48 protein-coding genes (1 of these 48 only partly in view) are annotated in these 57,671 nt (G+C 57.7%); 16 read left to right on the forward strand and 32 right to left on the reverse strand.

What is annotated here, in order from left to right; genetic code table 11:
- The first annotated feature begins 98 nt into the window (after window positions 1–98).
- Window positions 99–1,307 carry a CaiB/BaiF CoA transferase family protein gene (locus B8783_RS09190; RefSeq protein WP_084419873.1) on the forward strand — a complete coding sequence of 403 codons (1,209 nt, stop codon included), beginning with the start codon at window positions 99–101 and terminating at the stop codon, window positions 1,305–1,307.
- A gap of 494 nt (window positions 1,308–1,801) precedes the next feature.
- A complete protein-coding gene (locus B8783_RS09195) occupies window positions 1,802–1,990 on the forward strand; it encodes a hypothetical protein (protein ID WP_084419874.1) in 189 nt (62 codons plus the stop codon).
- A gap of 58 nt (window positions 1,991–2,048) precedes the next feature.
- On the opposite strand, the gene B8783_RS09200 is transcribed toward B8783_RS09195, so the two are convergent.
- From B8783_RS09200 to B8783_RS09215, 4 genes are all read right to left on the reverse strand, one after another.
- Window positions 2,049–3,371, reverse strand: a complete 1,323-nt coding sequence (locus B8783_RS09200) for an MFS transporter (RefSeq protein ID WP_169711760.1) — start codon at window positions 3,369–3,371, stop codon at window positions 2,049–2,051.
- Window positions 3,372–3,817: 446 nt separating this feature from the next.
- Entirely contained in the window at window positions 3,818–4,576 is a 759-nt protein-coding gene (locus B8783_RS09205) for an enoyl-CoA hydratase-related protein (RefSeq protein WP_084419876.1), read from the reverse strand.
- Window positions 4,577–4,631: 55 nt separating this feature from the next.
- The gene (locus tag B8783_RS09210; RefSeq protein WP_084419877.1) at window positions 4,632–5,774 is read right to left on the reverse strand and encodes an acyl-CoA dehydrogenase family protein; all 1,143 of its coding nucleotides are present in this window, start codon (window positions 5,772–5,774) and stop codon (window positions 4,632–4,634) included.
- A 215-nt stretch (window positions 5,775–5,989) separates the two neighbouring features.
- Entirely contained in the window at window positions 5,990–6,895 is a 906-nt protein-coding gene (locus B8783_RS09215) for a VOC family protein (protein WP_084419878.1), read from the reverse strand.
- Window positions 6,896–7,341: 446 nt separating this feature from the next.
- On the opposite strand from B8783_RS09215, the gene B8783_RS09220 reads away from it, so the two are divergent.
- Window positions 7,342–8,082 carry a TetR/AcrR family transcriptional regulator gene (locus tag B8783_RS09220; protein ID WP_169711761.1) on the forward strand — a complete coding sequence of 247 codons (741 nt, stop codon included), beginning with the start codon at window positions 7,342–7,344 and terminating at the stop codon, window positions 8,080–8,082.
- A gap of 21 nt (window positions 8,083–8,103) precedes the next feature.
- Here B8783_RS09220 and dmpG read toward each other — a convergent pair whose 3' ends face one another.
- The 3 genes from dmpG to B8783_RS09235 are packed head-to-tail and all read right to left on the reverse strand — an operon-like array spanning window position 8,104 to window position 10,867.
- Window positions 8,104–9,132, reverse strand: coding sequence for a 4-hydroxy-2-oxovalerate aldolase (gene dmpG, locus B8783_RS09225; protein ID WP_084419880.1), 1,029 nt, complete (start codon window positions 9,130–9,132; stop codon window positions 8,104–8,106).
- Window positions 9,132–10,073 (reverse strand): acetaldehyde dehydrogenase (acetylating), encoded by a 942-nt coding sequence (locus tag B8783_RS09230; RefSeq protein WP_084419881.1) that lies wholly within the window; start codon window positions 10,071–10,073, stop codon window positions 9,132–9,134. Before B8783_RS09230 ends, dmpG begins: the two co-directional genes overlap by 1 nt.
- 2 nt (window positions 10,074–10,075) lie before the next feature.
- Window positions 10,076–10,867 carry a 2-keto-4-pentenoate hydratase gene (locus B8783_RS09235; protein ID WP_084419882.1) on the reverse strand — a complete coding sequence of 264 codons (792 nt, stop codon included), beginning with the start codon at window positions 10,865–10,867 and terminating at the stop codon, window positions 10,076–10,078.
- A 127-nt stretch (window positions 10,868–10,994) separates the two neighbouring features.
- Here B8783_RS09235 and B8783_RS09240 point away from each other — a divergent pair, with 127 nt between their 5' ends.
- Window positions 10,995–11,789 (forward strand): IclR family transcriptional regulator, encoded by a 795-nt coding sequence (locus B8783_RS09240; protein WP_139792316.1) that lies wholly within the window; start codon window positions 10,995–10,997, stop codon window positions 11,787–11,789.
- A 5-nt stretch (window positions 11,790–11,794) separates the two neighbouring features.
- Here B8783_RS09240 and B8783_RS09245 read toward each other — a convergent pair whose 3' ends face one another.
- The 3 genes from B8783_RS09245 to B8783_RS09255 are packed head-to-tail and all read right to left on the reverse strand — an operon-like array spanning window position 11,795 to window position 14,669.
- Window positions 11,795–12,802, reverse strand: a complete 1,008-nt coding sequence (locus tag B8783_RS09245; protein ID WP_084419884.1) for an amidohydrolase family protein — start codon at window positions 12,800–12,802, stop codon at window positions 11,795–11,797.
- Between the two features lie 59 nt (window positions 12,803–12,861).
- On the reverse strand, window positions 12,862–13,380 hold the full coding sequence (locus tag B8783_RS09250) for an aromatic-ring-hydroxylating dioxygenase subunit beta (RefSeq protein ID WP_084419885.1): 519 nt from the start codon (window positions 13,378–13,380) through the stop codon (window positions 12,862–12,864).
- Complete coding sequence (locus tag B8783_RS09255; RefSeq protein ID WP_233355729.1) at window positions 13,380–14,669, reverse strand: aromatic ring-hydroxylating dioxygenase subunit alpha; 1,290 nt, start codon at window positions 14,667–14,669, stop codon at window positions 13,380–13,382. The genes B8783_RS09250 and B8783_RS09255 overlap by 1 nt, the downstream gene beginning before the upstream one ends.
- A gap of 313 nt (window positions 14,670–14,982) precedes the next feature.
- On the opposite strand from B8783_RS09255, the gene B8783_RS09260 reads away from it, so the two are divergent.
- Window positions 14,983–15,708 carry a FadR/GntR family transcriptional regulator gene (locus tag B8783_RS09260; RefSeq protein ID WP_084419886.1) on the forward strand — a complete coding sequence of 242 codons (726 nt, stop codon included), beginning with the start codon at window positions 14,983–14,985 and terminating at the stop codon, window positions 15,706–15,708.
- A 77-nt stretch (window positions 15,709–15,785) separates the two neighbouring features.
- Here the strand turns inward: B8783_RS09260 and B8783_RS09265 are convergent, their stop codons facing one another.
- From B8783_RS09265 to B8783_RS09295, 7 genes are all read right to left on the reverse strand, one after another.
- Window positions 15,786–16,898, reverse strand: a complete 1,113-nt coding sequence (locus B8783_RS09265) for an acyl-CoA dehydrogenase family protein (RefSeq protein ID WP_084419887.1) — start codon at window positions 16,896–16,898, stop codon at window positions 15,786–15,788.
- Window positions 16,899–16,907: 9 nt separating this feature from the next.
- Window positions 16,908–18,110, reverse strand: a complete 1,203-nt coding sequence (locus B8783_RS09270; protein WP_084419888.1) for an acyl-CoA dehydrogenase family protein — start codon at window positions 18,108–18,110, stop codon at window positions 16,908–16,910.
- A gap of 247 nt (window positions 18,111–18,357) precedes the next feature.
- Entirely contained in the window at window positions 18,358–19,701 is a 1,344-nt protein-coding gene (locus B8783_RS09275; protein ID WP_084419889.1) for a vWA domain-containing protein, read from the reverse strand.
- Window positions 19,698–20,639, reverse strand: a complete 942-nt coding sequence (locus B8783_RS09280; protein WP_233355730.1) for an AAA family ATPase — start codon at window positions 20,637–20,639, stop codon at window positions 19,698–19,700. Before B8783_RS09280 ends, B8783_RS09275 begins: the two co-directional genes overlap by 4 nt.
- A 55-nt stretch (window positions 20,640–20,694) precedes the next feature.
- Window positions 20,695–21,837 (reverse strand): acyl-CoA dehydrogenase family protein, encoded by a 1,143-nt coding sequence (locus B8783_RS09285; RefSeq protein ID WP_084419891.1) that lies wholly within the window; start codon window positions 21,835–21,837, stop codon window positions 20,695–20,697.
- 173 nt (window positions 21,838–22,010) lie between these two features.
- The gene (locus B8783_RS09290; RefSeq protein WP_084419892.1) at window positions 22,011–22,853 is read right to left on the reverse strand and encodes an alpha/beta fold hydrolase; all 843 of its coding nucleotides are present in this window, start codon (window positions 22,851–22,853) and stop codon (window positions 22,011–22,013) included.
- Window positions 22,854–23,026: 173 nt separating this feature from the next.
- The gene (locus B8783_RS09295) at window positions 23,027–23,935 is read right to left on the reverse strand and encodes a VOC family protein (protein WP_084419893.1); all 909 of its coding nucleotides are present in this window, start codon (window positions 23,933–23,935) and stop codon (window positions 23,027–23,029) included.
- Between the two features lie 376 nt (window positions 23,936–24,311).
- On the opposite strand from B8783_RS09295, the gene B8783_RS09300 reads away from it, so the two are divergent.
- From B8783_RS09300 to B8783_RS09310, 3 genes are read left to right on the forward strand one after another with little or no spacing between them, the layout of a single operon-like run.
- Window positions 24,312–25,079, forward strand: a complete 768-nt coding sequence (locus B8783_RS09300) for an enoyl-CoA hydratase-related protein (protein ID WP_169711762.1) — start codon at window positions 24,312–24,314, stop codon at window positions 25,077–25,079.
- Window positions 25,080–25,139: 60 nt separating this feature from the next.
- Window positions 25,140–25,898 (forward strand): short-chain dehydrogenase/reductase, encoded by a 759-nt coding sequence (locus B8783_RS09305; protein ID WP_084419895.1) that lies wholly within the window; start codon window positions 25,140–25,142, stop codon window positions 25,896–25,898.
- Window positions 25,898–26,791, forward strand: a complete 894-nt coding sequence (locus tag B8783_RS09310; protein WP_084419896.1) for an NAD(P)-dependent oxidoreductase — start codon at window positions 25,898–25,900, stop codon at window positions 26,789–26,791. Before B8783_RS09305 ends, B8783_RS09310 begins: the two co-directional genes overlap by 1 nt.
- Here B8783_RS09310 and B8783_RS09315 read toward each other — a convergent pair whose 3' ends face one another.
- Complete coding sequence (locus B8783_RS09315; RefSeq protein ID WP_084419897.1) at window positions 26,792–28,192, reverse strand: FAD-dependent oxidoreductase; 1,401 nt, start codon at window positions 28,190–28,192, stop codon at window positions 26,792–26,794.
- Between the two features lie 195 nt (window positions 28,193–28,387).
- Here B8783_RS09315 and B8783_RS09320 point away from each other — a divergent pair, with 195 nt between their 5' ends.
- Window positions 28,388–30,007: an FAD-dependent monooxygenase gene (locus tag B8783_RS09320; protein WP_084419898.1), complete on the forward strand. Its 1,620-nt coding sequence runs from the start codon at window positions 28,388–28,390 to the stop codon at window positions 30,005–30,007.
- Between the two features lie 39 nt (window positions 30,008–30,046).
- Here the strand turns inward: B8783_RS09320 and B8783_RS09325 are convergent, their stop codons facing one another.
- The 3 genes from B8783_RS09325 to B8783_RS09335 are packed head-to-tail and all read right to left on the reverse strand — an operon-like array spanning window position 30,047 to window position 32,254.
- Entirely contained in the window at window positions 30,047–30,961 is a 915-nt protein-coding gene (locus B8783_RS09325; RefSeq protein WP_084419899.1) for an SDR family NAD(P)-dependent oxidoreductase, read from the reverse strand.
- On the reverse strand, window positions 30,954–31,421 hold the full coding sequence (locus B8783_RS09330) for a nuclear transport factor 2 family protein (protein ID WP_084419900.1): 468 nt from the start codon (window positions 31,419–31,421) through the stop codon (window positions 30,954–30,956). Before B8783_RS09330 ends, B8783_RS09325 begins: the two co-directional genes overlap by 8 nt.
- Window positions 31,422–31,447: 26 nt before the next feature.
- Complete coding sequence (locus B8783_RS09335; RefSeq protein WP_084419901.1) at window positions 31,448–32,254, reverse strand: SDR family NAD(P)-dependent oxidoreductase; 807 nt, start codon at window positions 32,252–32,254, stop codon at window positions 31,448–31,450.
- Between the two features lie 104 nt (window positions 32,255–32,358).
- Here B8783_RS09335 and B8783_RS09340 point away from each other — a divergent pair, with 104 nt between their 5' ends.
- From B8783_RS09340 to B8783_RS09355, 4 genes are all read left to right on the forward strand, one after another.
- Window positions 32,359–33,309 carry a LysR substrate-binding domain-containing protein gene (locus B8783_RS09340; protein WP_084419902.1) on the forward strand — a complete coding sequence of 317 codons (951 nt, stop codon included), beginning with the start codon at window positions 32,359–32,361 and terminating at the stop codon, window positions 33,307–33,309.
- Between the two features lie 139 nt (window positions 33,310–33,448).
- Entirely contained in the window at window positions 33,449–34,468 is a 1,020-nt protein-coding gene (locus tag B8783_RS09345; RefSeq protein WP_084422023.1) for a zinc-dependent alcohol dehydrogenase family protein, read from the forward strand.
- A complete protein-coding gene (locus B8783_RS09350; protein WP_084419903.1) occupies window positions 34,465–35,124 on the forward strand; it encodes an alpha/beta hydrolase in 660 nt (219 codons plus the stop codon). The genes B8783_RS09345 and B8783_RS09350 overlap by 4 nt, the downstream gene beginning before the upstream one ends.
- A 165-nt stretch (window positions 35,125–35,289) precedes the next feature.
- Entirely contained in the window at window positions 35,290–36,828 is a 1,539-nt protein-coding gene (locus B8783_RS09355; RefSeq protein ID WP_084419904.1) for an acyl-CoA synthetase, read from the forward strand.
- A gap of 27 nt (window positions 36,829–36,855) precedes the next feature.
- Here the strand turns inward: B8783_RS09355 and B8783_RS09360 are convergent, their stop codons facing one another.
- The 3 genes from B8783_RS09360 to B8783_RS09370 form a co-directional block, all read right to left on the reverse strand.
- Window positions 36,856–37,878 (reverse strand): zinc-binding dehydrogenase, encoded by a 1,023-nt coding sequence (locus B8783_RS09360; RefSeq protein ID WP_233355731.1) that lies wholly within the window; start codon window positions 37,876–37,878, stop codon window positions 36,856–36,858.
- 92 nt (window positions 37,879–37,970) lie between these two features.
- Window positions 37,971–40,316, reverse strand: a complete 2,346-nt coding sequence (locus tag B8783_RS09365; protein ID WP_169711763.1) for a TonB-dependent receptor — start codon at window positions 40,314–40,316, stop codon at window positions 37,971–37,973.
- 193 nt (window positions 40,317–40,509) lie between these two features.
- A complete protein-coding gene (locus B8783_RS09370) occupies window positions 40,510–41,322 on the reverse strand; it encodes an SDR family NAD(P)-dependent oxidoreductase (RefSeq protein ID WP_084419906.1) in 813 nt (270 codons plus the stop codon).
- A 666-nt stretch (window positions 41,323–41,988) separates the two neighbouring features.
- On the opposite strand from B8783_RS09370, the gene B8783_RS09375 reads away from it, so the two are divergent.
- A complete protein-coding gene (locus tag B8783_RS09375) occupies window positions 41,989–42,867 on the forward strand; it encodes a MaoC/PaaZ C-terminal domain-containing protein (RefSeq protein WP_233355732.1) in 879 nt (292 codons plus the stop codon).
- Between the two features lie 101 nt (window positions 42,868–42,968).
- On the opposite strand, the gene B8783_RS09380 is transcribed toward B8783_RS09375, so the two are convergent.
- Window positions 42,969–43,577 (reverse strand): 2-hydroxychromene-2-carboxylate isomerase, encoded by a 609-nt coding sequence (locus B8783_RS09380; RefSeq protein ID WP_084419907.1) that lies wholly within the window; start codon window positions 43,575–43,577, stop codon window positions 42,969–42,971.
- Window positions 43,578–43,967: 390 nt separating this feature from the next.
- On the opposite strand from B8783_RS09380, the gene B8783_RS09385 reads away from it, so the two are divergent.
- Window positions 43,968–47,045 carry a hypothetical protein gene (locus B8783_RS09385; protein ID WP_139792317.1) on the forward strand — a complete coding sequence of 1,026 codons (3,078 nt, stop codon included), beginning with the start codon at window positions 43,968–43,970 and terminating at the stop codon, window positions 47,043–47,045.
- A gap of 40 nt (window positions 47,046–47,085) precedes the next feature.
- Here the strand turns inward: B8783_RS09385 and B8783_RS09390 are convergent, their stop codons facing one another.
- Window positions 47,086–47,664 (reverse strand): TetR/AcrR family transcriptional regulator, encoded by a 579-nt coding sequence (locus B8783_RS09390; RefSeq protein WP_084419909.1) that lies wholly within the window; start codon window positions 47,662–47,664, stop codon window positions 47,086–47,088.
- 396 nt (window positions 47,665–48,060) lie between these two features.
- Window positions 48,061–51,078 (reverse strand): TonB-dependent receptor domain-containing protein, encoded by a 3,018-nt coding sequence (locus B8783_RS09395; protein ID WP_084419910.1) that lies wholly within the window; start codon window positions 51,076–51,078, stop codon window positions 48,061–48,063.
- A gap of 616 nt (window positions 51,079–51,694) precedes the next feature.
- On the opposite strand from B8783_RS09395, the gene B8783_RS09400 reads away from it, so the two are divergent.
- A complete protein-coding gene (locus B8783_RS09400) occupies window positions 51,695–52,363 on the forward strand; it encodes a cytochrome b/b6 domain-containing protein (protein WP_169711764.1) in 669 nt (222 codons plus the stop codon).
- A gap of 16 nt (window positions 52,364–52,379) precedes the next feature.
- On the opposite strand, the gene B8783_RS09405 is transcribed toward B8783_RS09400, so the two are convergent.
- The 5 genes in view from B8783_RS09405 to B8783_RS09425 are tightly spaced (at most 37 nt apart) and all read right to left on the reverse strand, a layout consistent with a single transcriptional unit that may run on beyond the window.
- Window positions 52,380–52,892: a VOC family protein gene (locus B8783_RS09405; protein WP_084419912.1), complete on the reverse strand. Its 513-nt coding sequence runs from the start codon at window positions 52,890–52,892 to the stop codon at window positions 52,380–52,382.
- Window positions 52,867–53,361, reverse strand: a complete 495-nt coding sequence (locus B8783_RS09410; RefSeq protein ID WP_169711765.1) for a c-type cytochrome — start codon at window positions 53,359–53,361, stop codon at window positions 52,867–52,869. Before B8783_RS09410 ends, B8783_RS09405 begins: the two co-directional genes overlap by 26 nt.
- Window positions 53,362–53,398: 37 nt before the next feature.
- The gene (locus B8783_RS09415; protein ID WP_084419914.1) at window positions 53,399–54,754 is read right to left on the reverse strand and encodes a DUF1552 domain-containing protein; all 1,356 of its coding nucleotides are present in this window, start codon (window positions 54,752–54,754) and stop codon (window positions 53,399–53,401) included.
- Window positions 54,751–56,445, reverse strand: a complete 1,695-nt coding sequence (locus tag B8783_RS09420; protein WP_084419915.1) for a DUF1592 domain-containing protein — start codon at window positions 56,443–56,445, stop codon at window positions 54,751–54,753. Before B8783_RS09420 ends, B8783_RS09415 begins: the two co-directional genes overlap by 4 nt.
- 2 nt (window positions 56,446–56,447) lie before the next feature.
- Window positions 56,448–57,671, reverse strand: partial view of a hypothetical protein gene (locus tag B8783_RS09425; protein WP_084419916.1) — the 3' portion only. The gene runs 126 nt beyond the window's last position; only the last 1,224 of its 1,350 coding nucleotides appear in the window; its start codon lies off the right edge, out of view — the gene reads right to left on this strand; the stop codon is at window positions 56,448–56,450.

The following is a 57,671-nucleotide window of genomic DNA, read 5'->3' on the forward strand; positions in this document are numbered from 1 at the left end:
AACGATCGTACTACATATGACCCTAACCGTGTACTCTTCGATTGAGCTGGGGCGGGCAACAAATAGACGCCCTCGCGGCGGAAAGAGGGAGAACGACGATGGATACTCACAACGATACCGACCAGCAGGCAGAAAACGGCCCGTGCACCGGCCTCCGTGTCATCGAGATATCGACCATGGTATCAGGACCATTCGCTGGCCAATTGCTGGGTGATCTCGGCGCAGAGGTGATCAAGATCGAGACTACGGCCGGCGACCCCATGCGGGCCAACCAACCGTCATATGACGGGATGTCCGCCTATTTCTCCCTCTTTAATCGTAACAAGCAGAGCATCTGCCTCGACCTCAAATCAGAAGAAGGTCGATCCATCGCGGCAGACCTGATCGCGAGCGCTGATGTGGTGCTCGAAAACTTCAGGCCCGGCACGATGGAGCGGCTCGGCCTCGGCTACGAGACCCTTCGCAAAGACAATCCGGGCCTCATCTATGCAGGCCTGTCAGGCTTCGGAACAGACGGCCCCTATAAGGACAAGCCTGCCTACGACCACGTCATTCAGGCAATGAGCGGCGCTATGACAGTCATGGGTTCGCCAGAGAATCCGGAACCCATCCACCACATCATCGCCGACAAGGTTGCGTCGATCATGACCTGCAACGCCGTCCTTGCGGCGCTTCTTCATCGCGAGCGCTCCGGCGGCGCTGGCCAAAAAGTCTCCACCTCGCTCATGAAGACGTATGCCGCTTTCCTGATGCCTGACCTGCTGAACAATTTCATGTTCCAGACCAAGGACATACAAAAGATTCCCAACATCAAGATCCATCATCCACTGCGGGTGAAAGATGGAAGCGTGATGGGGCATGTGCAGCTTAACCGCCAGTTCGAGGCGCTCTGCAAGATCCTGGGGCGTGAGGACCTGATAGAGGACAAACGCTACAACACGCCATGGGCGCGTATCTTCAACTATGCGGACTTCTGGAAGGAGCTCGAAGAGCCAGCCTCCAAGATGACGAAAGCCGAACTGATCGCACTGGCAGATGAGCATGGCATTCCTCTGGCACCCGTGAACACGGTCGAAGAATTCATGGAAGACCCGCAGGCCGTCTATTCTGAGTGCTTCATCGACACCGAAGACCCCGAATTCGGCCGGATGCGCACGTCCGGCTTCTTTGCCGACTTCGAGACCTCACCGCCTTCCATTCGGATGCGCGCGCCGAAACTCGGCGAACACACCGAGGAAGTGCTCAAGGCGCTCGGCAAGACTGAAGCGGAAATTGAAGCTGCGCGGAAGGCCGGGTCCATCGGCTGATTTCACGGCTCCTTCAGTTCACGCCTACCGCGATTCAACTTCTAAAATTTAGGAGAGGCGTTCAGGAAAATGTCCCTAATCCAGCTACCGCACACCTTCGAAGACTTCACGACCGACTGGTTCACTGATGCCCTATCAGCGAAGTTCCCAGGCGTGAACGTCAGCAATTTTACTCGCAGCGGTGAGCGGATTGGAACGTCCGCATCGTGTACGTTTTCGCTGGCATGCTCGGACCGAGGTCGGTCGGCATTCCGCCCGGGTCCGTATACATACACAGGGCGGCTTCACTGAAAAGCAGCTGAATCGGCACTGGGTCGTCTTACAGCAGGGACTTACAATGCTGGAAGATATCGTCTTCACGCATATCCCGAGATTCGGCAATTGGGGCGCGCTCCGTGACAGGCGCTGCAAGGAATTGAAGACACGCCAGTTCGGGCCTCGCCTCGGTCGACTATTTCCAGACCCCCAACTGCTACGCGGCGCGCGCTGCAGGCATGGATGTCTATTCGTTTGATCAGGCCTGGCTAATCTACCGTCAGCAGATGGCCCATGCGGTGCCTAGCGGTGCATGCAATCCAATCGAGGCAGGTCCAATCGATATGATCAATGCTGCGGGCGAAGTTGTGACCGTTGCTGCTGAAGATCATGACGTCCTTGAGGCGCTGGGAATTTCCCGGCGCTAAACCGTTATCGGGCCAACCACCCAGTGCGAGCTCCGTGCGCGCACAGGGCCGACCTGCCCTAGTCCTGATCTTCACCCAGTGAAGCCCGGCTAACCGCGAGAAGCGAGAGCGCAATCAGGAGCGGCGTGGTGAGCAAGCAAATCCAGGCCAGTCCGGCCCCAAGCGAGTGCTCGCCCCCAACAATCAATGCGCCAAGCTCAACGGCCACCAGCGGACCAAGCCCGTACCCCAGCAAAGCGATGACGAGGAGATTGACGGCCGCCAGCCGCGCTCTCATCCGGATCGGCCCGAATTGCTGATAGGCGATCGGCGGAATGACAGGAAAAGCAGAGCCAAAGAGGATCCCGATCCCGAGGCAGACATACAGCACCGTCCCGCCAGAAAATATGCCCATCGCAAAGGCAGGCCCAGAAACACAGGCTGCGATTAACAGAACTGTTGCGGCCCCTCGGTTCTTCCACCTCCGGTCTATGGCCATCGACAGCTGCGGCCAGAAGAAATTTCCAATCAGACCTGTCGGCACACCAATCCAACCGAGCATGTACCCCGCCTGTGACAGGCTGAGCCCTTCTTCCCGCACAAGGAATGTCGGCAGCCAGGTGATGACGGCCAGGCTGAAGAAACAATAAACGCCTGCGGCCGAAAGCAAGGGAACGAAAAATAGAGCGCGCTTGCGGATGTAGCCAAAAAAGGAGCCCCAGGATGAATAGTCCTGGCCGATCTTGAGAGATTCCCCCCTCGGCGGATTGGCCGCCGTAAACATGAATACGATTGCGAGGATGACACCGGGCAGACCGACAAGGATGAATGTCAGCTGCCAGGGCGCAAGACCTGTCGCCGCGCTTAAGCTCGCGGCGAAGTCATAGGCCATGGCGCCTGCCATGTACGACCCGATGGACATGAAACTGCCCACTGACAGGTAAACCGACATGGGCAGGCTGCGCTTTTCCTTGAGGAAGAGGTCGGCGATCAGCGAAACAGCGGCCGGGGTAAGCACAGCCTCACCAAGCGCAACGCCGCACCGCAGGATTAGCAGGCTCCAGAAGCCGCCCGCGAAAGCGGATAGCACGGTCGCCACGCTCCAGACGCCAACGCCAACCGCGACCACCGTCCGCCTGTCACGTGTATCCACCAATTGCGCCAGTGGCAGGCCGCCAAATGAATAGACAAGCGCAAATCCAAGACCGAGAAGAAGCGCAAGCTGCCTGTCCGCCAGCCCAAGCGACTGGCCGACGGGTTCTGCCATTAGCGCCAGAATGCTCCGGTCGATAAAGGACAAGATGAAGAGAACGGTGAGAAGCCCGACCGTGTACCAGGCGTGCCGCCTTGATGGTCTCAATGCGGCAATCGGTTTGCCAGCGGTCAGATTTTCACTTGCCATCTTTTTCCTCAACCTTTTTGTCGGCATGGGGCGCTTCAAACACCCTCTGTTCTCAAGCCACCACCACAACCGAACGCACCCGTTGACTGCAGTAGAGCCGGACTATTCACATCGTCCGGCTCGGCGCTTTCGCCTCATAAATTTGTTTTGAAAACGCTATTGGTATCGCCAATCCTGGTCAAGCAAACGTTTTAATTTGCTGCACGACGACCAACAAAGCCGCAACCTCTTTGTCGCCCCGAAAACGACGCACACGACTTCCGGTCAGCTTCTGCAAATTCACTATATTTATATTTTGTTTCAGTGGGTTGAAGACACTCAAACTAAGAACAGAAGCGCAGATTTCTGCCTCTGCAAAGGAGGACCCATTACTTCGAGCCAATAGCAGCAAGCTAAAACAAAATCGTTTGTTTTACTTTCGAGAGCCGTCAATTGGGATCGACCTCTCAGTTTTTCGGTTTGCTGCCGCCCACATGGCCAAATTTCAACTCACCTGGCGACAGCCCGGTATTGGCCTTTTCCGCAGTGTGCCTTTCAAATTCGAGCGCCCCTTCAAGGGTACGCAGACTGTTGCCATCGATAAGCGCCTTGGTCGGAGCCGCCATCTGTGGCGCCCCTGCCAGTATCATGCGGGCCATACTGCGCGCAGACTCAAGCAGATCCCGGTCCGGCACAACTTTGTTGACGAGTCCCCAGTCGGATGCTTCGCGCGCATGAAGCGGTCGCCCGGTAAGCTCGAGCTCCTTGGCCCTGTAGATGCCTATGGCGCGATGAAGACGCGCGCTAAGGCCCCAGCCCGGCAACAGCCCCACGCGCGAATGCGTGTCCACAAACCGGGCCGACTCTGCTGCAATGATGATGTCGCACGCCACCGTGATCTCGAAGCCACCGGTCGCAACGGCCCCCTGTACGGCTGCAATGACTGGCCCGGGCCAATCGGCAATCGTCCGGGACGGATTGAAGCCAGATATCGCCTCAGCGCCGTGCTGCTTGAGCATCTCGACATCCAGCCCGGCACAGAAGTTCCGCCCTCTTCCGGTCAGGATGACCACCTCTACAGAAGGGTCGGCTGCAAAGTCCGCCATGCAGTCCTCGAACTCTCGGAGCATATGCGGAATGATGGAGTTCATGCTGTCCGGGCGGTTGAGCGCGACGATGGCAAAGCCTTCCTCGCGTTCGACGTCGATTGCCTCGAATGTCTTCATGTCCGAACTCGCTTTTTCGATCGGCTAAGATGTTCTTCGGCTTGCCGCGCTTCGCCTAGCCCTTCAGAGACCGGCCGATCACCAGTTTGAGAATTTCGGAGGTTCCGCCGTAAATGCGTTGCACGCGTGCGTCGCGCCACATGCGAGCGATGGGATACTCCTCCATATAGCCGGCGCCGCCATGCAGCTGCAGGCACTTGTCGAGGGAAGCCCACTGGGTTTCGGTGTGCCAGAGCTTTGCCGCCGATGCCTCCACCGCAGTCAGCTTGCCAGCGACATGACGATTGATGGCCCAGTCCAGATGCGACCAGCCGACCTGGAGCGATGTCGCGATATCCGCGAGAACGAATTGCGAATTCTGGAAGTCGAATACGGATTGCCCGAACGCCTGACGATCCTGGGTAAATGTGATGGTGTCGTCCATCGCGCGCTGCATGCTCGCCTGGCCCATAATTGCCTGCGAGAGGCGCTCTTGCGGCATCAGCGTCATGATGGCTGCAAACCCGCGACCTTCCCCGCCAATCATCGCGTCAGCTGGCACGCGGACTTCATCAAAGAAGAGCTCGGATGTGTCGGCTGAATGCTGCCCGATCTTGTCCAGCTTGCGTCCGCGGGAGAAGCCCGCACTATCTGCATCGACAATCAGGAGGCTAACGCCGCGCGCCCCGGCATCCGGATCGGTCTTCGCGGCGACGATAACGAAATCGCAAAGCTGTCCGCTCGAAATGTAAGTCTTCGCGCCGCTGATGACATACTCATTGCCGTCGCGAACCGCCCTGGTTCGGATCGATTGAAGATCGGAGCCAGCCGCAGGTTCTGTCATGGCGATCGCAGAGATCAGCGATCCGTCGACCATTCCGGGCAGATATTTCTGCTTCTGCTCTTCTGTCCCCAGATGGACAAAATAGTCAGCGATAATGTCAGACTGAAGCGGCAGGCTTGATGTGGACCCCGCATAAGTGAGTTCCTCGGTGACAATCGCATTGTAGGAGAAATCCAGCCCGGGTCCGCCATAGGCTTCCGGCACGGTCGGGCAGAGTAGGCCCGCTTCGCCAGCCGCTTTCCAGAAACTGCGCGGAGTCAGGCGTTCTTTCTCCCACGCATCGAGGTCCAGCTCCGACGCAAAAAAGCGCCGAACGGAATCGCGAAAAATGGTGTGGGTGTCGGTCTGACCGAGGCGCTCAATTGGAATTGGCATCTGGAATATCTGCTTTCATTTCAATCTTCTGAGAGATTGACGGTTGTTCGGATGTTGAGAGAGCCACACCGGCAAATCGCATACAGATCGCCGGGCAGACTCACCCATCTTTCAAATATACGAGGCCTGGCCCCGAAATCTGCTTTGGCGCCGATTTGCCCGTCGGATCAGCTGAGGACTGGCAGGCGACTGAAAAGTCGCCGCCATGAGGCCTCTTATTTGAGCGGTTCGACCACCCCAACTTTCGCCATTCTGGAGTCGGGCGTACCTTCCCAGTAATCGATGGACTCCAGTGAGGCCGGCAGGTCGCGCGGATCGCGTGGAGAATTCTCGGGAAACTCTTCCATGCCGAAGCTATATTCCACAGTCATGCCGTCGGGATCGAGGAAGTAGATGAAAACCGATTCCGAAGGTGGGTGCTTGCCAATGCCAAATACGATCGGCACATCCGCCTTTTTCATGCGGTTGTTCGCCTTGCCGATGTCGGCCATCTCCGTGACCATGAAATTGATGTGGTTGAGCCCCGCATTTTTGGACGCTCCAACACCGAAGGAATGGTGATACGGATTGGGGAAACACCGCATGAACGTGACCATGCCTTTAATCCGGTCCGATACGCGGAAATTCATCTCATCGAGAAGGAATTTTTCCGTGGCGTTTCGGTCCGGACTGCTGAGGACGATGTGTCCGAGCCGCGCGATCTTTGTGTGCGTGGTTTCGTACGCAGAAGGCGCCTCAGCCATATCGCTGTAAAATTCGAACGTGACGCCAGTCGTCGGTTCGGACATCCGGAAAGCTTCGCCGATGCCAAGGTCCGCCTGCTCTTCGGGGCTAACGGCGACGCACTCGATGCCGAGTTCGACGAAGTGCTTCCTGACTGCTTCAAGCGCCTTGTCGCTTTCCATCTGCCAGGCAACGCGTTTGAGAGCTGGTTCAGATCCACGGTAGATCACAAGGTCATGATGCCGGTCACTGCATCTCAGGTAGGCACGCTCGCCATCCGGCTCTTCGTCCATTTTCAGCCCGACCAGCGTTTCGTAGAAATGCCTGGACTTTTCCAGATCGGTCACCGTCAGCGCGATATAGCCCAAACGTCTGTATCTTATTTCTTCGATGCTCACAGTCAGTCTCCTCGACGTCTTCGCCAGTTTCACGCCAGCTGATCGTGGCAAGCTTGAAACGGCAACAAACAAGATTAGAACGCTTGTATAAATTATTTAAGCCGAAAGGTGAAGGAACAAATTGCCTCGAATGAAAACAATAAACCCATTTTTCGGCTCATGCAGCGCCCCATCCCAATCCTCCGATTTCGCTCGAAAATGTCCGGAAAGGCACGCTAGACGGCCGATCAGGCTGATCCATGGGGCGCATTGAAAGCATGAGGACCAGCAAATACCCTGCTTGCAAGTGGCCGTTTTGCGAGCACATTGTCGCCAGCTCGCCGCGCCTTCGAGCAATGAAACCAGATTGAACTAGGTCAAACGGTTGAACTTGTGCGGCGCAGCATAAGATGCCAGAAAGTATTTTGCGGCTAAATGCCGATTCAGAAGCGACGAGGATCCATTGGATGACTGCAGGACTAAGCGACTTGGACACAAAGGTACGGATCAAGATTTGCGCTCGCAAACTCTTCGCTGAGCGCGGCGTTGAAGCCGTTACGGTTCGCGAGATCGTAGCCGCGTCCGGCGCCAAGAATGGCGGATCCCTGAACTACTACTTCAAGTCGAAGGAAGGCCTGATTACCGAACTACTCGCAGACGTGTTCCGTGACAGTAGCGACGGATGGCTTGACGCCCTGTCAGAGCTACAACGCACGGGCGGCCCCAGAAGCGTTCGAGACATCGTGACCATACTCGTTCGCTGGCCTGAAGATACCTCTAAGCAGGAAGATCCCTCGCCGACCGCAAACCGGTTCCTCAACAGCCTCCTCAGCACACGCCGCAAGATGGTTCGAGACTTCCTTGAAAAGGGAAACTTTTCGGTATTTGCGCAATTGCTGCGCTATATTCGTGAGCTCAAGCCCGACCTGCCGCAGGCCGTCATGGAGCAGAGGCTCATCTACTTTTCCTGGTACATCATATCGGCGCGCGCCGCCCACGAAAGCTACGTAGCTTCCGGAAAGCGCAATCCGATCTGGGAAGGCTATGACCCGCTGGAAAACCTGATTGATTGTGGTGTCGGACTTCTGGAAGCGCCCTGCACGGTGGCAGAAAAGCAAAGCTCTGCCGCCACCAAGCGCACGTCTAGCAACAACAAGAATCAAGCTCGCTCGCGCGCCCTGGATGCCGCTTTTCCTTCGTCTGGATAACAAGCGGGCGCTTCGCTTCCACTAGTTATCCTCGCCCGCAAGGTCGAGCGCGACATCAACAATCATGTCTTCCTGCCCGCCAACCATGCGGCGGCGACCCAGCTCGACCAGAATCTGGCGTGTATCAAGCCCATATTGAGCCGCAGCTTTCTCCGAATGCCGGAGGAAGGAAGAATACACCCCTGCATAGCCAAGCGACAGCGTTTCGCGGTCCACTCGGACAGGCCGATCCTGCAAAGGACGCACAAGCTCTTCGGCCGCGTCCATCAGCTTGAAAAGATCACATCCGTGCTTCCAGCCTTTTCGGTCGGCAGCCGCGATGAACACCTCGAGAGGCGCATTGCCTGCCCCCGCGCCCATACCGGCGAGTGAAGCATCAATCCGGACGGCGCCGTTTTGAGCGGCGACGATCGAGTTTGCCACACCAAGTGAGAGATTGTGGTGCGCATGCACGCCGCGCTCGGTCTCTGGCTTAAGCACCCTGTCATAGGCCTGCAGACGCGCAATAAATCCGTCCATGTCCAGCGCACCGCCACTGTCGGTCACATAGACACACTGGGCGCCATAGCTTTCCATCAGCTTTGCCTGCTCAGCCAGCTGCTCAGGTTCGGTCATATGGCTCATCATCAGAAAGCCAGCCGTATCCATGCCAAGCTCGCGCGCGGTTTCGATGTGCTGCCTTGAGACATCGGCCTCCGTGCAATGCGTCGCAATGCGGACCGAACGAACGCCAAGCTTGTAGGCGTGTTTAAGCTCCTCAATCGTGCCAATTCCAGGCAGCAGCAGAGTCGTCAGCTTGGCATTCTGGACGGCATCCGCGACCGCTTCGATCCACTCCCAGTCTGTGTGAGCGCCAAAACCATAATTGAAGCTCGATCCATTCAGGCCGTCGCCATGGGCGATCTCAATGGCATCGACTCCGGCTTCATCGAGCGCGGTTGCAATCTTTCTGACGTGGTCGAGACCATATTGATGCCGGATCGCATGCATGCCGTCGCGAAGCGTCACATCCTGAATGTAAAGTCTGTCGGTCTTCGGGTCGAATGACATCAGACGGCCTCCCTTTCCTGCCGGCGCACGGCGATCTTCTCAGCAGTCGCAAGGCCTGCAGAGGTCATGATATCGAGATTGCCTGCATAGGCAGGCAGGTAGTGGGCGGCGCCCTCGACCTCGAGGAAGACGCTGGTCTTGATACCTTCGAATTCTCCGAGGCCCGGTATCCGCACCCGGTTATTGGAGCCGAAGCGCTCGAACTGGACCTTCTGCTTCAAGCGATAGCCCGGAACATAAGCGTTCACCTTCTCCACCATTTTCGTAATGGCGGCTTCGATCTCGGCCTCGTCGGCCCCGCTCGAAAGAGTGAAAACCGTATCCCGCATAATCATTGGCGGCTCGGCCGGGTTCAGGATGATGATGGCCTTGCCTTTGTCCGCACCGCCAACCTGCTCGATGCCCGCCGACGTCGTCTCTGTGAACTCGTCAATATTCGCGCGGGTGCCAGGGCCGGCGGAGCGTGAAGAGATCGACGCAACAATCTCCGCGTAATGGACATTCGCAACAGACGAGACCGCCGCCACGATCGGTATCGTGGCCTGGCCGCCGCACGTCACCATGTTCACGTTCGACGCATCGAGATGGTCATCTCCATTTACGACGGGAATGACATATGGACCGATCGCTGCGGGGGTAAGGTCGACCATCACTTTGCCGGCTTTCGTGACCACGTCATTGTGGCGCTTGTGAGCGCCAGCCGACGTTGCATCAAACACGATCCCAATCTCAGGCCACACGTCGAGCTTGATGAGACCATCAATGCCCTCATGGGTCGTCGCGACCTTCAAGCGCTGAGCGCGTGCCAGGCCATCCGACTCCGGGTCGATACCAACCATCGCCGCCATTTCTAGGACGCTCGATTTGCGCATGATCTTGATCATCAGGTCGGTGCCAATATTCCCCGAGCCAATGATTGCGACTTTCGTCTTGCTGGACATGTCTACCCTTTCCCGTACTCGAACTTGCAGGTTCCAAGCCCGCCGATTTTCGCCTCAACCATATCGCCCGGTGCGAGGGCCACCATCGGCCCCAGAGCACCCGTGAGCACGATATCGCCTGCTTTCAGATATTCGCCTTGCGCCGTGAGGGTTGACGCAAGCCAGGCCGCGGCCTCAAGCGGGTGCCCAAGGCAAGCCGCACCCGCACCGAGCGAGGCAATCTCACCATTGATTTCCATCACCATGCCGCATGTGTAGAGGTCGAGCGCTTCAACGGCGTCTGACATGTCTCCCAGCACGAAGAAGGCGGAGGAGCCGTTGTCAGCCACAGTGTCGGCGAAAGTGATTTTCCAGTCCGATATACGGCTGTCGACGATCTCGATGGCCGCGACCACCTGCCCTGTCGCAGCCAGCACATCAGCTCGCGACACGGCGTCACCCCGCAGATCGGACTTCAGGATAATGGCAATCTCGGCTTCTGCTTTGGGTTGAATGCATGAGGCAGACGAAAGCGTTCCACCATTCGGCACCTGCATATCGTCAAAGAGCACGCCAAAATCAGGTTGATCCACGCCGAGCTGTTGCTGCACGGCTTTTGCCGTCAGCCCTACTTTTCTGCCGACAATCCGACGACCCGAAGCGCTCCAGGCCCGCGTGTTGAGCGCCTGGATTGCATAAGCGCCCTTCACATCAGTCGGGGAAAGCACGTCGCGCATTGGCGGCAAGGTCTCACCGCCATAGGCATCCCGCAATCGCGTTGCAGCTGCTTCATACACTTCCTGATCGGACGCCATACTGCAAAATCCCTTACAACTTTAAGGGCTCTTATATGCCCGACTTTAGAATGTTGTTTTAATTTTCACCGCTTGTATTTTCAATCGACACCGATCGTGTAATTCTCACCATACGGGAGAAACAATATTGGCTCGATCAAACGCAACATCACTCGAAAAAGCCCTCATGCTGCTGAATGGCATCATCGTTGACGGAGGTCAGACGACATTCAACGAGATCGCTGCGTCGCTGGACCTGGCACCATCGACATCATACCGCATGGTCTCACAACTGGTCGACGCAGGCTTCGTAAATCGTTACGGCCCCAATCACTATGGGCCTGGGCTGGCAGCCGCCCTGCTCTACCGCCGTTGCGACATTGCTACCCTCATGGCGCGCATCGGAAAGCCTCTTCTGAAGACCCTCTCCTCTGAGACCGGCCTCACCTCGCATCTTGGTGTGCTTGAAGATGGCATGGTGACCTACAAGGTGCGGATTCCCGGCCGGGCGCCTCGGGCGGCAAAATTCACGCGTGAAGGCATGCAGCTTGAAGCTTATTGCTCCGGAGTTGGAAAAGTTCTGCTTGCCGGGCTAAGCGACCAGGACCTCGACGATTATCTTGGCGAAGGCGATTTCGTGGCGCTGACACCTCGCACTCTGACCGATCCTTCAGACCTGAAGCAGGAGGTCCTGAATATTCGCCAGACCGGCATCGCACTTGATGATAGGGAAGTCAGCGAGGACATGATCTGTGTGGCAGTGCCGATCATTGGCCCGATGGGTGAAACAGTCGCCGCGGTTTCGGTCTCCATGCCCTTCAGTCCTGGCGCAGCAAACCACGACCCGATGTCATTTCAGCCATATCTGGAAAAATGCTCAAAAGCCCTCGGCGACTTTCTAAGAACCTCGCAGGGGCCGGCCGAAAGCCAAGACAACGCGTGATCGCTCTAGGACTGGGCAATACGCTCGTTCAGGAAGGTTTCGGCCGCATGCCAATTCAAGCTCTGAATTTCGGTCTTTGAAAGCGGCAGGTTCGAAATGAAGCGCGCCGGATCTTGCTGCATAATGGGATATGGATAGTCCGTCCCCGCAAAGATACGGCCGGGAGCAACACTGCGAACCAGATAGCAGAGATAGTCAGGGTCCAGCACATTGCTGTCGAAGAACATCTTGCGGAGCGTCGCGCTTGGCGCCTCTGCCATCCGCCCACCATATCCATTCGTCGCATTCCAGCCCGTGTCCATGCGACCCGCGATCGACCCAATCGCACCCCCGCCATGGCTGAACGCGATACGAAGACCAGGAAACCGGTCGAGAACGCCGTTCATGGCAATGGAGGCCGCAGCCATAGCGACATCGATCGGAAAGTAGACAAATGCCGTATCAACTGGCGGCATAGCAGCGGCCTTCGCCGCAACGGGATGTAGCGCATGAACAAAGATCGAAAGCCCAAGCGCCTCAGCCTCAGCGTAGAACGCCTCGAAAGACGGGTCGCCTAGCATTTTTCCGTTGATGTTGCTGCCCAGCTCGACGCCGGACAGGCCAAATTCATCTTTGATGCGCTTCAGATAGCGTGTTGCCGCAGCCGGATCCTGCAGCGGCACGGCCCCCAGGCCTCGAAAACGGCCGGGATGTGCAGCGATCATCTCCGCGATCTGGGCGTTGACAGCATCGCAAAGGATCACCGCATCCGCCGGGCTGTGCCAATAGGACAGAAGCTCCGGCATTGGCGACAGGACCTGAACGGCAACGTCGTCACGGTCCATGTCCTCAAGCCGCCTCTCCGCGTCCCAGGACCGGTTGTCCAGCGGGCGGAACGGCTTGTCGCCGAGCATCAATGTCCCTGATGCTCGGCTCTCGCAAGCCATACATGGCCAACGCCCTGCCACGTCGTCGCTCGGAGCGGGAGGATACTCGAAGGGCGAGACGTGGCAGTGAACATCAATGATCGGCAAGGATTTGCTCCATAACGGCTAGGGCCTCTATGACTGCTGGATTCTACATCCGGCGAGACTCAGAGAATGATGGTGACCTTGCCTTGATCCCGGAGACTATCAGACGCCAGAAATGTGCGCTTGGACATGATTTTCAGCTTACCGTCGATCGTCTTCAAAATGTAGTTGTGGTGACCGGCATAAGTGTCCGTGACATCATTCTTCGCACGTTTGGTGATGAAACGGCACGTCACATGAACGCCCTGTTCGTCACTTCCCGTGATACGAACATTGGAGATCAGATGAGACTGAACGGACCGCGGCCATTCGGCGTGAGCTGCCTTGTCCAGCATGCGTTTCACCCGGTGGCCGAGACGGAAGTAATTGTCAGAAATGTAGAACAGGTCCTCAGCCGAATCTGCATTGTCCGGTGCGCCCGCACGCGGCACTTCATAGACCGACTCTTCGGTGAAGAGGGCAAGCCAATCGTCCAGCCGCCACTCATCCAGCATAGCCGTTTCCTCGAAGAAGAAATCCTCATATGCCGAACGTGCCAGTGGCTGCTCGGCCGCATTCGTTGCTTTGTTTTGCTCGGCCATCACTCGCCTCCCATCCTGCGGTTCCACTCGCGCCAGAAACAGCGCATCTGTTCTTCGTCATCAGCCTTGAACGGCTCACCTTCAGCTCGCGACATACCACGCGAGATGTCGTTCCACGGCGCAAGCTTGTAAGCGGCATATCCCCGGTAAGCAGACTCCAGCGCCTCGACATCGTCCGGCGTCGCAAAACCACCTGGCCCGAGGAATTCGAGAAAGTTGTCGAGCCGGCGTTTGCGGAATTCACGCGTTTCGCCTTTGACGCCAAGCGCCCAGGCCGTGACGTTCATCTCGCCAGCTTCAACCGGGTAGAAGGTACGAATGGTGATCGCCATGATGTCATTGATGACGAGGTTCGGGAAAATGCCCGTATTGCGGCCGAGCTGACAGATCCGGTTGGCCTGTTCGGCGCCCACCCGGCTGACGACTTCGCGCTTGATTTCCTCGACTTCGGTTTTGGCTTTGTCTCCCCAGGCGGGGATCCACTTTGCGACCGGACGGCCCCAAGGCGCGTCACCTTCAATGGATGCGTGGCCGTTGCCCAAATCCATGACGTTCGTGATTTTCGGCATCTCGGCCGGTCCGCCGATCGCGTCGGTCAGATACTTGAAGTAGGTCTCGTGCGTATCAAGCGCGTGATAGCCGTCATAACTGTTCTCCATGAGAAGCTTCCAATTCGAACGGATGCTGTACTTCTGAGCGCCGCCGACGACCTCCATCCCATTCGGGCCATGCTGATCGATAAGATCGAGGATCATTTTCGAATCCCCGAGATAGGAATCGAGCGAGTTCGCGCCGTCATCATAATTGACGAAGAAGAAATCGCGGTACTGCTCGAGCTTCACTGAAACCAGGTTGGCGCAGCCATCATGATTGAAGTTTTCAGGATAGGTGCCCTTCTGATGGCGGGTCGCGTAGTTGCCATTATTGTTGAAGGCCCAGCCGTGGTAGAAACACTTGAAAGCGATCGAGTTGCCCGACTCCTGCCGCTCAACCATGGCGCCCCGGTGCGGACACGTGTTGAGGAAGGCATGAAACTCGCCTTTGCGGTCGCGGTTGAAGATCAGCTCCTTGCCGCCGACATTGCGCGTGAGGAAGTCATTTGGGTTAGGCAGTTCGGAGGCGTGACCCAGAAACAACCAGCAGCGGTTGAAGATCTTTTCTCGCTCCATGTGCAGGATTTCGTCATCGAGGAACGTTTTCCTGTGCACCTTGAACAATCCGTTTTGGCGGTCATCAACCACCATGGGCGAATCGCCCGTTTTATTTTGAGTGACCATTGTATCCGGCATGCCGATCCTCCTGCATTGTGCCTGGTTCATTCACGTCCAAGCACTGGTTTTATCCACTGGGCCCGCAGCTATTAGCTTTTCACGCGCCTAAGCGGAAACTAAATGGTATTACCAATGAATATTGCCCGCAGGCTTTGCTGTCAAACTAAAATATATGTTTTATATAACGGCGAAAGCGCGTCAATTGCTCCGATGGGCAGAAACCGGGCCATAGCCCCCTCTGCAGCTGACCGGCTTCCCGGCTTGCGATAGCGAATGTTTCGAGGAAGAGTGCCCACGCTGCATCAGGGGCAAGACTCTATCAGGATGAATTATGGCACTGCGTCTCTTTGAAGAAGTCTATAATGCCATTCGCCGCGATTTGATGCGGGGCAAGCTCAAGCCGGGCGACAAGCTTCCCTCGGAGCGTGACCTCGCCGAGAAGCTCAACGTCGGGCGTCCCGTGGTTCGCGAAGCGCTACGCGCACTTGAAAACTCGGGCGTGCTGGAGTTCCGCAAGGGCGCCAGCGGTGGCGCATTTATACGAGAAGGCGATGGCAGGGCCGTATCGCGTACGGTCAATGACCTCGTCTTTCTCGGGAAGCTATCACTGGATCAACTCGCGGAAACCCGGGGCTGCCTGCTTGACCAGGCCGTTCGACTGGCCTGCAAGAGGGGCACAAGCCAAGATTTTGAGGCGCTTGAAGCCAATATCGAACGAATGCGCGATGCGATCGCGGCCGAAGACGTCGAGACGTCGATCTTCGAGATCATGGACTTCTATTCGTTACTGGGGACCGCCGCCAAGAACGACGTTCTGACGGTCATGATCGGCTCACTGTCAGAGATCATCGCCCAGATTCTCCTGGCGCTCAGGCCGGAGCACCTCACCGACCTCGTGACGATGCGCCTGGAAGTGCTCAACATGATCAAGAGCGGCGATGAGGAAGCGGCGTCGACTGCGATGGCGGCTCATATGGACGTGCTCCACAACTACATCGTGGAGAAATCCGAAGTTCTGCACGCGCTGGACCTCGAACCGTTCGACAGGAGAGCCTGAGGCAAGGGCTTTAAGCGCCCAATAAAAAAGGCGGGCCGCCCGTAAGCCGCCCGCCCCTAAAATTACATATTGATGGCTTACGCAGCTTTCTGCTCGAGAAAGCGCACGACCTGCTCGCGCTGCGAGGCTGGCGAGCCAAGCAACTCGGCATTGCACCGCGCCCGCTTGTAATAGAGATGGTTTTTCATCTCCCAGGTGAAGCCAATGGCGCCGAAAACCTGAATGTTCCGGTGCGTCGCTTCCTTGTAGTGCTCGCTCGTATAGCTTTGCGCCATCGCCGCAGCGAGACTGCCTTGGCCGGCATCCTCTGAAAGCGCCCATGCCGCATATTGGACGATGGCGTTTGCACCTTCAGCGGAACCGGCAATGTTTGCCAGCTGGTGCTTGATGGCCTGAAACGCGCCGATTGGCCGACCAAAGGCGATGCGCTCTTTGGCGTATGTCACCGCATCGTCGAGTACCATGCGAATGCCCGCTGAACTTTCGGCGGCAAGGACGAGGTACATACGATCGCGGACCCACGGCCACACGTCGTCGCTGCTTTGTTCAAGCCGCTCAGCCTCAACATCGCTAAGGACCACTTTGCACACCTGACGCGTAATATCGCGCCACTGCAGCACTTCGATGTCGACACCAGCCGCGTTGCGATCAATGACGAAGAAATCCTTGCGACCCTCATTAAGGGCGGAGACGACAATCTTGTCAGCTGATGCAGCATCGACGACGAACGACTTTGTGCCGGAGAGCTTGTAGGCATCGCCCGAAGACTTCGCTGTCACATCGCTGTCCATATTGTCGTAGGAGCCGGCCTCATCCGCCACGGCGAGTGCCAATTTCATGCCTTCCGCAAGCTTTGGCAGAAGCTCAGATTTCTGCGCTTCGGAACCGGCCTTCTCGACGGCCCATGCACCGGCCAGTGTGCCGAACAGGGGCGATGGCGCCAATGTGCGTCCAGTTTCACCGATGATCATGATCAGATCGACATAATCCATGCCAAGGCCGCCATAGGCCTCCGGCACAGTAATGGCGCTCCAGCCAAGCTCGACAATCTTGTCCCAGAGCTGGTCGTAGCCCGCATCGGATACGTCGGCGCCCGGCCGAAGCAGGGGCGACAGATCAACCTGCTCGTCGACAAACTTTGCGGCAGAATCCCTCAGGAATTCGTGGTCTTCACTCAATGCGAAATTCATCTCGAGATCCTATTCAGCTGCTTTGGCCAGACCGCCGGAAAGCTCCGAGAACGGCACTTTTGCGGTTGGGTCGGAATCGCGCGGAAGTCCCAGGACACGTTCAGCGACCACGTTGAGGAGCACTTCCTGCGTACCGACACCGAGCGTGTTTGCTGGACTGAACCAGTAGGCGTAGTCCCAGTTAGAGAACATGCCCCACTTCTTGTTCGGCAGTGGCAACACATCCGGGTCGCGGATCATACCGCTGGCGCCCTGCGAGCGCTTGGCGATATCAGCCATTCTCTGACCATGCGGCGATGACATCATCTTGCCGGCGCTACCTTCAAAGCCAGCGGGCGTACCATTGATACGATTGGTCATGTTCCGGAAGGTCAGCAAGCGAAGGATCTCGCCCTCGATGTAGACCTTAGCGGCGTCATCACGCAGGAGCGGATCACTGATGCGTCCAGTCTTGATGAGACCATCCATGAGGTCTCTCGCGGTCGGGCCCATGCCCCATACCACACCAGGCTTCGTCATGCCGACGCGCTCGGTCTGGAGCTGCTCCATTACGATCCGCCAACCATCACCTTCGCGCCCAAGAAGCGCGTCAGCAGGAATTTTGACGTTGTCCAGGAAGACCTCGTTGTACTCATTCTTGTTGCCGCTCATGTCGATGATCGGATTTACCGTCACACCGGGAGAGTGCATGTCGATCAGGAACACGCTGAGGCCCATATGCTTGGGCTTGCTCGCGTCCGTCCGCGCAACCAGCACGCCAACCGAGGCTTCATCAGCGACAGAGGTCCAGATCTTGTGACCGTTCACGATGTAATGGTCACCATCGCGCTTCGCCGTCGTGCGCAAACCGCCGAGGTCAGATCCACCTGATGGCTCGGAGAACAGCATGCACCAGATGTCCTCGCAGGCGAGTGCGCCCGGCAGGAACTTTTGCCGCTGTTCTTCAGTGCCATGGGTCAGCAGAGACTGGCCGCACTGATTGAGCGCGATTGCATTGATCGTATAAGGCAGTTCAAGCCCTGCCCGCACGATTTCATCATCGATGATAAACTGCGTCTCAGCATCAGCCGAAACGCCCCAAGGCTCAGGCCAGTTCGACGCCGTCCAGCCCTGTTCGGCCAGCTGCGCATAGGTCGGGTTCGGGTTCTTTTCGAACCATGCCCGCACCTTTACGCGCCGCGGGTCATCTTCTCCCGGCAAATTGAAGTCCACAGTTTAGCCCTCCGCTTTACCTCAGTGTCAGCACCATCTCGATGATGGCCGCTACAACAATAAATTCAAAATTCACCTCAATCACTCCCGCAGTTTAATAGCCATAACGGTTGATCTAGGCGCTAGGACATTCGTCAGGCCGAGGAGTCATGTCGGCAGCGAACATCTCACATATTAGTGCAATTGTTTTAGTATGCGCGTCAAGAGGCCAGCGATGCTTACGCTGCGTCATTTGCGGTGCATATCTTCATGGTGGTGCGCGCAGCATATCGCCAATGACGGCCTGCAACTCGTTAAGTGACCCGCAAGTCCGCGCCATCGAACTGAAGCGCTGATAAGCTGGCATTTCGGAGTCGCCCGTTCCCCAGCTGCGTTCCGCTTCCGGATTCAGCCAGACAACCCGGCGCGACTTCCGCCTGATCCGGTCGAGAATATCAAGCTGAGGGTCACCATAATTGTTGCGCCCATCGCCAAGAATGATCACCGACGTATGGCGATCGACCAGATGCATGTATTTCTCATCAAACTGGGCAAAAGCATCGCCATAGCTGGTCGAACCAAAACCAACTTTCCGTAAAACCTGCTCAATCGCGACATCAATGTCGTCGCCGTCCAACAAACGGCCGACATCTTCGAGGCGATCCGAAAAGGCGAAAGCGTGAAGCTGATCAACGACTTCGTTGAGACTGTACATCAACACCAGGAGAAACTGGGCAGCGTTCACCACCGAGCGGGAGACGTCGCAGAGAACGATGAATTTCGGACGGTCCACGCTCTTTTGCTTCCAATAGAGCTGAAACGGAATGCCCTCATGGGGCATCGCCTGGCGGATGGTCTTGCGCATGTCGAGCTGGCCACGACGTGCCCGCTTCCGGCGGCGTGAATGCTGGGACGCCAGCGCCTTGGCCATCTTTCGGACGAGCTTGATAGCGGTCTGCCTGTCTTCCGGACGAATGGCGGCAATATCCATGTCCGCCAGCCGCTCCTCCCTGATCTGCTGGGCCGCGTTGGAGGCATAGAGGTCAATCTGGCGGTCCACGACCGCCTTGACCTTGCTGATGACCGCATTGCGCGTAGCCTGCCATTCAGCGAGATCTTCATCGTCGCCGGTATCTACAAGCTGCGCCACGTCCCGGTCCCAGTCAGGCATGCCAAGCTCACGCAGAATGCGGCCAACAAGGATATTTCGCTGAAACCCGTATTGGACCTGACGAACACCGACCGTTCGAGCGGCCTTCGCAATCTGGGCATCCACCATCACGGAATCGCCAGTCAACATGAGCTGAGCAAAGCCGCCACCGGACGTGGGCGCGGTCTCTCGCGGTTTAGCCGCGCGGTCGCTTGTCTCCACATGATGGCTAAAGAACCGGTCAAAGCACTGCTCCAACCTCACCTCATCGATCTGTGATTTGGCAAGCGTGACACAAAGCGCGTCCCTGAGCGTCTCCCGGTCTCTATATCCAACGGCCGCAACGGCTTCGTAGGCATCGATACTTGAAGCAGGAGAGATCGTAAGTCCGGCATGCCTGAGCGCTGCCAGAAATCCGGCCAGCGGACCTTCCGCCAGCGGGACGGACTTACCTTCGATCACCGCGTCGCCTTCGCACGCCGCACCAGGTCACCAGCCTGCGCCTCGACCGCATCAATATCGCTCTCGAACTTCAGAAGCACATTGAGCGTTTCGCGCACGACGTCGACACCCAGTTCTTCGACATGCAGGATCAGAAGCGACTGCGCCCATTCGACCGTTTCCGATATGGACGGCGGCTTGCGCAGCTTCATGTGGCGAAGCTCCTGAACAAAAGCCACGAGCTCTCCTCGTAGCTGACTGGCAATGTCGGGCAGTCGCTTCTCAACGATCCGGCTCTCCAGTTCTGCAGACGGCAACGGGATGCTCAGATGAATGCAACGCCGCTTCAACGCGTCGCCAAGCTCGCGAATATTATTCGATGTCAGGAAAACGATCGGAGGTGTGCTGGCTTTGATCACGCCGATTTCAGGAAGAGAGACCTGATAGGCAGACAGTGTTTCCAGCAGGAGCGCCTCGAAAGCCTCGTCCGTCTTGTCGACTTCATCGATCAAGAGGACACACCCATCGTCTGACATCAATGATTGAAGCAAAGGACGTGGCTGGAGAAAGTCTTCGGAGAAGAACATGTCGCCCACGCCCCGCAACCGCGCCATCGCGTCGTCCATGCTCGGCGCATCCTCAAGCAGATCGCCGACACGCTCCTTCAGCAGCTGGGTGTAAAGCAGCTGCTTGGCATATTTCCATTCATAAAGGACGCGGGATTCATCCAGCCCTTCATAGCACTGCATGCGAATGAGCGGCAGACCCAGCAATTGCGAAGTCGATAGGGCAAGTTCGGTCTTTCCGACGCCGGCAGCCCCTTCAACGAGGATCGGCTTTTTTAGCCGGAGACTGAGGTAAAGCGCAGTCGCGATCCGGCGGGAGGCAACATAGCCGAAGCCTTCTAGGCCGGACACAAGCGCGTCCACCGGCGCGTCCGAGGCCTCCAGGTCGGCCATATTCATAATTGATCCGGGCTTCACCGGCACCTCCCGAAAGCTGGGGCTGTTCGACCTAGATCGAGCGGCTCATCAGCTCCTTCATGATTTCCGACGAGCCGCCAAAGATACGCATAACACGCGCGTCGCGCCAGATACGGGCGATCAGATACTCATTCATATATCCTGCGCCGCCATGCAGCTGAAGCGACGCGTCACAGACTTCCCATAGCAATTCCGTGTGGAAGAGCTTGGCCGCTGCGGCCTCGTCGGCTGTCAGTTCTTTTTTGATGTGCCGCGCCAGCGCCCAGTCGAGATGCGCCCAGCCTACCTGCAGGCGCGACTTGAGATCGGCAAGCGTGAACCGCGTATTCTGGAACTCGAAGACCTTCTTACCGAAGGCCGACCGCTCCTTGGTGAAACGCACGGCTTCATCAAAGGCCCGTTGCGCCATGGCCTGGGAGGAAATGGCGATACTCAGCCGCTCCTGGGGAAGCTGGCTCACCAGATAGATGAAGCCCCTATTCTCTTCGCCAAGCATGTTCGTGGCGGGCACCCGGACATTGTCAAAGAACAGCTCCGACGTGTCGGCCGCGTGCTGCCCGATCTTGTCGAGGTTGCGCCCCCGCTTGAAACCGGGACGGTCGGACTCAACAAGAAAGAGCGAGATGCCCTTGGCCCCCTTGCTGGGGTCCGTCTTCGCGACCACGACGGCCAGAGTACATGTCTGGCCAGCCGAGATGTAGGTCTTGGCACCATTGATGATGTAGTCGTCGCCATCGCGAACTGCCGTCGTCCTGATGCTCTGGAGATCAGAACCGGCCCCCGGTTCCGTCATGGCGATGGCCAGGATCGTTTCGCCGCTGACGCAGCGGGGCAACCATGTCTGTTTCTGCTCTTCAGACCCGTAATGGACCAGATACTCGACGACGACGTCCGACTGGAGCGTCACCATCACCATCGAGTCGGCATACGAGTTCTCTTCCGCGACCACGGCGTTGTAGCGAAAGTCGAGCCCAAGGCCGCCATAGGCTTCCGGCACGGTCGGGCAGAGGAAACCGGCATCGCCAAGCTTCTTCATGACCGACGGTTCGACAACCCCGGCCTCCTCCCACCGCTCAAGGTTCGGTACGATTTCCTTTGCGTAGAATTTCCGCACGGCATCGCGGAACATCTCGTGTTCTTCATCAAATATCGTGCGTTTGCCGGTATCGAGCATGGCGGGCTTCTCCTTATTCAGACCGCTAGAGTTTCATCCTGGTAGATGCGCATGTCCGAAGCGGGCCGGTCGACCACACTTCGGCTGCTGGCGCTGTCAGCCGCAGGAGCCGCTCACGCGATACTATGCTCCTGTCGGCCGGTCCCGGCACAAAGCGCCGGGCTGAGCGACGATCAGTAAGGACGATCGAGGAACGACCCAATAATGTGGTTGAACTCGTCCGCGCGCTCCCACTGGCACCAGTGACCGCACTTGGAGAAGACGTGCAGGTCTGCGTTCGGGATCGTTTTCAGAAGGATGAAAGCGGCGTCCAGCGGCAGAACGCGGTCTTCGCGGCCCCATAGGATCAGCGTCGGGTGAGGCAGCTCATCGAGGCGCTCACGCCACAAATCATTGCGCGGATTGGCAGCCTGGCCGCGCAGTGGCGGATCCTGCATCGTCTGAGGGGCCATCGCGGTCTTGAGGCGCTCTTCCAGCAGATCATCTGAAATCTCGGACGGATCGTAGACGAGCAGCTCCACGACCTTGCGCAGCTTCTCTATGGTCGGGCCTTCACCGTCGTAGAAGGTCAGCATACGGCTGAGCCCTTCCGTCGGGAATGTCGACGTCATCGGAATGCTGCCACCTGGGCCCATGAGCATCAGCTTGTGGGTACGATCCGGGTTATCGAGCGCAAACCGCAGGGACGTCCCGCCGCCAAGAGAGTTGCCAACGAAACTCGCTTTCTCGATCCCTTCATGATCCATGATGTCGAGAACCGCCTCGGCCATCGGATCAAACAGGCCCTCATAGCCCCTGCGCTTGTCCGACTTGCCAAAGCCCGGCAAGTCCATCGTGATGATGCGCCGCCCCTGATCAGCAAGCGGGCCGATATTACGGCGATAATTGCTGTAGCCATACGCACCGGGGCCACCGCCCTGGATCAGGAAGACAACTTCGCCCTCCCCCGTATCGAGATAGTGAACCTTGCCTTTTGGATCGTCGACAAACTTGCTTTCGTATGGTGCGTCAAACATGACTTTTTCTTCCCTTGAATTTTTGATGCTTCACTGTTTGAAACATCTGTTCTATTAGCGCGACGATCAACCTATTTTTAGCGGCATGGTCGCCATTTTTTTCACGATATGAGACAGACCAAGAAGTTCGCGCGCGTCAGCAGCCGCCATACCTTCCACAGATGCCAGCAGAGTCAGCCGACAGGCTCAAGGCGTTCGATAACGCCGACTTTGGCGAAATCGGGCTCGGGAATACCGCCCCAATGGTCCGCCGATTCAACCGTCATCGGGAACATTCGCGGCGGGCGCGCATCGGTTTCGGGGAACTCTTCCATTCCGAAACTGTATTCCAGCGTCATCCCGTCCGGATCGAGAAAGTAGAAGAACATTGATTCCGACTGCGGGTGCCGTCCCGGTCCGTACACGATCGGCACGCCTTCGCGTTTCATTCGAACGTTGGCGCGGCCGATATCGTCGATGTCCGTCACCATGAAATTGATGTGGTGGAGCTGCGGTGCAGCTGCCCTTCCGACGCCGAAGGAATGGTGGAGCGGGTTTGGAAAGCAGCGCATGTGCACGACCGCGCCCTCGATCCGGTCGGATGCGCGGAAGTTCATCTCGCCCATGAAGAAATCTTCTGCAGCTTTGAGGTCAGGCCCCGCCAGAACGACATGACCGAGGCGCGCAATCTTCGTGTGCGTCGGCTTATAGTCGTCTGCAGCAGTGTCCATCGACGCAAAAAACTCCATGGTCGCGCCAAACACCGGGTCGGATATGCGGAAAGCCTCGTGAATTCCGAGCTCCGCAGCCTCGGCATTCGAAACCGGCTTGGGATTGAGGCCGAGCGTGCTGAAGTGTTCACGCAGAGCGACGAGCGCCTTGGGACTCTCCATCTCCCATCCAATCCGCTTGATGCCTGGTTCGCCGCCCTCCACGAGGGCGATGTCGTGATGCTTGTCACTGCACCGAAAAAAGCGCTGCCCGTCGCTACCACCGGCCGGCTCAAGTCCAACGACGTTTTCATAAAAGGCACTGGAGCGAGCCAGGTCGCTCACATTCAGGGCCAGATATCCCAGCCTGCGGAATCTCAAATCTTCGGACATTTCATTCCCTCCTCAAGGCCATCTGCATATGAAGCGAGCGACCTATGACGCATTGAAAACCGCCAGCTCCGGCCGACGATCACCTATTCAAGCCCAAATGGTATTACCAATTAAAAATGTCGTCAAGCGGCCAGAGAAAGTCCGAGAAAACCGCATATTACCATTGATTTAATTATTTTTTTAATCTTTTCCCGGCCTCGGCGCCAAATGGGATTTTGCTTCTGACGATAGAAATAACCGCCACGCCTGACCCTTGTCCTCACTCACCCACCCACGCTTGTCAATTTAAAACAATTGAACTACTCGTGTCTGAAGATAAAAAATGGGACGTTCGCGAACGTGCGCCGTTCACGAATTTCATACAGGGGAGTTTAGGATGGCAGAGCTTATCAGCACAGAGGTCACAGACGGCATCCTGACCATAACGCTGAACAGGCCTAATGCCCTCAACAGCTTGAATGCTGCGGCCTGTTTCGAACTCTCAGACATCTTTGATCGCTTTGATCAGGACGACAGCCAACGGGTTGCCATCATTACGGGGGCTGGAGACAAAGCATTCTGCGCCGGTCATGACTTGATTGAAGACTTTGACGAGCCGATGCCCGAAACCGGCTGGGCCGGGCTGTCTCATCGGTCTGGCCTGAACAAGCCACTCATTGCCGCGGTCAACGGCTTTGCACTCGGCGGCGGATGGGAGCTTGCGATGCTATGTGACGTGGTCGTCGCGGACCCGCGTGCAAGCTTCGGCCTGCCAGAGCCGAAGGTCGGCTTTGCAGCCCTCGGCGGCGGCGCAAGACTGCTTCCACACCGCGTTCCCTATCATATCGCAATGGGCCTCTTGCTGACCGGCCGAAGCATGCCAGCTGAAGATGCTGCTCGCCTCGGCCTCGTCAACGAAGTCTCCGCGCCAGGCAAAGTCCTTGAAACGGCCCGGCAGTGGGCAGATGACATGCTCTCCTGCGCACCACTGGCTCTCCAGATGTCGAAGCAGCTCGCGCTTGCCTCCGCTGATCCAGCGTCCCTGCGGGAGCCCCTGCAGAAGATGGAAGTCGAACTGACAAACGAACTTATCAAGAGCAAGGACGCCTGGGAGGGCATGGCGGCCTTCGCGGAAAAGCGCGCGCCCGTCTGGACAGGAAAATAGGCTTCAGGCCTCAAATACTTCGACAACACATCCGCTGTAGCAGCCAAAAAGGAAACGGTCATGGATCTCGAACTTCGGGGAAAGTACGTCCTGATCACCGGTGGCTCTAAGGGCATCGGGTTCGCGACCGCCGAAAGCTTTGCCCGCGAAGGCGCCAACCTCATTCTGGTGGCGCGGTCGCAAGATGAGCTGACATCGGCCAGCGACCGCCTTTGTTCCGACAACAACATCAGCGTCGAGACGATCTGTGCGGACCTTTCCACCGCTGAGGGCATTGCAACCGCTGCAGGCGCCGTCTCTTTGATCGATGTGCTCGTGAACAATGCCGGCGCCATTCCGCCCGGCTCCCTAATGAATGTGAGCGCCGAAAAGTGGCGCCGCGGCTGGGACCTCAAAGTGAACGGGTACATCGATCTGACGCGGGCGCTCTATGAAAAACTGCCCAAGCCCGGAGGCGTCATCGTCAACATCATCGGCTCGGCCGGGGAAAACCCGAACAAAGACTATATCTGCGGCAGCACCGGTAATGCCGCCCTGATGATGTTCACCCGGGCTTTTTCGCGCGATGCCCGCGCCGATGGGGTTCGCGTTGTCGGGATCAATCCCGGACCAGTGATGACCGAGCGCTTCCAGATGTTGTTGCAGGCGGAAGCAGAGCGCCGCTTTTCCGACCCCTCCCGATGGGAAGAGCTGATGGGAGACCTGCCATTCGGCCGGGCCGCAGCGCCCCGGGAAATCGCAGATGCCACGGCGTTCCTCGCGTCGGCGCGCTCGGCTTACACGACAGGATCCATCGTCACGATTGATGGGGGGATCTGATGACGGCCTCTCTCAAAATTGGCTACATTGGCCTTGGAGACATCGGCGCCCCGATGGCGGAACGTATCGCGGCGGCCGGCTGGCCACTTACCGTCTGGAACCGGACCCCGGAAAAGATGCAGCCTTTGCTCGATGCTGGCGCCGATGCAGCATCCTCACCAGCTGAAATTGCTGAAATGTGCGACATCATTTTCACCTGCCTTGGCAGCGTTTCCGCCATGCATGACGTCACGACAGGCGAGCGTGGGCTCCTGCGCGCATCACCCAACAAAGCTCGGCTGCTGGTCGACAACTCCACGGTGCCTCCTGCAGATGCCACGGACATTGCCAGCCGGCTCGCCGATGCATCGATCCACTATGTCGACGCCCCTGTCTCGGGCGGCGCCATAGGCGCGCGCGCAGGCACGCTAGCCGTCATGGTTGGAGGTGAGCAGCAGGATGTCGAGCTGGCCAAACCCGTTCTGCAAAGCTTCGCGAGCAAGATTACGCATCTCGGCCCGATCGGGTCCGGCCAGGCCATGAAGGCCTGCAATCAGGTGCTCAATTTCGGCACCATGGCGGCACTTGCAGAAGCCGTCACTTTGGGACGACGTTACGGACTGGCGCCGAACATGATTGTCGATGCGGTCGCCGGCGGCTTCGCTGAGTCAAATATTTCACGCGAATTTGGCCGGTCCATTACCGCCGACGACACAAGCCCCATCAGACTCCTCGTCGAAACGCTGGATGACTATTATCAGGGCACCCTCCGCAGAAAACTTGCAGGCAATCTCGACATCCTGATGAAGGATCTTGCCATGGCGCTCGATATGGCGCGCGCACGAGGTGTTCCCCTGCCGGTCATTTCGCATTTCGACTCGGTTTTCAGGATGATCCAGCACCTCGAAACCTGATCAGGCCGCCAAGTCTTTCGCCGCATTCCGACCCGCCTCAAGACCGAAAGTCGCGGAGCTGGAAAGAGACGATGCGCTGTAATAGCCCGCCCCATGAAGCCCGCCGACCACCTCGCCTGCCGCGTAGAGGCCGTCGATCGGCACACCAAACCAGTCTACCACGGACATCTGCCCATCCACGGCAATGCCTCCATAGGTCGAGGTGATGGCATTGGCAGTGGCGGCGACGTAATAAGGCGGATTATCGATCGGGCGTAGGCCGCGAGTCCGACCGAACTGTTCGTCCAAGCCTGAGGCCGCGCCATCATTGTAAGACTTCACCGTTTTTTCGAGGACATCCGGGTCGATTCCTACCGCTTCTGCCAGCCCCCTGATCGTCTCCGCCTTCTTGATGTATCCACCAAGAAGCGCTTCCTGATAGTTGTTGACGCTGGTGTCGCCGAGCGAGGCGGCCATCATCGTCTCGTCGAATATCTGAAACGCCACTCCGTCCGGCTGCGCCATTCCGATCGAACTCAGCGCCTTGTAGCTCTGCGCTTCGTCAACGAAGCGCTTGCCATGCTTGTTGACCATGATCGCGGCATCCTGAAACGCGAAAATGAGCGGCGGAATTTCATCTGACTTTGCAGTGGTATCGGGATAGTTGCGGATGGCGCCCCCAAAAGACCCGGACACATAGCCGAGGTCGGCCTGCCCCGCCCCCAGATCGCACGCCATGATCAGGCCATCCCCGGTATTGGCAACCCCGCCATGCTTCACCCCGAACTCAAGCTCGGGCGCAAAGACCCCAAGCAGTTCGGCGCTTCTGGAAAAGCCACCGGTCGCGAGGACAATGCCACCTCGCACCCGAATCTCGGCCTCACGATCCCCAAACATGACGATGCACGCCTCCACGCGGCCACTCTCTGCATTGCGCACGAGACGCGCCCCTGCAGACTTGCTGAAGAAGTCGATACCTGAATGCGCCTGAACTTTCATGTGGAGCTGCGTCACAGCACGCCCGGTTCCAGTAAGATGCACCCGCGGCGTATCAGGCGCAGACGACATCAAAAGCTCGAAACCAATGCCCTGCGACCTCAGAAACCTGTAGGCGTCTTGCTGCTTTGCGAGGAAAGTCTCCACCATCTCTCGATTATTCTTGTTCTTGCCGGTTTTCAGGAGCGCGTTCCGGAAATCCTCAATCGAGTCGCTGACGCCTGCGGCTTCCTGCTCATCTGTTCCACAAAAGGCGAAGGCCCCACCGGCAATCGCCGAACTGCCGCCGGGCTGGGAGGATTTTTCGAGCAGGAGCACGCGCGCGCCAGCTTCTGCAGCGGCCAGCGCCGCGCAGTGTCCCGCGATCCCGGCCCCAAGCACAAGAACATCGGTTTCGGCTGGCAAGTCGCCGGTTTCTCTGAGCATGCGCGCCTCCCTGAAGGTCTAACCACCCGGTCTGCGCCGGCTTTTATTGACCGTATGGTCTCGACCCGTTCCCGCAATGCCATAATCGATCAATCAGATTTCACTTTTCCTGAAAGCTGCGTCCTCGTTTCTGTGAGTTCCTCTACGCCGTCGCGCCGATAGCGTTGGGGAGAACAGATTTTCGGGGTAAAACGCATGAGCAAAGTAGAGCCACAATTTGATGTCGTCATTGCTGGCGCCGGCCCGGTCGGCCTGACACTGGCCATCGACCTCGGACGCCGCGGTATCAAAACACTCATCGTCGAGCGCGACCCGACCACAGGCCCTTGGCCCAAAATGGACCGGTCGAATTCCCGCACGATGGAGTTCTATCGCCGCATGGGAATCGCTGAGGAGGTCCGTGCTCTTGGTTACCCGGCGGACGCGCCAATGGACATCTACGTGGTGAACACGCTCTCCGAACCGCCCCTGCTGAAGCAGCACTACCCTTCGGTCGGCGAGATGCGGGAGCGTATCGAAAAAGCGAGAGATCACTCCCAGCCGCTCGAGCCCTATCAGCTTGTCTCACAGAACCGGCTGGAACCGCTGCTGAAATCGGTCGCCGAAAAGACACCGAACGTCACCGTTCGATATGGGTGCGAACTGACATCGTTCGAACAAGACGAAAATGGCGTGACCGTCACGCTGCACCCTTCCGGCGGCGAAGCAGAAGAAGTGCGCTGCAGCTATCTCGCCGGTTGCGATGGCGGGGGCAGCACGGTTCGAAAAGCCCTTGGCATCAAGCTCGAAGGCCAGGGTAGCCTGCGCAATATGAAGCAGATCTGCTTTCGCTCCGAAACGCTCTATGACCGCATTCCCATGGGCAAGGGCCGGCATTACTACTTCACCGACCCGGAAGGCTCGGCGATGATTGTGCAGGGGGATCGCAAGGAATTCACGCTCAATTCTGACATTCCCGACGATACCGATCTGGATGCCTGGATCCGGAAAAAAGCCGGGCCGGACGTCGAGTTCGACTATGAAATTCTCAATGTCAGCAACTGGACACTGCACCTTCTACTCGCCGACAAATACGCCAAGGGCCGGGTGTTCCTTGCAGGCGATGCCATCCATCTCGTGATTCCGACCGGCGGCCTCGGCATGAATTCAGGCGTGGGCGATGCGCTGGACCTTTCCTGGAAACTCGCCGGGACCATCCAGGGCTGGGGCGGTCCGGGCCTCTTGGAAAGCTATGAGAGCGAGCGCAGGCCCGTCGGGCAGAAGAATGTCGAAGCTTCAGGCTGGGCGGCGCAGGGACTTGGGATGTGGCGAACCCACCTCACCGAGGCAGTCAGCCAGGATAGCGAAGAAGGACGGGCGGAACAGCACCAGGCCGCCAAGCTTGCCAACCGGCATCACCGCCGCGTGCATGAGATGGTCGGCGCGGAACAGAACTATACTTATGCCGGTTCGCCCCTGATCGCGTCCGAACCGGAGGCCATCACGACCTGGGACACGGTGCGGTACCTGCCGACCACCGAACCGGGCGCGCGCATCCCCCATATATGGCTCAAGGACCACACGGCGATGCAGGATGTTCTGGGCGCGAACTATACGTTCATCGATCTCACGGGAGACGTAGATGCCTCCCCGGTCAAAGCCGCGTTCGAAGCGATCGGAGCGCCTCTGGATATCGTCAGCCGCGCCGAAGAACATGTTCGCATGACATATGGCTGTCGTTACCTGCTTGTGCGGCCTGACCTTCATATCGTCTGGACTGGCAATTCGCTGCCGTCTGACCCGGACGCCCTCGCAAGGCTGGCAACCGGTCATTGAAGCCGGGCGCCTTCGCCTGCACGTCACAATTTGTGGTCTTTACCGGCCTTTGGGCTGGAGGGCGTACTGATCGATGGAGCTGGTGGGTATGGAATAACCATCCTCGCTAAGGATCGCCGCCAGATTCTTCTCAACGGTTTCGGCAGTGAGGCCATCGCATGTCATTCCCGGAGCCGTCGCCGTGAATATTCGCGCGACGCGGCCGCCTGCAACGCTGAGCACTTCGCCGTTCATCCGGCAGCGGCGATGAGACAGATAGACCACGACCGGTGAAACAGCCTGCGGGGTCAGCCGTGAGGTATCCAGCTCCGGATGCTTGTCAAAATAGGCCTGCGCCAGCGGCGTCTCAGCGACCGGGCAGATCGTATTCACCTTGATGTCGAGATCGCGATTATCGAGGGAGGTTGCTCTTGAAAGGCCAAGCACACCCGCTTTCGCGATGACATAAGGCGCAGTATCCGGCGCGCCGAACGCACCAACGGCCGATGCGGTATTGATGATGCGTCCGTAGCCGGCCTTGCGCATATGGCGCAACGCAGCGCGGCTGGTCCAGAACATGCCGAACAGATGAACATTCAGGACGCTGCTTAGCTGGTCCGTATCAATATCCTGGACCTTTCCTCCAATGCCGTTGCCGGCATTGTTGACCAGTATGTCGATGCGGCCCCATTTGCTTGCCGCAGCCTCGACAGCGGCTTCAGCACCTGCCTCCACCCCGACGCTATCGGATATGGCTTCGGCAACCAGTCCTTCGGACCTCAACTGAGCGGCCGCATCCTCAGCCGACAGTTTTCCGCCGCCGCCAGTCGCAATATCGTTCAGCATGACCCGGGCCCCGCGCTCGGCCAGCGCACGGGCATGGCTAAGTCCGAGGCCGCTCGCCGCCCCCGTGACCAGCGCAACCTCTCCATCAAAGTGCAGACGAGGCTCTGGCGACCGGATGGCCTCAGACATTGTCGAGCGTGACCTGTCCTGCGATCTCGCGGCCAAAGGCTATGGCCGAGACGATGGGATTATAGAATTCCTTGAGACAAACGATCTTCCCGTTCTCAATGTCGAACCTAAGGACGTAGCGATTGCGATAGTCCTTGCCATTGACCATCTCGACCTGCCCGCGCACCTCAACGAATACAGTCCGGGCATCATGCGACACGACATATTCCGGATCGATGGCTTTCACCGACTTCTCGGCAGCGAAAGCCGTGTCGATGAAATTGATGATCTCCTCGCGGCCAACATAGCGGCGAAAGTGTCCCTCTTCGGTTCGTCCGCTCTCATTGAAGGGGATCTCGAGCACCATGTCGTCAGCAACGACCTCCAGCTTGAGATCCTTGTCCTTTTTCTCGTCGCCGTGGATCCACTTTTGGGCAATCTTTATGGCCGCTGCATGCGCTTCCGGCAGTTTCTCCATCATGTCGCTATCTCCTCCATTGTTTATCCTTATGCGGCGCTGACCAGTTCAAGTCCGCCGGTGACGCGGATGCATTGGCCTGTGACATAGCCCGCCAGATCGCTGACCAGAAATTCCACGACGCCTGTGATATCGTCGGCCTGGCCCAGGCGCCTCAGCGGGATCTTTGCCTCCTGTCCGCCAGTCGCGAGCTTTCGGGCTGCCGCCTGGCTCGCAACCCGCGGCGTCGCGATAAGGCCAGGGGCGACGCAATTGACGCGCACGCCATCTGGGCCGAGTTCCACTGCGAGCGATCTTGTAAATTTCTCGATCGCCGCCTTCGACGCAGCGTACATCGCAAAACGAGCCCCGGCATCGTCAACACTCACACCGACCGTCGAGATGTTTACGATCGCCCCGCCCTGTTTTCGAAGCGCTGGCGCGCATGCCTGGCACATATTCACCGCAGTATCGAAGTTGACCGAAAAAAGCTTGCGCCGGTCCTCTTCGCTGGAGGATGACGCCGAACTGTTCTCGATGGGCGTGATGGCGCCGCCCGCATTGTTGACGAGGATATCAATGCGCCCGAAATGCTTCTCAACCTTCTGGACAGCATCGAAGGCAGCTGCCCGATCCGACAGATCCGCCTCAATGGCGATACAATCCCGCCCAAGCTCAAGGATCTCGTCGCGAACCGTAGCAGCAGAAAGCTTTTCGCCGTAGCGGGCGGCAACGTTCAGGTCGATATCGAGAATGGCAATGTTCGCCCCGAGCTTGGCCAGCCGGAGGGCGTGGGAACGGCCCATGCCGCCTGCACCACCGGTGACGATGGCAAGCTTTCCTTCAAGTGAATTCATTATGACAACCTCGCAAACTTAGAACAATTATTCTAAGGGTCATCTAATTGCCATTCGAGTAATATTCTGCGCAAGTGAGGCTTCAGTTTTCTGGAAAGGTCGGGATGCGGTATAATCTCCCCCCTCTGAACGCGCTCAAGGCTTTCGAGGCGACGGGCCGGACGGGAAGTCTCAGCGCCGCCGCCCGCGAATTGCGGGTTTCGGTTGGCGCGGTGAGCCGGCACGTCGCGATTCTGGAGTCATACTTTGCCTGCGAACTGTTCGAACGCCGCCATGACGGCGTCCACCTTACCCAGTGGGGCAAACCGCTCCACGCCTCTGTGGCGACGGCTTTCGCGACGATGGATGCTGCTTGCCGGGACGTCGATTCTGGCGCCTCCCGCCCGATCCGCCTGCGGACCTTCACCAGCATGGCGACCGACTGGCTCACCCCAAGGCTGGGAGAGTTTCGCAAGTCCCATCCAGACCTGCCGATTCAATTGAAGCAGGCTTTCAGCGACATCAGTTTCGCGCTCGAGCCGCTCGACGCTGCTGTTTCAACCCAGACCATCCTGGAGAGCGGAATTCGTCAGGTCGAGATATTTCCGACCATCTTCACACCCGTTGTGGCGGCCAACCTCAAGACTGATTCAAACAGCAGCCTCCTCACCGGCCGGAACGCCCTCCCCCTGCTCTTCACCCGGCGAGAAATACCCTTCTGGGAAAAGCTGTATGACGCAATGGGACTCGGAGCCCCTGCGTTCGAACGCGGCCTTGAATTTGATAGCCTTAGCCTGACTTATCAGGCTGCACGGCGCGGCGCGGGAGTCGCGCTGGGCCTCCTGTTCTTTGTTGCCGACGACCTCGCCTCAGGCTCGCTTGTCCCCATTTCGAAGACCTGCCTGGATGTAGAGTTGCCGCAATATCTCTACATTCGCTCAGGACGAAAAAAGCATCCTGGCACCCAAGCGCTTACGGAGTGGATCCAGAGCGAGGCGAAAAAGACCAATGATGCGCTGAACGAATTGTTCGGCACAGTCCTTTCGCCGCCGGTCAAGACAATCGTCAGCCACTAATCTCTGAGGCCCTCGCCCATCAGATAGCGATGATCGACCCATGCCGCGTCGAAGCGCCCTTGCAATGCTCGCCATCAAATGTAAAACATTTGTTTTGAATGATTGGCGCCGCCATGGCGGCCAGAAGAGGATGCTTGAGATGAGAGTATGGGAAGTCCAGGACGCCTGGGGAATTGACAACATGCGGCTGGTCGAAAAGGACACGCCGAACGAGCCAGGCCCCGACGAAATTCTCATCAAGGTGCACGCCGCCTCGGTCAATTACCGCGACCTGGTCACGGTTGAAAACAAAACCCCATTCGGCGCCCTTCCCCAGATTCCGCTGTCGGATGCGGCCGGCGAAGTCGTAAAGGTCGGGGCCAATGTTGACAGATTTGCTGTTGGCGACCGTGTCTGCCCAAGCTTTTTCCCGAAATGGCAGGATGGCCCAGTCAGCAAGGCTGACCGCTCCGTCTCGCTTGGCTCGGCATCTGCCGCAGGCGTCCTTCAGGAATACGTCACCGTCCATCAGGAGGCTGCGTCGCACTTCAGCGATAGTCTGTCGTATCAGGAAGCCGCGACGCTTCCGTGCGCCGGCCTGACGGCATGGCGCGCACTTTCGGCAGAAGCGAAGCTGCAGAAGGATGACTGGCTTCTCGTTCAGGGAACAGGCGGCGTGTCGATCTTTGCCCTTCTCATCGGCAAGATGGTCGGCGCGCGCGTGATCGTCACGTCCTCATCAGACGAAAAGCTCGAACGTGCCGTTCAACTCGGCGCAGATGCCACGATCAACTACAAGAAAACGCCTGACTGGGGCAAAGAGGCGCTGGAAATTACCGGCGGCTCAGGTGTCGACGTCATTGTAGAAGTCGGCGGCGGCGGAACGATCAATCAGTCCATCGGCGCTGCGGCGGTCGGTGCCAGGGTCGTCATTATCGGCGTCCTTGGCGGACGCTCACAAGAACTGCTCATGCCGGCGATCTTCGGCAAGAACCTTTCCCTTCAGGGCATCTCTGTCGGCAACCGCCAGCAGTTCGAAGACCTCAATGCCGCTATTTCCAAGAACGGTCTCAAGCCGGTCATCGACGAGGTCTTTCCCTTTGAAAAAGCCGATGACGCCATCCGCCATCTCGAGAGCGGAAAGCACTTCGGCAAAATCGTGATCGACTTCGACCAATGACCCAGTCTGCAGGCTTCGAATACAGCGTCCACGGCGCGTCGGCGAATGAGGCGACAGCGAACATCGTTCTTCTTCATGGTCTCGGACATACAGAAACCATCGTTTATGACGACATCAAGGACGCCCTGCCCGCCGGCGGACGTATCTTCTCCCTACGGGCGCCTCATCCTTTCGGACAGGCGCCCGATAATGGGTTTGGGTGGTTCAATATCGAATTCAACGAGTCCGGCCCACCAAAGCCGGACCTTGAGCAGGAAGCGTCCAGCCGTCAGGCCATCGCAGATTTCCTGGACACGCTGGACTCGAGTCTTCCGCTTGTCCTGATCGGATTTGGGCAAGGCGGCGTGATGGCGGCCCATCTCTTCCTGCAGCATCCCGAAAAACTGCAAATGTGCATCGTGGCTTCGGGCCGCATCATGCCGCATCTGCTTGAAGCGTACCCACCGGGCGAGGCTCACCAGAAAGTTCCGCTCATCTTGGTCCATGGCGAAAGCGATCCGATCATTCCGATCGCAGCCGCGCAAGCAGCCGCCGAACAATTGGGCGCAGCCGGTGTAGGGCTGACACTTATGCCTCATCCAGGCGGACATGAATGGCCCGACGCCTTCAATGCGCCCGTGTCCACCGAAATCTCGACCGCGATACAAAATGGCTAGGGGTTTCAGCGATGCGCGGCTGAAGGGTCTGCCTCCAAAGCGTGACGCTGAACCGCTGATGCTTCTCGAATTGCCGACATCGGATCGGGGCAAAAACTTAGAATAACCACGCTTTGAACCGTGCCTTCAGGGCGCGATCAGAAACAAAAGAGAGGGATCCAGAAAATGCTTTTACACGTTCATAATCACGCGCAGGAAAAGCCTGACACGACCGCCTACAAGATGATGCCGAGCGGCGAGGTCGTGACTTTTGCAGATTTCGAGCAACGCTCAAACCAGTGCGCTCATTTGCTTCGCGAGTGCGGTCTCAAACGCGGCGACGTCATCGCCATCCTTCTGGAAAATCACCCACGCTATTTTGAGATCTCGCTCAGCGCGGAACGGTCAGGTCTATATTTCACTGGCATCTCCACACACCTCTCGGCCAAGGAGGCTGCCTACATCGTCGCCGACTCCGATGCCAAAGTTCTGTTCGCATCCCGAAAAACCTTGTCGGTGGCCCTGGAAGTCGCTGCAGGCCAGCCGGGACTCATCGTGTTTCTGGTCGATGGTTCGGCAGAAGGCGCACGTGACTATGTCGCGCAACGCGATGCACAGCCGGTAACCCCGATTCCCGACGAGAGTATGGGCGGTCCGATGCTGTATTCGTCTGGAACAACGGGACGCCCCAAAGGCGTGAAATTCGACCTTCCCGACACGCGTATCGATGAAATGGACCCCCTGACGCAGCTCTCACACAGTCGGTTCGGCTTTGAGAACGGCATGATCTATCTTTGCCCCGCCCCGATGTACCATGCGGCTGCCCTGCGCTGGAGCCTCAGCGTCATGAAACTTGGCGGCAGCGTCATCGTGATGGAAAAGTACGACCCCGAACTGGCGCTCGAACTTATCGAGAAGGAAAAAATCACGCACTCTCAGTGGGTGCCGACCCATTTCATCCGGATGCTGAAACTTCCAGAAGAACAGCGCACCCGGTACGATTTGTCGTCGCACAAAACCGCCCTTCACGCCGCTGCCCCCTGCCCTGTCGGGATCAAGGAGCAGATGCTCGAGTGGTGGGGACCAATGATCTACGAATACTATGCAGGCACCGAATTCAACGGAATGACCATTATCACGCCTGAAGAGTGGCTGGCGCACAAAGGCTCAGTCGGTCAGGCGAAATTCGGCATCCTGCATATCCTGTCGGAAGATGGTGAGGAGCTACCACCTCGCAAAGAGGGGGCCATCTTCTTCGAGGGTGGAAACCAGTTCAGGTACCACAAGGACGACGCGAAGACTGCCGGCTCATACAATGACAAAGGCTGGAGCACACTGGGCGACATCGGCTGGGTGGACGAAGATGGCTATCTCTATCTCACCGACCGCAAGAGCTTCATGATCATTTCCGGTGGCGTGAACATCTATCCTCAGGAGATCGAGGACGTCATCGTCACACATCCAAAGGTCGCGGACGTTGCTGTCATTGGTGCGCCAGACCCTGATCTGGGTGAGCGCCTCGTCGCGGTCGTCCAGCCGCTCGACATGTCGGATGCCGGTGAAGATCTCGCTGCCGATATCCAGGAACATGTCCTGCAGCATCTCGGCAAGATCAAGCTCCCACGGCAGATCGACTTTCTTGAAGCGCTGCCGCGCCTGCCAACCGGCAAGCTCTTTAAGCGGCAGCTGCGCGACGAATACTGGAAGGACACGAAGGGCGCCTAGTCGGGCGCCCCTCATTCCATACCGGCCCTAGATAGTAACCAGTACTTTGCCAAAGCGATCGGCCGCCTCAAGGCGGTCGTACGCATCGCCGATCTGGTCCAGGGTGAATCGGCTGTCGATGACAGGCTTAAGACCCGTATTTGCGACCATGGCCAGCAAATTCCGGCACTCCTCATAGTTCGCACCTGTCGACCCATAAAGATCAAGTTGCCGGATAAACATGCGCTGCAACTCAACTGGCGGATTTCCACCTGTCGTCGCGCCGCACGTCACGATACGTCCGCCGCGACGCAGCGAGCGCAGGGATTCTCCCCAGCTTGCCTCACCGACACTATCGATCACCATATCGACACCGACACCGTCAGTTAGCTCGAGAATGCCCTTGCTGACATGGTCGGTCTTGTAGTTCACGCCCGCATCAGCGCCGATCGCCTTGGCTTGCTCCAGCTTCTTCTCGCTCGACGACGTCACCAGCACGCGAGCGCCGATCAGCTTCGCAAGCTGGATGCACGCGGTCGACACGCCTCCGCCGGCGCCAACGACGAGGACGCTCTCACCCGGTTGCAGGGCGCGCTTCCCGAAGAGCATCCGATAGGCGGTGTTGTAGGCGGCCGGCAGCACGCCGGCATCTTCAAAATTAATTTCCTCCGGCAGCGGCACGAAGCAGCGCTCGGGCAGGGAAATGTACTCGGCAAACGACCCATCGCGATGTTCACCGGCGATTTTCAGGTCCACGCAAAGGGGTTGCTCCCCGTCGAGACAATAGCGGCATTTCTGACAGAACACGGAAGAATAGATCATGACCCGCTGGCCGCGCTGAAAATGGCTGCCGGGATCGCACTCCTCGATTTCGCCGACACCATCGACGCCAAGAATGAGTGGCAGTTCATGCGTGATGCCCTGGCCATTGTCGCGCATGTAGGCATCAACCCGGTTCAACGAACTTGCCTTGACCTTCACCAGGGCTTCGCCTGGCTTTCGCTCTGGATCCGGAACCGTCTGGACCTTCAGGCCGTCGGCGCCGCGTTTTTCAAGAACTGCTGCTTTCATCATCTTTTCCTTATGCATGTCTGAAAAAAAAGCACCGGAGACAGCATCTGCCACCTCCGGTGCCCACTTCAAGTTTGGGGAGGATTCACTGCCTATTGAGGATGATAGGTCAGGCGGAGCATCAGCTGACGACCGCGGTTCACTGTTGATGCGATGTCAGACAGCGTCGTGTCGCTGCCGGTCACCGGCACCTGATAGGAGCTCGACACCCAATACTCATCCGACAGATTGCGTCCGATGAAAGCGAGTTCCCAGACACGGTCCTTATCCATAAGGGCAAAGCCGGCATCTACAGAAACATAGCCTTCCTCCTGGGAATTCGGAATGACATCAGAATTGCCTTCATACTCGCTGCTATACTGAAGCCCTGCATTGATGCGGTAATCGAGCGCTGTGCTCAGCGACCCTTCATAGACGCCCGAAAGCGCTGCGCTCCATTCCGGAGCCCGTGGCAGACGTTCGCCGGTCAGGTCGCTGGTATCTGTCGCAATATCGCAACCAAGAGCAGCGGTCTGTCCATTGTAACAGGCCGGGCTGTATTCGTCGTAGGTCGCATCGTTATAGGCAACTGCACCGTTGAGCGAAAAGCCTTCTATGCTGGCTGGGCGATAGTCAAAATCCATCTCAACGCCCTGGGTCGTCGCAGCGCCGACATTGCTGATGATGTTGGCAACCAGGACAGAGTCAAAGCTGCTGAGCTGGAGGTCGGTATACTCGAATTTGTATGCCGCCGCCGAAACGCGCAGCGACTGATCGAGCAGATAGGCCTTTGCGCCGATCTCGAACCCTTCGGCCTGCTCTTCCTTGAAAGAGTTGTCGATGACCGTACCAGCCGTCAGAGCAGCGGGAATTGCCACGTGCTCAGTCTGGAAGCCGCCCGACTTGTAGGCTTCCTTATATGCAACATAAATATTGGAATTGGCCGTCAGCGCATAGGAGAGCGTCACTTCCGGAGACCAGTTCTTGAAATTGATCTCTTTAGGATACAGGCCCTCAAACTGGCCGGTGCCAATTTTCTGCTGTTTGGTCTCTTCCGTGTAGCGGACACCGCCGGACAAGCTGAGTTGATCGGTGATATCGAAGCCAAGCTGTACGAATGGCGAAAGGGTATCGCCTGTAATACGGAAGTCGGCTTTCGGACGCAGCGCACCGATGAGCGTCGATTGATCTTCGGTATACTCGGTGTCCTGCAGGAACACGCCCAACATCCAGTTGAAACGGTTCGACGCATCGTTCGAGAGTCGGAACTCCTGAGAATAGGCCGTATTTTCGATGCTGGTCGCAAAACCAATAAATGGTATCGGCCCGTTCGAAATGTGGTCGGCTGCATCTAGATTGAGGTTGTAGAAACCTGTGATCGAGTTCAGCTCGATATCATCGGTCACCTGATAAGATGCATCAGCGACCAGGACCTGTTGTTCGGTTTTCGTGTATGCAACGCCATCGGCTGGAAAGCGCGGATCGACCGCATGCCAGCTTTTCGGCAAGCCACCCTGCGTTGTCACATTATTGAGCTTGCAGTCCTGGCCGGACCAGCCGAACGGCCCCTGCGCCTGACCTTGCGGGCAGTAAATACGCTGGGACAGCATGTAGTTTCCATCTGCCTCGGTGCTGCCGTAGCTACCAATAAGCTTCAGAAGAAAATTTGAGCTCGGCTCTATGTAGAGGCTGCCTTTGGCAAGAAACTCTTCCGTTGCAGGTCCCTTATCGCTTTTTGGAGGGACCGAGCCGGGAACCACAGAGGGAGGCGGAACTTCATTGTCCAGCCAGCCTTCGCTATCGGAATAACGAACCGCAAGCCGCCCTAGCACGCCTTCAGTCAGCGGGCCGGAAACATAGGCTTCTCCAGCAATTTGTTCCGCCTCGAATTCATATTCCGTACGGAGACGGTAATCGAATTCTTCTGTCGGCGCCGCCGAAACCAGAGAGACGATGCCGCCAGTGGCGTTCTTGCCGAAGAACAAAGCCTGCGGCCCCTTCAGCACTTCAACCTGGCCGAGGTCAAACTGACCGAGCTTGATAATGCCTGCATAGGAGACTGGAACGCCGTCGACATTGACGGTGACGGCCTGATCGACAGACGACGTTGATGTCGCGCTGGAAATACCCCGCATCGCAAGGTTACCCCCGCCGCCGATGGTGTTTTCAGCAATACGCAGTTCAGGAATGGCTGTTGAGATCTCAGTCAGGGTGTTGAGGCCTCTGCGCTCAATATCGACGGACGGCAGAGCGGAAATCGCAACCGGCACGTCAATCTCGCGCTCGTCGCGCTTACGTGCGCTCACATAAACGACACCAAGTTTCCTTGCGTCGTCTTCGTCCTGCTGAACAACGTCGGCTGTGCCGCCGTCTGATGTCAGCTCAACCTCTTGCGCCGCCGCGACAAGGTCAGACGCAACAAAGCCGATTGCCAGCGCCGAAACGGCGGACCTGGACATACTAATTCTGTTAAAAAGTTTCATCTTCTAACTTCCTCCCAAGAAGCTCATTATTTTAGAATTGGCGTTTTAATAGGCAGGCCTCGCCGCAACAATAGTGCACCTGTTTCAAACAAACGTTTTTTCTCAAATGTTGCGAAAAATCGATATATGCACGGCTTGTGAGGCCCATCGGCGCGAGGGAATGCAAACCTCAGCCCTTGGCTGGATCCCACGCCCAGTACTTGGAGACAGCACCGGCATCCACCCGCAAATCCGTACCAGTGATCATTGCCGAATCGTCCGAGGCGAGGAACACGGCTGCCTTGCCGTAATCACTTGGCTTCGGCAGCTTTTTCATCGGGACGTGATCGGAGAACGCCGCCATCAGCGCCTCCATAGCCGGATCGGCCGAGACGTTGCGGCCCCACCGACGCGCCCGCTCAATCGACTCTGAAGGGTCGGTGGCTGTCGGCGTCAACGAGTTCACCCGGATCCCCCTGGAGGCAAGCTCCATGGCGACGGAATTGGTGAAATTCATCAGCCCCATTTTCGAGGTCGAATAGGCGACATTGCCAGGTTGCCCCTGATGGCCCGCCGTGGAGATAATGTTTATAATGCAACCGGGTCGCGCCCCGTCGATCATTGAGTGCGCCACATATTTGGTGAACAGGAAGGCCCCGTCGAGAATAACGCCGGTCTGCGCCTGCCATTCGCCATAGCTCATGTCGAGCACGCCCTTCTGATTAAAGAAGGCCGCATTGTTGACGAGAATATCTATCGCCCCAAAATGCGCCACAGCCCGAGCCACCGTCTCGGTAACCTGAGCCTCGTCAGTCACATCACACTGGATTGCCAGCGCCTCACCACCGTTCGAATTGATATAGTTCGCGCAATCTTCCGCATTCGGTAAGTTGGCGTCGACCGCCACGATTCGCGCGCCCGCGGCCCACAATTCCTCGACGATCCCGCCCCCAATATTAGGGCTGACACCCGTTACAAGCGCGACTTTACCTGACAGTTTCATGCGGCTTCCTCAGTTTCTAATCGGCGCTCTTCAGGCCCGAGCTTCATTTGCACGCTGACTGACAAGCCAGATATGGCCCTACACTCGCACGCAAATCAGAGCACCATTTTAGTACATTCATTTTCATTTCGGTCAACGAACACCAAGCTACAGAGCAGTCGGCGTATCGTCCGACCATAAAAAAAAGGCGCCCACCAATATCAGCCAGAAGCCAAAGTGGCGGGCGCTCAGTTCAAACCCAGGTCGCCCGGAGGTGGCGACAAGAGCGGTCGGAAATCAGCAAGCAGCTGCAAGCAAACGCCAAAACGCACCAAAGCGCACATCAGCAATCTCCGCACGCGGTCCATATAGAATGCTTGTTTTAATTTGGCCACATGAACTTAGTTTCATTCTGCAATTTTTCTCATATTTTGGGATTTTTATAATCATCGCCCCCATGCCGGGCAGACTGAAACGACTTAGCGAGCGTCTAATTTGCAGTTGCTGATGCTCAGAGGCACAATTTCACCTACCTCATCGCCGGAAGCCCCGATGCAGCCGGCACAACAACCGCTCATCTAAAGCGAATGTTTTGATTTTTCCATGATTGCCATCTATTGGAAATAGCAATGCACCAGAATTGCGCGCGCGATCAGGCGCCGTAGCGACACAGGGAGATGAATTGACGTGACATTTGAAAGAGACCCTTCCCTGCCCGAAATCCGCTACGACCGGGTGATGTCGCTCACCAAGCCAGCGGAACATCAGTGGACCGAAAAAGATGCGATGCTTTACGCGCTCGGGATTGGCCTTGGGCAAGATCCACTCGACCAGAACGAACTTCCCTTCGTTTATGAAGCGCAATTGAAGGCATTTCCCACTTTCCCTGTCGTCGTCGGCTTCGATGGGGGCGCTATGGAAGATATCGGCATAGACTACAGATACGTTCTGCACGGCGAACACGCCGTAACGCTGCATCGCCCCTTCCCGTCGAGCGGCCAAGCTTCCGCGATCAGCCGAATGGTCGGCGCATGGGACAAGGGCGCAGGCAAGGGAGCCGTGTTTTCCGAGGAGAAAGTGATCACCCTCAAAGGCGAATCGGCCCCCCTCGTCACCCTACGGAAGACCAGTTTTGCCCGGGCAGAGGGCGGTTTCGGCGGCCCTCGTGAGGGGCAACCTGCGCCCCATGCCGCTCCCGATCGCGCGCCTGACCGGACAGTCCGCATCGCCACAACGCCGAACCAGGCTTTGCTCTATCGCTTATCTGGTGACCTGAATCCTCTTCACGCCGATCCGGCCACGGCGACGGCCGCGGGCTTTCCACGCCCGATCCTTCACGGGCTCTGCAGTTTTGCAATCTGCTGCCGCGCCGTTCTTGCTGAGTATGGCAACTTTGACCCCAGTCGTATCGCCCATCACGAAGTCCGCTTTTCGGCCCCGGTGTATCCCGGCGAAACGCTGACCATCGACCTCTGGAAAGATGGCGACACGGTTTCGTTCGAAGCGCGGATAGAAGATCGCGGCGTTGTCGCGGTCCGCAATGGCAAGACTCTGCTGCGGAATTGAGCAACCGTCGCCCAGGCAATCCTGGGCGAGATGGTATGCGGGCCTATTGGGGCGCAGAGCTGGCTACACTGCCCCTCCCCCCAATTTATAAGCTCGGCTGATTAGCCCTTGCTCAGCGCCTGTTTCACTAGAGGCAGCTGGTCATTGCCGAAATAAATGTCGCTCCCGTTCACAAAGAGCGTTGGAGATCCAAACCCGCCCCGGTCGATCACTTCCTGCGTATTCTGCCTGAGCTTCAACTTGATCGGATCTGATCCCGCCTGCCGCGCAAGATCCTGGCCATCAAACCCGCAAGAGGCCGCGATCTCAATCAGGACGTCCGGGTCATCAAGGTTGCGCTCTTCGCTAAAATACGCGTCGAACGCGGCGCTCGCAAAGCGGAATAGATCATCCTGCCGCTCTTCCAGTACACAGCAAAAACGCATGGCGTGAACTGATCTTACCGGGTGGTGCTCTGACGGGAATTTCATCGGAAGGCCAGCCAGCTCCGCCCAATCCTGCAGCCACTTGTTCGAGTGACGGATCTTTGGATTGTCCGGGTCTGCACGCCCTTCATAAACTGACTTGTTCACCGCATTGAACACGCCGCCGACAAGAAAGGGGCGCCAGGTCACAGTGCTGCCCGTCTCCCGGAGAATGGGCTGTACGTTGTGAAACGCGAGCCGTGTCCACGGAGAAGACAGGTCAAAAAAGAATTCCAGGTGAGCCATCAGTTTTCCTTTTTCTCAATGCGGCACGCGATGCGTGCCACAACGGAATCATCTCGTGGCGAGGGGTTGATGTGAAACCAGCCAAGCGCCGTCTCGAACCTTATCGGCGGGCGCCCTGATATCACGGAATGCACCCCCGCGACATGTGGGGCTGCTGGCAAGACATCTCATTTTTCTCAATTAGCGCGCTGCGGCGCACCTATCGGCTGTTTCATATTTTGATCGCACATAACGACCAGCCACCACTTGGACGAAGCCGCAAAAGAAGTCGTTTTTTACTTGCCTGTTTCTCGTTCTTTGTAATTATCGGGGCTGACGGACCCCTTCTTCCTGACGGCGGGACTGTCAGGGGTCGGGGCGTCATTCATGCCAGTGCATGGACTGCGCCTCATGAGTTGGCCGCTTGTTTGCGGCAGTTACGCGGCCAGCCGTGCTGGCGCATGGTGGGGACATTCCATGCAAGGTCTTTGTGTCGGCAGCTATCGCTGTCTGTTTCTCTCGTTTTTCGTTTCGATGTTCATGTTTGCCGGCACGGCCACCGCGCAAGCCAAGCCACAGGACGTCTGGTACAACTGCAAGGTCGAAAGCGATCTGGTCGTGTATTTTTCAGAGACCGTCCAGGGTCCAGACTTTGCCAGCAATGAGAGCATGGCCGCAGACTTCATGCGAAAGGTGCTGTCGCTGGACCGCGTGCACTATCCGCTGCCGGAAGATGGCAACTACACGGCATCCTGCAATTCCAGCACCGACCAGGTGGCGATGCTGATGGGATCTCTCGACGCGCGCGATGCGACCACCAGCCGAGGCGCGGCCTTCCGCACCGTACTCGACTGGATGCCGGAGCCTAAGGAAGAAGAAGAGAAAAAACCGTTCGATATCGAGGACTGGTCCCCCAAGCCGGTGGATCGCCGCGTACAGACCGGAGAACTCGTTTCCTGCACCAATAACAGTTCCGCCTCCCCTTTGATCGAATTCGCCTTCAGCGCGCCCGTCGATGAAGACAGCGTACCCGGAAATGTGTCGCTCGCCATTAAGGAGGGCGGAAACTGGCAACCGGTTGATGCCGAATTCCAGGCCGACGCCTCCACCATCCGGATCCGCCAAGGCATCACCCTCGAACCCGGGCGCAAGTATCGCGCAAAGCTGACAGGTGGCCGGGACGGGGTGCGTGGACGCAACCCTATGGAATTCCTGACCGACGGCATGGAATTTGAGTTCCAGACCGCGCCGGCAGCCGATGATGCTGCATTCGAGGAGATGCTCGAAGACCGCGTCGACCTTGGCCTCTATCAGGTCGCCCGAAACGCCCCGCTCGTGCCAAAGAAGCCGACTTTCGGCCTCACCCGGGCGCCATGGTCTCTGCCCAAGGGGGCCGACGGCGAGGATTTTGTCAAAAGCTTCTGCGTCGACGCCCTCGTGGAAACCGCGGATAACGGTCCTGATCTTGCCTTTCCCGAAGCGACAGGGCTGCTTTACCGCGAAGATGTGGTCACCGCCGATATGCGCCGCAATGGCGACGATCGCGTGCGGAACCAGAACTGGTCGCCGTCCGTATCGGGCTCATCGTCCGAGCGCCGGTTTGGTGTGAAACTTACGCTCACCAATTATACCAGTGCTAACGCAACCTCTGCGCCGCCGGACGTCCATCATCCGATGGAAGAAGATGTAAAAATTCTGGCAAAGGACGCGCCTGCAACCATCAATCTTTTCCAGGGATATATCCGGCCTTCCGATGCAATGAGCGCGTCGCCCTTCTTCTATAAATACCGGGACACGGTGCCGCAGAAAAAGACCCACAATGACTTCCTCGCCTACGTAAATGACAAGACCACGCTCATCATCAACGATGCGATGCGGCTGCATCCGTTTTCTGAGGTCAGCGTCAACATCAAAGGCGCGTTCGACGTACCGGTTTCAGTACCCGAACATTGGTTCGTCCAGGTTGGCATACTCAGGCAACCGTGGATCGCTGAGTGGGCAGACGGCTACATCAACAATCAGGCTCTTCGTGTGCTCCGGACGCAGATCGTACCACGATGCAAAGGCCTTGACTGGTGCGCTGGCGTCATGCCGTTTTCCGGTGGGGGCGCCCAAGCGCTCAGAAATGAAGCGACCGGCTCTCGCGGCTTCATTTTCTATTCCGACGCCGTTGACCCGAATAAGCCTGCCAGCGAGCGCAAGACGGCTGCGGCAAAGCTCTCCACCGGGATTGCACATGAGCTTGGCCATACAATTGGTCTGGCGCATTCGCCCTATGTTTCAACAAATGCTGATTATGACGTCCTGCGAAGCTACCGGGCGGCGGGTCCGATCCGCTGGCCGGGTGTGGATGCCGTCTCACTGATGTCGGATGGCAAGCTGAACATGCATCATACCGAATATGGCAGTTCCCAGTCGAAAGAGCTGGTCCCGTTGATGTGGCCGATCGCGCCCGACACCTGGGAAGCGACGATGCCGACCGACCAGTATCTTCAGGCGATCAAGACGATTGAGGATCCGCTTAACAAGGACCCGAAATTCTACAATCCGCAGCGCTATGGCGCAGGAAGCTCAAGCAACTACATTCAGAAATACAAAGTGCGCCCCAACCGCGTGGCCTTCTCATCCTTGGGCTTTACCACTGACGTTCCGGCTCATTTTGATTTCCGGGCCAGGCCCGATAAGGATGAAGCCGTATTGGATGGCGTGGTCATCGATCTGACGTTGACTGAGATCAAAGGTGAAGTCTCTATTCCGTCCTATGCCCTTATGTCCAAGGCAAGCGGCGGCGCCGGTAGTTCGACGCCTTCTGCGCCCGCCAATGCGCATCTGCTCAAGATCACCCTGACCGACGTCGATGGCGAAGCGCTTGCTTCGCGTGAGGTCGCGGTGCTTCCGTTTACGCCGGCGGGTAAACCCTTTGGCTTCGCCGAAGCCACGCTATTTCTGCCGGTCTCTGATCAAGATGCGATTGCCACTATTACAGTGACCAATCAGGCGAATGATGTGTTGCTAACCCAGAGCGTGGCATCTGTGACGGATCGACCGGCCCCCACCAGCACAGTGGCCGAAGACGGATCGATCCTGCTGGGCTGGGAGGCACTGGAGCCGGGTGAGACGGCGGAGATCCTTCTCGATACCGGCGATGGTGACGCCCGGCTTATCGGTCTGTCCATGGAAAGCGAAGACTACACGATCAGCCCAGAGTTGATAGACGGCGCGAATGAGAGTGATCTGGTTGTGCGGTTCAGCAATGGCCTGTCTTCAGTGTCCCACCGAGCGCAAAGCGGGGCAGCCCCGTCTCGCGTCCAGAAGCCTGTTAAAGCGGACGGAAGTTGCAGGGGTGAGATAGATGCCATCATCGCAGCGCAGGTCGCGCCACTGAAACCGAACATGCAGAAGCAGATGACGGCGATCCTGAAGGCGCAATATGAGGGCGTCAGCGAGGAGCAGTTGTGCGAGATCCGCGATAATATACTCGGCCATTAGCGCACGATCCGTCTCAGCGACAAGGCTGGCGTAATCGCACTCAGCCCTTCTTGAGCAGGGTTTCGGTCAGATTATCCTTGTAGCTCGACAGGAGCTGCATGCTTTTCGTGGCGGCCGTAAAGTCGCCTGAATACATGTACTCCAGCAGCAAGCCACGCATCGCCGCGACGTGCAGGTGCACCATGGATATTATGGTGTCCCTGTCTGTGATGCCGATTGCTTTTGCCGTCGCCCAGACACCCTCTTTCTGCCGCGTCTGAAGGTTCTCGATGAATGAGGGAAACGTCTTTTTGAGATCGGGATCGCTGCGGGCGCCCATCATGATTTCCAGCAGCGCGATGGCTTCCGGCTTCATCATCGCCTCCCAGGTCGCCATGGTGATCGCGTCGAAAAGGTCTCGTCCCGGTTTTGCATCCGCGAGCCTGTTTGCCACCACCCTGTTCTGCTGGAGCACCGCGTTTTCGGCGACGGCGATCAAGAGATCAGTGCGGGTCGGAAAATGGTGCAGAAAGGCACCGCGGCTCACGCCAGCCTTGTCGGTGATCCGCTGCATTGTCGTGCCACCAAAGCCAAATTCGCCAAGACACAACGTGGCCGCCTCAATCAGCTTGCGGCGCATGATTGCGGTCCGCTTCGCATGAGGCCCCCTGGTCACCGGTTTTGAATTTTCAGAGTCGCTTTGGGCCGGCTTGTTCGGCTCAGGGCCTGATGTCGACGATTTAGGCAATGCAGCCTCCGATCTTGATGGCCCAGTGCCGGACGGGTCCTACAGCCTTGTAGATATGGCCACAAATGACCGTATAGGCGGCCTCATTTTCGCACATCAAGCATCCAAATTGGCGCATGCCTGTATTTTGGCCCATCAGCCCTATGAAAAAGGGGGGAAGCACCAGCCAAAGGGAGGTTCGACCGGTACTTCCCCAATAGGGGGCACGGACAGCAGGCAAACTTACTAAAAGCCGTGACCCCAAGTTTGACGGCGCCGGATTGTTTATCCAGCGCCGTCTCCAAGGTTCTAGAAAGTCGCCTTGATACCAAGCTCGAACGTGCGCTTGAGCGGGTTCGCAATCCGAGGATCGTAACCGAACTCGGTGTAGACGAATGGCGGATCCTCATCGAAGATGTTCGACACGGTCCCCGTCAGACGAAGATTTTCATTGAACTCGTAGACATAGGTCACATCGACCATGAATGAGCTGTCGACCTTGCCATAATCGATCGGGTCGAATGGTGTGGTCGTACCAGGCTGGTAACCGCTAGCCTGCAGTGGGCCATTCGCAAATCTGGCGTCGTCGAGGCTCGACACATAACGTCCTGTAAGGCGGACATTGTGACTATCACGATTATAATTGACGAAGCCGTTTGCTCGCCATTTTGGCGATGCAAATCCGATAGACGAGAAGTTCAGACCGCCGAGAAAATCCGCAGCTGGCGCCACCTCAACACCGTCCAGCAGCGTGGCTGACGCTTCCTGCTCGGTGACCCGAGTTGCCGTCAGACCGAACGCAAGGTCTGCGCTGCCAACCGGCATTCGGTAGTTCATCTGAAAGTCAAAGCCTGCTGTTGAGCGATCCGGGCCGTTACCAAAGTCGGTCTGCACGCTGTTTAAGTCCGCAGCGGTCGTCACGCCCTGGACACAGGTCCCATTATTGTTCGTGGTTGGGCTCGCATTGAGTGACACACGTCCAAGGAACGGGCTGGAACAATCTGCAAGACCACCCGCTCCGCTGAAGAAGGCCGACGCAATCTGGCTATGGGACGCAAGCTCGTCGATCTCACCTTCAATCTCGATATCGAAGTAGTCGATGATGAGCGAGAAGTCGTGATCGGACGCAAAGCCTCGGCTCTTCCAGATCGCACCCACGTTCCAGGATGTTGCCTCTTCAGGTTGCACATCGCTGCGCGTGCGCGTGGTGCCACCAAGCCAGTTGCCGCCCGCGACGGCGTAGGACCGCACGACCTGATTGACTTCGCCAGGGCTTAGTCCGGCAGGCGGCGCCGTGAAGTTAGTGCCGTAGGATCCGCGAAGGGAGAACGGGCCAACCACGTCCCACTTGCCGGAGATCTTGTAGACCGTCGCCCCCAGGTCACCAGAGAACTCTTCGCGTCGGGCAGCAGCCTGAACATTCAGATTATCAAGGATCGGCAGCGCGACTTCCCCGAAGAAAGAATAGCTTTGCTGGTCCAGATTGTCTGGCTCATTGACACCGCGGAAGCCAAATGGCCCCTGTCCGAACTCACCCGGACAGTTCAGAGTACCAGGGTAAGGACAAGGCGTTGCACCATTGTAGAGGTCGCTCGGAATGACATCACGGATTTCGATCGTACGTGCCTGGCCGCCAAGCGCCCAGCCGATCTCGCCACCCGGTAAATTGATGCCGGTCGTGCCATTGAAAACGAGATCATAGGTCAGGCTCTGGGTGAGCGTCTCCACGATCAGCGGATCAAACAGCCAGCGCGACAATTCATCTGAGTTTTCAGTCCCCGGAATATAGTTCGGGTTGGTCGCACCCGTTTCAGGGTTGCCGGCATAGGACGACGAGAACGGATTGAAGAACTCACAACCGCCCGTGCCCTCAAGACCAGGCGCCTGCACGCCAGGGGTCAGAGGATCCTGATCGGCAACGCTACAGTTTGGTCCGCCAAAACCATTCAGCGCGTCCTGCAGTCGGAAGCCGACATAGTCTGCATCCTGATAATAGGTCTGTGCGCCATTGTAGGTGACTGCAAAGTCATAGCCGACATTCTGGAAAGGTCCGCCGAAGTCGCCCAGCTCACCATCGATACCGGCCGTCACATGCCAGACCTGATAATCGATATCAGCAGCGTTGGAGTTGCCCTCTCCATTGCCCATAGCCGGATTACCCTGGTGGGCAAATGGCCGGAAAACAATGATGTCGTAATAGTCCGTAAGGCCAGCAAGGGCGAACCCGTTACGTGCGGCAAACTCCTGAGTGTAGGGGTTTGTCGACGGAACACGATACTGATAGGTCGCGCCTGTTGAAGGGTCTGGTCCTCGCAAAGCAGGCTGGGATGGCGAATTGAACTGGTTCGGTGCCTTGACCTGGCCATAGGCCGCCTCAGCCCGGAAGTTCATCTTGTCATTCACCCGCGCATTGATCTGCGAGTAAATGCGATAGATGTCCTGCTCTTCCACCAGATTGTAGAACGGCGCATAGTTGTAAGAACAATATGTGGGGACGCCTGTGATGAATACGCCGCCCTGTTGTTCACAACCGCTCTGATCGAAGTCGCGCAGCAGGCCAAGCGTGCCGAACGTATTGCTCCTTGCAACATAGTTGGCCAGGTTGGTCAGAGGCGACCATGGCAGAGGATTATCCGCGTAGGACAGGCTCGAGAAATCGCGTTCTTCCGTTTCGAGACGCGAGCGATGTTCCCACTCGGCAGAGACGAGGAAGTTGACATCGCCCTCACCGAAACCGGCCATCACGCCAAGATCGAAGTCGCCATCAGAGCCATCAATGATGGTGTAGTTACCCTGAGCCTCATAGCCGACAAAATCATCGCGCGTGATGAAGTTGACGACACCGCCGACCGCATCAGCACCGTAGATAACAGCAGCGCCATCTTTCAGGACTTCCGTGCGCGCAACAGCGATCCCCGGAATATTGGAGAGGTTCTCGCTCATGCGCCGACCGTTCAGGAGCGTCAGCGTCTTGTCAGCGCCAATGCCGCGAAGGTTGAATGAGGGCGAGCCAAGCAGTGGACCACCACCGAAATAGTTGGATTCACCATTGGTCGGGCCAGAAATCGTCAGGTCCTTAGCGAATTTAAGCGCGGTCGGAGAGCCTTCGAGCGCGAGCTCTTCGGCGGTAAACACTTCAACCGGAAGCGCGGCGTCTTCCGGCGTACCCCGGATTGCGGAGCCGGTGACCACGACCGTCGATTGACGGGCTTCATCTTCCTCAACGCCAGCATTCAGCGTTTCCAGAGCGTCTTCCTGCGCGAACGCCGAAACAGGTATCGCCAGCACAAGCGCCGCCAGTGAGGCGGTTGCCATTACGTTTCTCATTTTTTCCTCCCTTGACCGTGGTCTGCGTCCGCAGATCTCACGCACTTCAGTTCATCTACAGTCTTCTTGGACGGCAAATACACGCATGTTTTTCCGCCTTTCGCAAGGGCAGAGGGAGACGTTTTTTTCTTTTATGATCAGAGGTTTATAGAGCCACAGGGCATGCGTTTCAGCCATAGAAAAAGGGCCCGGCAAGGCAATCCCTGCCGACCCGAAGATCGATGCGACAGTTTCAGTCGCCTATGTCCGAATTCCCCCTCAGCGCTCCCCTAAAACCTGAATAAAATTAGCAGACTAGCGTTTCCTACGTCCGCCTCCTGAGTTTTCTCGGCCAGGAGGCCAAATCGTCAATTGCGAAACAGTAATCGTTCTTTATCAGTGCTTTTGTCAATCCTTTTCCGAATGGCAAATCTCTAATCCGGAGTTTAAATGCTAAAATCAACGGTCCAAACAGACGGGAAATCCATTTTAATGGTGCGCGCGTTATAATATGGAGCGTCGCTTTGATTCGAACAGCCCGCCCCTCCTCACGCCTGAATCGATCTTTACGCCCTCAAAAGAATTGCCTGCCAAGCAGGAGATCGCCAGTATGCAGACCAGCCAATCGGTACTTTTTATGACTTCTCCTGACACCCCCTCCCCCGCCTCACGGTCCATCTGGGACCGGGCCACCCGGCTCTGGCACTGGACCATTGTGCTCGCGATCGCAGCGATGTGGTTCACGGCTGAGTTTCACTATTTTGCGATCCACCGGATCATCGGCATCCTGCTGGTCGCAGCCCTCGTGTTTCGCCTCTACTGGGGGCTTTTCGGCAGCCGGACAGCCCGATTCACGAGCTTCGTCCGCGGCCCGAAAGCAATTGGCGCTTATATCGTTTCGCTGAGACAAAAGGGGCGCGCTCAATCGGTTGGCCACAGCGCCCTCGGCGCTCTTGGCGTTGTGGCGCTTCTTCTTGCTATGGCCGCCCAGCTCGGCACAGGCCTGTTCGCCGTTGATACGGACGGCATGAATTCCGGACCGCTCGCCCGCTTTGTGTCCTTCCCGATTGGCCGCACCGTGGCGGACCTACACGAGCTGTCATTCAATATTCTGCTAGCGCTGATTGTTCTGCACGTCGCCGCCGTCGCGCTTTACCTCTTGGGCAAACGCATCAATCTGGTTCGCCCCATGATCACAGGCCGCGGACCGGCTGTAGGGCCAGACAACAAAAAGCCTGGCCCCTTCGCGCTCATTATCGGCGTCGCGCTGTCGGTCGCCATCGCAATCGTGCTGTTTGAGCTTTGAGCTATTTTCAGGCTGACTAACCGGCCTGAATGAATTCCAGCGTGTGCCCATTGGCATCTTTTACGATACCAATACGGACAGCTGATGTCTCAGAAACCGGTGTCGCTTCGCGAACCACATCCAGCCCTGCGGACCTGAACGCCTCAACGATCGAAGCCGCATCGGACGTATAGAAAACAACGCGCCCACTCGGCGCCTCTTCGGCGTCATCCGTCAGGCTTTGATAGAGGACGATTTTCGTGCCGGCCGCATCGCCCGTCGAAAGTATGGCCTCGGAATAGGTGTCGGTGGTCGATGTCCTGACCACCTTCAACCCAAGTGCATCACTGTAAAAGGCAACAGCCGCGTCCAGATCGTCGACGCCAAGCACGGTGGCGGCAATCCTCTGAACGAGCGGCTCTGTCTTCTGCGCCTCTTCAGCCGAAGCCTCTTCGGCGTGTTGCTCAGCTATTGCCGGCGCGCCCAGCCACATCTGCAGGCAGAGCGCGCCCGCAATCGCGGCGCTAGTCTTCTTCGCGGTATTTATCATGGCATGCCTTGCAGGCGGCTCCAGTTTTGCGGAACGCGGCCTGAACGGTCTCTGCGTCGCCGCCTTTCGCTGCGTCGAGATCGATCAACGCCTCTTCAAATTGCGCAAGCCGGGCCTCAAAATCTTCAGGCTCTTCCCAGATGACAGCCTTGGCCTCCATCTTGATACCGAGCTCCGGGCCGGACCCCACCGGGAACCAGTCTTGCACCTGACCGCCATAACGCACGACCGAATCGATCGAGAAGTTCGTCGTCGTGCTATCCGGCCGGCCAGCTTTCAGCTCGTCATTGATCGCCTTGAAGGCGGCGCCCATGTCCTGAAAATTCGCCTGGCGGGCTTCGACCTGCTCAACAAGCGCAGGGTCAGCGTCTGCTGCGTCCGTCTTTGAGACCTCGGCGCTATCTTCACCGCAGGCTGAAAGCAGGCCGACTGCGGCGACCGTGAGAAAAGCGAAAGTTCTGATTTTCATTGAGTATCCTGTCCTGAATCCAAACGGCCTGAAACGATCAGGCCAATATTTGCGTAATAGGGCTGGATGTCTGCATTGAACCATCGCCCCATTGCTCAACAGCCATACCCGCCATTTGCTGCATTGTCAGGCCCGCACGCGTAATCGGATCTCCATTTGCCACCACAAGCTCACCCGTTTTGACCCGTCCGCCCGCGCGGCCGGCCGTCATCATCGGGATACCCTGCACCGCATGGATCTTCGCCCAGGATGTATCGGAATGGGCAAATACGAGGCAATTGTCGAGCAGCGTGCCATCAGCCTCCGGAATGTCTGCGAGCGCTTTCACGAAGGTCGCAAAGCCTTTCATGTTCTCGACGACAAATTTTGACGTTTCCACCTGGATGCCAGCCTCGTGGTCGGTGAATTCCTCATGCGTGTAGAGGTGGTGGCTGGACGCCTCACCTGAACGGTGAAGGCTGGAGGCCGAGTTTGAGAACACCATGTTGAAATTGCGGGTCTGATCGCAAGCGAGCGAAAGCGCCAGCAATTTTGCCATCAGCTCATGGTTCGTATGCACATTCTCGAGCGCGTAATTGGCCTCGGTTTCACCGGGGTTTTGCGGCATATGGCAGGAGGGCGGAATGACCGGCTCTTCGGTCTCAAGCTCAAGCTGTTGCTCGACTTCCCGCACAGACGTGAAATATTGATCGAGGCGATGACGGTCTTCCTGACCGAGACGCGATTCCAGACCTTTGCGCTGGTCCGTCACGGCCGAAAGGACGCTAAGGCGGCTCAACGTCTTTGGGTCAGGCACAAACTCGCCCTCCCCTTTCTGCGTCAGGCCACCCGCAAAGACGCGATCATAAATCGCCATGGGAGAGGTGTCTGGCGTGTTGCGAACCTGCGCCGACCGGTAGCTGTAGCCGTCCGCCGGATTGCCCGTAGCAGACATGTCGAGCGTCTTGAAACGCGTGCGCCCGCCAAGCTGATCGGCGATCAGCGTCTCGAAAGTTGGACCTTCCATCTTGCCGAAGTTTCGCGGCGCAATGCCTGAGCGGAGCGAAAACGACCCGCTGACATGAACATGGTTTGGTTTGCCGTCGAGAATCGCGTCGAAGCCGGTCAGAAAGTTCAGATGCTCTTTGACGGCCTCAAGCGGCGCAGATTCCGCCGCCATCTGCAACGCGCCATCTTCCAGGCGCTCGGGCGTCCAGACGCCCGGCGTAACACCCAGCCCCCAGAACCACGTCCCGAAACGAAGCGGCGCCTTATAGGCCGTCGAGGCTCCCGCAGCGGACGCGGTTGGCACCATTGCTTCCAGCCATGGCAGGCCGACAGCAATCGCGCTTCCGTGAAAGGCCCCGCGCAGCAATGCGCGGCGGGACATGGGTTTGCGACGGCCAATGGTCATGATTTCTTCTCCAGTTGCGGGTTGGCCTGCGCTTGTTCCTGGTCGACAGAAACGTCGACCTGCGCCGGGGCCACGGCAAAAAATTCAGGGCTGAGCGCAATTTCGCGCAGCAGCGGCTTGATGCGGAAATCGGCTTTCTCGAACTTTGTGTTCAACCGGTTGAGCCACGCGACATCTTCGCGTCTCGACGGACGACCGGTCGCAAATTTCTGCATCTTTTCGACAAGGCAAGAGGTGGTCGCCGGATGCTCGCTCAGCACCTCGCCCAGCCCATCAACGCCAACAAAGTCAGTCCCGTCAATCGAGCCACCCACATCGATGACTTCGCCATTCTCAGTCATGCGGAGGCGGCCAACGCCGTCAAAATTCTCCATGGCGAGACCGATCGGGTCGATGAACTCATGACAGCTTTTGCAGGCGTCATCGGTCCGGTGTTGAGTCAGCCGCGCACGCGCCGTCTTGAACTCCGGATTGTCGACTTCCTGCACGACTGTGAAGTTCACAGCCGCCGGCGCAGGTGCCACGGACTGGCAAAGCAGCTGCTCGCGCACAGCAATGCCGCGCAAGGTGGCCGAGCTACGCCCCGGATGCGAATGAAGCGCTGAAAACCCGATGTGCGACAGCAATCCGCCGCGCGGATCGTCGTCTTCGAATTTGATCTTTTCCCACCCATCCACAGACGCCACAGGCACTTGGTAGATCATGCCCAGCGGCCGCGTGACGAAGGTTTCTTTCGCCGTGAAGATGTCGGTGTAAGGCGCGTCGCGCTCAATCAGGTGATAGTCGATGAATTTGAGGACCTGATCGCGCGCATCCTCGGCAACCGCGCGGTTGAAGGCGCGGTAGATCAGGTTGTCCTTTTCAAGCGTGTCGATGCCATCGAGGTGCATGAAATCCTCGAAGAAAGCGTTCACGCCATGATCGACCCGCTCTGACGCGATCATCCGGTCAACTTGCGCCGTGAGCCCCTTCTTCGTGTCGAGCTCGCCCGCAGACGCCGCGCGCAGCAGCTCCTCATCGGGGGTCGTGTTCCAGAGAAAATAGCTGAGACGTGCCGCTTTCGAATAATCGGTTAGCTCAAGGGTTTTGCCACCCTCGCCCTGCACGGAATCGATGATGAAAAGATATTCCGGCGACGACAGCATGCCCTCGACGGCCAAGCCAACCGCCTCATGGAAATCGCCAAGCTTCTTATGCGCCGCGTCGGTGACCGCCACCCAGTCATTGACGTCGCCTTCGGAGAGATCCCGCCGCAGCAGCTGCTCGCCATACAAATCAACAATTTGCCGCGCGCAGGCCTCGTCATACACTTCACGGGCGCTCGCATCGCATGGCATGAACTCATCCCAGTGCGCATCACTCACAACCTGATCGGCCACGCGGCCCGCGATGGCGTAATAATGCTCATACCCGCTCGAGCTGATCGAGGCAGATGTAGAGCCCACAGCCGCGAGCCCCTCGATCCGGACATCCGGCTCAAAGCGTCCAACCACACTGATTTCAGGCGAGAAGACATCGGCGATTGAATTGCGATACTGCGCCTCGGTGATGCGGCGCATCTGGGGCGGCGGCGCCTGATAATCAGCGCCGGCAGATGTCCCGCCGCCAAGGCTATGAGGGGCCGCAAAGTAGGCCCCTGCGCCAAGAAGCACAGCGCCCGCCGCGAATAGTCCAATACGTGCAACTGACATAATTATAGATCTTCCGGCTTGTTCTCATCGGCGTCGGCATCCGCCTTGCCATCGGCTGCATCTGCGCCCAGCCCTCGCGTCGTCAGTGGCCGGAATTCGGCTCCTGCGACTTTCAGGGTTTCAGGCGCCACGCCGTAATAGTCGCTCGTATCCATGACATAGAACTCAAGCTCTTCTTCCGGCGGATGGATCACGAAGGCGGGCACCGCCTCGATCTTCAACGCCGTCGAGATGCCCGTGCACTTGCCAGTTTCAGGGTCCTTGATGCCATCCGCATGCGCCTCAAGCGCGCGCCAGGCTGACGCGCATGTGTAGCCATTGGCCACCTGGAACGCGCCGGACTTGTCGTGGAAATTGTGCCAATAGGCGTGGTTTAGATCCTGGTATCCGGCCAGATCACCCGATGCTGTCCCGTCCTCGTTCAGCGTCAGATGGATCTGCGTGCGCTTGATGTAATACTCAGCGGCCCGGCCGGTGAATCCGAACTTCAGGCGCAGATCAAACGGCTCGGTGATCAGCTCCCCGTCAACGATCCGGCCCGTCGTGGTGTTGTGCCACAATTTGTTCGGCGTGACCGTCAGGCTGGCATAACCAATCCCGTTCTTTTCAGCGTCATAGGGCGTCGGCTCATGGCTCGAATAGACGCCAACCTCAACATAATCGTCGTTCTGACGATCATCGACGCCCGTGATCTCCATGATCGTGGTGACTTCGCCGTCGCGATACGCGCCGGTGTGATAGTCCTCGAACGCCCCACCCGCGAACTCCGCGGTCCGCCGGTAGGAATCGATGCAGCCCATGATCCGCCACATCTCATTGTCGATGCCCTCGCGCCCGTCGGGTGAGGTAAAATCGACCGTCCCACAGCTATCGTCATCGCTGCCATTTGACGTCGCGCCATCAAGGTCACGGCCATAGGCGATGTCGGTCTGCACGGTGCGCAGCGGTGGGTCGTCATAGGCGAGCGGAACATTGCAGATCGACGTGCCCTGCTCGCGGTGGCGCTTGGCCGAGAGCGCGTACCCCATCTTGTAATAGGTCGAGCGGTTCTCCGCCTTCAGCAGGAATTCCTGCTTCTCCTTGGGCAGGTTCATGATCGCAATGTCGCGAAGTGCGTAGGACAGCCCCTCTGGGCAATCGTCCGGTGTCTCGTAATTATTGTACCAGAAATAGCTGAAGGCGAGGCCAATGGTTTCGCCCTGCTCGGCGGACGCCTTGATCAGAAC

Origin of the sequence: Henriciella litoralis (genome assembly GCF_002088935.1) — a bacterium.
Lineage (GTDB): Bacteria > Pseudomonadota > Alphaproteobacteria > Caulobacterales > Hyphomonadaceae > Henriciella > Henriciella litoralis.

Bases quoted from the DNA above. Each gene is read 5' to 3' on its own strand.
- B8783_RS09190 (WP_084419873.1), top strand. From the start codon at position 99: ATGGATACTCACAACGATACCGACCAGCAGGCAGAAAACGGCCCGTGC.
- B8783_RS09195 (WP_084419874.1), top strand. From the start codon at position 1,802: ATGGATGTCTATTCGTTTGATCAGGCCTGGCTAATCTACCGTCAGCAG.
- B8783_RS09200 (WP_169711760.1), bottom strand. From the start codon at position 3,371: ATGGCAAGTGAAAATCTGACCGCTGGCAAACCGATTGCCGCATTGAGA.
- B8783_RS09205 (WP_084419876.1), bottom strand. From the start codon at position 4,576: ATGAAGACATTCGAGGCAATCGACGTCGAACGCGAGGAAGGCTTTGCC.
- B8783_RS09210 (WP_084419877.1), bottom strand. From the start codon at position 5,774: ATGCCAATTCCAATTGAGCGCCTCGGTCAGACCGACACCCACACCATT.
- B8783_RS09220 (WP_169711761.1), top strand. From the start codon at position 7,342: ATGACTGCAGGACTAAGCGACTTGGACACAAAGGTACGGATCAAGATT.
- dmpG (WP_084419880.1), bottom strand. From the start codon at position 9,132: ATGTCATTCGACCCGAAGACCGACAGACTTTACATTCAGGATGTGACG.
- B8783_RS09230 (WP_084419881.1), bottom strand. From the start codon at position 10,073: ATGTCCAGCAAGACGAAAGTCGCAATCATTGGCTCGGGGAATATTGGC.
- B8783_RS09235 (WP_084419882.1), bottom strand. From the start codon at position 10,867: ATGGCGTCCGATCAGGAAGTGTATGAAGCAGCTGCAACGCGATTGCGG.
- B8783_RS09250 (WP_084419885.1), bottom strand. From the start codon at position 13,380: ATGGCCGAGCAAAACAAAGCAACGAATGCGGCCGAGCAGCCACTGGCA.
- B8783_RS09255 (WP_233355729.1), bottom strand. From the start codon at position 14,669: ATGCCGGATACAATGGTCACTCAAAATAAAACGGGCGATTCGCCCATG.
- B8783_RS09260 (WP_084419886.1), top strand. From the start codon at position 14,983: ATGGCACTGCGTCTCTTTGAAGAAGTCTATAATGCCATTCGCCGCGAT.
- B8783_RS09265 (WP_084419887.1), bottom strand. From the start codon at position 16,898: ATGAATTTCGCATTGAGTGAAGACCACGAATTCCTGAGGGATTCTGCC.
- B8783_RS09280 (WP_233355730.1), bottom strand. From the start codon at position 20,639: ATGGCCGACCTGGAGGCCTCGGACGCGCCGGTGGACGCGCTTGTGTCC.
- B8783_RS09285 (WP_084419891.1), bottom strand. From the start codon at position 21,837: ATGCTCGATACCGGCAAACGCACGATATTTGATGAAGAACACGAGATG.
- B8783_RS09290 (WP_084419892.1), bottom strand. From the start codon at position 22,853: ATGTTTGACGCACCATACGAAAGCAAGTTTGTCGACGATCCAAAAGGC.
- B8783_RS09295 (WP_084419893.1), bottom strand. From the start codon at position 23,935: ATGTCCGAAGATTTGAGATTCCGCAGGCTGGGATATCTGGCCCTGAAT.
- B8783_RS09300 (WP_169711762.1), top strand. From the start codon at position 24,312: ATGGCAGAGCTTATCAGCACAGAGGTCACAGACGGCATCCTGACCATA.
- B8783_RS09305 (WP_084419895.1), top strand. From the start codon at position 25,140: ATGGATCTCGAACTTCGGGGAAAGTACGTCCTGATCACCGGTGGCTCT.
- B8783_RS09310 (WP_084419896.1), top strand. From the start codon at position 25,898: ATGACGGCCTCTCTCAAAATTGGCTACATTGGCCTTGGAGACATCGGC.
- B8783_RS09315 (WP_084419897.1), bottom strand. From the start codon at position 28,192: ATGCTCAGAGAAACCGGCGACTTGCCAGCCGAAACCGATGTTCTTGTG.
- B8783_RS09320 (WP_084419898.1), top strand. From the start codon at position 28,388: ATGAGCAAAGTAGAGCCACAATTTGATGTCGTCATTGCTGGCGCCGGC.
- B8783_RS09325 (WP_084419899.1), bottom strand. From the start codon at position 30,961: ATGTCTGAGGCCATCCGGTCGCCAGAGCCTCGTCTGCACTTTGATGGA.
- B8783_RS09330 (WP_084419900.1), bottom strand. From the start codon at position 31,421: ATGATGGAGAAACTGCCGGAAGCGCATGCAGCGGCCATAAAGATTGCC.
- B8783_RS09335 (WP_084419901.1), bottom strand. From the start codon at position 32,254: ATGAATTCACTTGAAGGAAAGCTTGCCATCGTCACCGGTGGTGCAGGC.
- B8783_RS09340 (WP_084419902.1), top strand. From the start codon at position 32,359: ATGCGGTATAATCTCCCCCCTCTGAACGCGCTCAAGGCTTTCGAGGCG.
- B8783_RS09345 (WP_084422023.1), top strand. From the start codon at position 33,449: ATGAGAGTATGGGAAGTCCAGGACGCCTGGGGAATTGACAACATGCGG.
- B8783_RS09350 (WP_084419903.1), top strand. From the start codon at position 34,465: ATGACCCAGTCTGCAGGCTTCGAATACAGCGTCCACGGCGCGTCGGCG.
- B8783_RS09355 (WP_084419904.1), top strand. From the start codon at position 35,290: ATGCTTTTACACGTTCATAATCACGCGCAGGAAAAGCCTGACACGACC.
- B8783_RS09360 (WP_233355731.1), bottom strand. From the start codon at position 37,878: ATGAAAGCAGCAGTTCTTGAAAAACGCGGCGCCGACGGCCTGAAGGTC.
- B8783_RS09365 (WP_169711763.1), bottom strand. From the start codon at position 40,316: ATGTCCAGGTCCGCCGTTTCGGCGCTGGCAATCGGCTTTGTTGCGTCT.
- B8783_RS09370 (WP_084419906.1), bottom strand. From the start codon at position 41,322: ATGAAACTGTCAGGTAAAGTCGCGCTTGTAACGGGTGTCAGCCCTAAT.
- B8783_RS09380 (WP_084419907.1), bottom strand. From the start codon at position 43,577: ATGGCTCACCTGGAATTCTTTTTTGACCTGTCTTCTCCGTGGACACGG.
- B8783_RS09385 (WP_139792317.1), top strand. From the start codon at position 43,968: ATGAGTTGGCCGCTTGTTTGCGGCAGTTACGCGGCCAGCCGTGCTGGC.
- B8783_RS09390 (WP_084419909.1), bottom strand. From the start codon at position 47,664: ATGCGCCGCAAGCTGATTGAGGCGGCCACGTTGTGTCTTGGCGAATTT.
- B8783_RS09395 (WP_084419910.1), bottom strand. From the start codon at position 51,078: ATGAGAAACGTAATGGCAACCGCCTCACTGGCGGCGCTTGTGCTGGCG.
- B8783_RS09400 (WP_169711764.1), top strand. From the start codon at position 51,695: ATGACTTCTCCTGACACCCCCTCCCCCGCCTCACGGTCCATCTGGGAC.
- B8783_RS09405 (WP_084419912.1), bottom strand. From the start codon at position 52,892: ATGATAAATACCGCGAAGAAGACTAGCGCCGCGATTGCGGGCGCGCTC.
- B8783_RS09410 (WP_169711765.1), bottom strand. From the start codon at position 53,361: ATGAAAATCAGAACTTTCGCTTTTCTCACGGTCGCCGCAGTCGGCCTG.
- B8783_RS09415 (WP_084419914.1), bottom strand. From the start codon at position 54,754: ATGACCATTGGCCGTCGCAAACCCATGTCCCGCCGCGCATTGCTGCGC.
- B8783_RS09420 (WP_084419915.1), bottom strand. From the start codon at position 56,445: ATGTCAGTTGCACGTATTGGACTATTCGCGGCGGGCGCTGTGCTTCTT.